This is a genomic window from Ramlibacter sp. WS9 (assembly GCF_003797765.1).
Lineage (GTDB): Bacteria > Pseudomonadota > Gammaproteobacteria > Burkholderiales > Burkholderiaceae_C > Ramlibacter.
The window spans coordinates 1-49,038 of the sequence record NZ_RKMB01000034.1; the positions used below are offsets into that span (position 1 = coordinate 1).

54 protein-coding genes and 1 other RNA gene are annotated in these 49,038 nt (G+C 62.5%); 48 read left to right on the top strand and 7 right to left on the bottom strand.

Going from position 1 to position 49,038, the window contains the following annotated elements; genetic code table 11:
• The first annotated feature begins 210 nt into the window (after window positions 1–210).
• The 13 genes from EEB15_RS29160 (at window position 211) to EEB15_RS34490 (ending at window position 10,409) form a co-directional block, all read left to right on the top strand.
• Window positions 211–597: a hypothetical protein gene (locus tag EEB15_RS29160; RefSeq protein ID WP_141513490.1), complete on the top strand. Its 387-nt coding sequence runs from the start codon at window positions 211–213 to the stop codon at window positions 595–597.
• A gap of 503 nt (window positions 598–1,100) precedes the next feature.
• Window positions 1,101–1,547: a hypothetical protein gene (locus EEB15_RS29165; RefSeq protein WP_141513491.1), complete on the top strand. Its 447-nt coding sequence runs from the start codon at window positions 1,101–1,103 to the stop codon at window positions 1,545–1,547.
• Between the two features lie 654 nt (window positions 1,548–2,201).
• Window positions 2,202–2,705, top strand: a complete 504-nt coding sequence (locus EEB15_RS34670; protein WP_141513493.1) for a HEAT repeat domain-containing protein — start codon at window positions 2,202–2,204, stop codon at window positions 2,703–2,705.
• A 105-nt stretch (window positions 2,706–2,810) separates the two neighbouring features.
• Window positions 2,811–3,113: a hypothetical protein gene (locus EEB15_RS29180; protein WP_141513494.1), complete on the top strand. Its 303-nt coding sequence runs from the start codon at window positions 2,811–2,813 to the stop codon at window positions 3,111–3,113.
• 87 nt (window positions 3,114–3,200) lie between these two features.
• The gene (locus EEB15_RS29185; RefSeq protein WP_141513495.1) at window positions 3,201–3,653 is read left to right on the top strand and encodes a hypothetical protein; all 453 of its coding nucleotides are present in this window, start codon (window positions 3,201–3,203) and stop codon (window positions 3,651–3,653) included.
• 140 nt (window positions 3,654–3,793) lie between these two features.
• On the top strand, window positions 3,794–4,423 hold the full coding sequence (locus EEB15_RS29190; RefSeq protein WP_158290272.1) for a hypothetical protein: 630 nt from the start codon (window positions 3,794–3,796) through the stop codon (window positions 4,421–4,423).
• A gap of 967 nt (window positions 4,424–5,390) precedes the next feature.
• Complete coding sequence (locus tag EEB15_RS29195; protein WP_141513497.1) at window positions 5,391–5,915, top strand: DUF2199 domain-containing protein; 525 nt, start codon at window positions 5,391–5,393, stop codon at window positions 5,913–5,915.
• 798 nt (window positions 5,916–6,713) lie between these two features.
• Window positions 6,714–7,040 carry a hypothetical protein gene (locus EEB15_RS29200; protein ID WP_158290273.1) on the top strand — a complete coding sequence of 109 codons (327 nt, stop codon included), beginning with the start codon at window positions 6,714–6,716 and terminating at the stop codon, window positions 7,038–7,040.
• Between the two features lie 1,487 nt (window positions 7,041–8,527).
• Entirely contained in the window at window positions 8,528–9,028 is a 501-nt protein-coding gene (locus EEB15_RS29205) for an ankyrin repeat domain-containing protein (RefSeq protein ID WP_141513499.1), read from the top strand.
• A 136-nt stretch (window positions 9,029–9,164) separates the two neighbouring features.
• Window positions 9,165–9,386, top strand: coding sequence for a hypothetical protein (locus tag EEB15_RS29210; protein WP_141513500.1), 222 nt, complete (start codon window positions 9,165–9,167; stop codon window positions 9,384–9,386).
• A 2-nt stretch (window positions 9,387–9,388) separates the two neighbouring features.
• Window positions 9,389–9,688, top strand: coding sequence for a type II toxin-antitoxin system RelE/ParE family toxin (locus EEB15_RS34675; protein ID WP_141513501.1), 300 nt, complete (start codon window positions 9,389–9,391; stop codon window positions 9,686–9,688).
• Window positions 9,689–9,856: 168 nt separating this feature from the next.
• Complete coding sequence (locus EEB15_RS29220) at window positions 9,857–10,126, top strand: BrnT family toxin (RefSeq protein ID WP_141513502.1); 270 nt, start codon at window positions 9,857–9,859, stop codon at window positions 10,124–10,126.
• Window positions 10,110–10,409, top strand: a complete 300-nt coding sequence (locus EEB15_RS34490; RefSeq protein ID WP_141513503.1) for a BrnA antitoxin family protein — start codon at window positions 10,110–10,112, stop codon at window positions 10,407–10,409. Before EEB15_RS29220 ends, EEB15_RS34490 begins: the two co-directional genes overlap by 17 nt.
• 103 nt (window positions 10,410–10,512) lie before the next feature.
• On the opposite strand, the gene EEB15_RS29230 is transcribed toward EEB15_RS34490, so the two are convergent.
• Complete coding sequence (locus tag EEB15_RS29230; protein ID WP_255466388.1) at window positions 10,513–10,809, bottom strand: type II toxin-antitoxin system RelE/ParE family toxin; 297 nt, start codon at window positions 10,807–10,809, stop codon at window positions 10,513–10,515.
• Complete coding sequence (locus tag EEB15_RS29235) at window positions 10,806–11,030, bottom strand: addiction module protein (RefSeq protein WP_141513505.1); 225 nt, start codon at window positions 11,028–11,030, stop codon at window positions 10,806–10,808. The genes EEB15_RS29230 and EEB15_RS29235 overlap by 4 nt, the downstream gene beginning before the upstream one ends.
• Window positions 11,031–11,067: 37 nt before the next feature.
• On the opposite strand from EEB15_RS29235, the gene EEB15_RS29240 reads away from it, so the two are divergent.
• The 34 genes from EEB15_RS29240 to htpX all read left to right on the top strand — a co-directional run bounded on the left by EEB15_RS29240 (window position 11,068) and on the right by htpX (window position 41,790).
• Entirely contained in the window at window positions 11,068–11,601 is a 534-nt protein-coding gene (locus tag EEB15_RS29240; protein ID WP_233259663.1) for a GNAT family N-acetyltransferase, read from the top strand.
• Window positions 11,602–11,650: 49 nt separating this feature from the next.
• The gene (locus EEB15_RS29245; protein ID WP_141513506.1) at window positions 11,651–11,989 is read left to right on the top strand and encodes an ASCH domain-containing protein; all 339 of its coding nucleotides are present in this window, start codon (window positions 11,651–11,653) and stop codon (window positions 11,987–11,989) included.
• Complete coding sequence (locus tag EEB15_RS29250; protein WP_141513507.1) at window positions 11,986–12,306, top strand: TfoX/Sxy family protein; 321 nt, start codon at window positions 11,986–11,988, stop codon at window positions 12,304–12,306. The genes EEB15_RS29245 and EEB15_RS29250 overlap by 4 nt, the downstream gene beginning before the upstream one ends.
• A gap of 69 nt (window positions 12,307–12,375) precedes the next feature.
• Window positions 12,376–12,810 (top strand): hypothetical protein, encoded by a 435-nt coding sequence (locus tag EEB15_RS29255; RefSeq protein ID WP_141513508.1) that lies wholly within the window; start codon window positions 12,376–12,378, stop codon window positions 12,808–12,810.
• A gap of 70 nt (window positions 12,811–12,880) precedes the next feature.
• The gene (locus EEB15_RS29260) at window positions 12,881–13,168 is read left to right on the top strand and encodes a GNAT family N-acetyltransferase (protein WP_141513509.1); all 288 of its coding nucleotides are present in this window, start codon (window positions 12,881–12,883) and stop codon (window positions 13,166–13,168) included.
• Between the two features lie 80 nt (window positions 13,169–13,248).
• Window positions 13,249–14,058 (top strand): porin, encoded by an 810-nt coding sequence (locus EEB15_RS29265; RefSeq protein ID WP_141513510.1) that lies wholly within the window; start codon window positions 13,249–13,251, stop codon window positions 14,056–14,058.
• A gap of 14 nt (window positions 14,059–14,072) precedes the next feature.
• The gene (locus tag EEB15_RS29270; RefSeq protein WP_141513511.1) at window positions 14,073–14,387 is read left to right on the top strand and encodes a putative quinol monooxygenase; all 315 of its coding nucleotides are present in this window, start codon (window positions 14,073–14,075) and stop codon (window positions 14,385–14,387) included.
• Window positions 14,388–14,412: 25 nt separating this feature from the next.
• Window positions 14,413–14,595, top strand: coding sequence for a hypothetical protein (locus EEB15_RS29275; RefSeq protein ID WP_199236663.1), 183 nt, complete (start codon window positions 14,413–14,415; stop codon window positions 14,593–14,595).
• A gap of 15 nt (window positions 14,596–14,610) precedes the next feature.
• Window positions 14,611–15,033: a hypothetical protein gene (locus EEB15_RS29280; RefSeq protein ID WP_141513512.1), complete on the top strand. Its 423-nt coding sequence runs from the start codon at window positions 14,611–14,613 to the stop codon at window positions 15,031–15,033.
• The gene (locus EEB15_RS29285) at window positions 15,030–15,587 is read left to right on the top strand and encodes a GNAT family N-acetyltransferase (RefSeq protein ID WP_141513513.1); all 558 of its coding nucleotides are present in this window, start codon (window positions 15,030–15,032) and stop codon (window positions 15,585–15,587) included. The genes EEB15_RS29280 and EEB15_RS29285 overlap by 4 nt, the downstream gene beginning before the upstream one ends.
• Before the next feature lie 49 nt (window positions 15,588–15,636).
• Window positions 15,637–16,011, top strand: a complete 375-nt coding sequence (locus tag EEB15_RS29290; protein ID WP_141513514.1) for a zf-TFIIB domain-containing protein — start codon at window positions 15,637–15,639, stop codon at window positions 16,009–16,011.
• Window positions 16,012–16,035: 24 nt separating this feature from the next.
• Window positions 16,036–16,401, top strand: coding sequence for a DUF5329 domain-containing protein (locus EEB15_RS29295; RefSeq protein WP_141513515.1), 366 nt, complete (start codon window positions 16,036–16,038; stop codon window positions 16,399–16,401).
• Window positions 16,398–16,649, top strand: a complete 252-nt coding sequence (locus EEB15_RS29300) for a DUF1653 domain-containing protein (RefSeq protein WP_141513516.1) — start codon at window positions 16,398–16,400, stop codon at window positions 16,647–16,649. The genes EEB15_RS29295 and EEB15_RS29300 overlap by 4 nt, the downstream gene beginning before the upstream one ends.
• Window positions 16,646–17,074 carry a GNAT family N-acetyltransferase gene (locus tag EEB15_RS29305; RefSeq protein ID WP_141513517.1) on the top strand — a complete coding sequence of 143 codons (429 nt, stop codon included), beginning with the start codon at window positions 16,646–16,648 and terminating at the stop codon, window positions 17,072–17,074. The genes EEB15_RS29300 and EEB15_RS29305 overlap by 4 nt, the downstream gene beginning before the upstream one ends.
• 3 nt (window positions 17,075–17,077) lie before the next feature.
• Window positions 17,078–17,731 carry an Asp/Glu/hydantoin racemase gene (locus EEB15_RS29310; RefSeq protein WP_141513518.1) on the top strand — a complete coding sequence of 218 codons (654 nt, stop codon included), beginning with the start codon at window positions 17,078–17,080 and terminating at the stop codon, window positions 17,729–17,731.
• Window positions 17,732–17,849: 118 nt separating this feature from the next.
• The gene (locus tag EEB15_RS29315; RefSeq protein ID WP_141513519.1) at window positions 17,850–18,266 is read left to right on the top strand and encodes a DUF3052 family protein; all 417 of its coding nucleotides are present in this window, start codon (window positions 17,850–17,852) and stop codon (window positions 18,264–18,266) included.
• A 66-nt stretch (window positions 18,267–18,332) separates the two neighbouring features.
• Window positions 18,333–18,848 (top strand): DUF6265 family protein, encoded by a 516-nt coding sequence (locus EEB15_RS29320; RefSeq protein ID WP_141513520.1) that lies wholly within the window; start codon window positions 18,333–18,335, stop codon window positions 18,846–18,848.
• Between the two features lie 7 nt (window positions 18,849–18,855).
• Window positions 18,856–19,278 carry a gamma-glutamylcyclotransferase gene (locus EEB15_RS29325; RefSeq protein WP_141513521.1) on the top strand — a complete coding sequence of 141 codons (423 nt, stop codon included), beginning with the start codon at window positions 18,856–18,858 and terminating at the stop codon, window positions 19,276–19,278.
• 290 nt (window positions 19,279–19,568) lie between these two features.
• A complete protein-coding gene (locus EEB15_RS29330; RefSeq protein ID WP_141513522.1) occupies window positions 19,569–20,501 on the top strand; it encodes a LysR family transcriptional regulator in 933 nt (310 codons plus the stop codon).
• A gap of 111 nt (window positions 20,502–20,612) precedes the next feature.
• The gene (gene aspA / locus EEB15_RS29335) at window positions 20,613–22,019 is read left to right on the top strand and encodes an aspartate ammonia-lyase (protein ID WP_141513523.1); all 1,407 of its coding nucleotides are present in this window, start codon (window positions 20,613–20,615) and stop codon (window positions 22,017–22,019) included.
• 147 nt (window positions 22,020–22,166) lie between these two features.
• Window positions 22,167–23,066, top strand: a complete 900-nt coding sequence (locus EEB15_RS29340; RefSeq protein WP_141513524.1) for an amino acid ABC transporter substrate-binding protein — start codon at window positions 22,167–22,169, stop codon at window positions 23,064–23,066.
• 136 nt (window positions 23,067–23,202) lie between these two features.
• Complete coding sequence (locus tag EEB15_RS29345; protein ID WP_141513525.1) at window positions 23,203–23,958, top strand: amino acid ABC transporter permease; 756 nt, start codon at window positions 23,203–23,205, stop codon at window positions 23,956–23,958.
• Between the two features lies 1 nt (window position 23,959).
• Window positions 23,960–24,646, top strand: coding sequence for an amino acid ABC transporter permease (locus tag EEB15_RS29350; protein WP_141513526.1), 687 nt, complete (start codon window positions 23,960–23,962; stop codon window positions 24,644–24,646).
• Between the two features lie 11 nt (window positions 24,647–24,657).
• Window positions 24,658–25,395 (top strand): amino acid ABC transporter ATP-binding protein, encoded by a 738-nt coding sequence (locus EEB15_RS29355; RefSeq protein ID WP_141513527.1) that lies wholly within the window; start codon window positions 24,658–24,660, stop codon window positions 25,393–25,395.
• Window positions 25,396–25,490: 95 nt separating this feature from the next.
• Window positions 25,491–27,896 carry an EcoAI/FtnUII family type I restriction enzme subunit R gene (hsdR, locus tag EEB15_RS29360; RefSeq protein WP_141513528.1) on the top strand — a complete coding sequence of 802 codons (2,406 nt, stop codon included), beginning with the start codon at window positions 25,491–25,493 and terminating at the stop codon, window positions 27,894–27,896.
• A gap of 11 nt (window positions 27,897–27,907) precedes the next feature.
• Window positions 27,908–29,722: a class I SAM-dependent DNA methyltransferase gene (locus EEB15_RS29365; RefSeq protein ID WP_141513529.1), complete on the top strand. Its 1,815-nt coding sequence runs from the start codon at window positions 27,908–27,910 to the stop codon at window positions 29,720–29,722.
• On the top strand, window positions 29,719–30,870 hold the full coding sequence (locus tag EEB15_RS29370; protein ID WP_141513530.1) for a YhcG family protein: 1,152 nt from the start codon (window positions 29,719–29,721) through the stop codon (window positions 30,868–30,870). Before EEB15_RS29365 ends, EEB15_RS29370 begins: the two co-directional genes overlap by 4 nt.
• An 8-nt stretch (window positions 30,871–30,878) precedes the next feature.
• Complete coding sequence (locus EEB15_RS29375; protein WP_233259665.1) at window positions 30,879–32,051, top strand: restriction endonuclease subunit S; 1,173 nt, start codon at window positions 30,879–30,881, stop codon at window positions 32,049–32,051.
• Between the two features lie 2 nt (window positions 32,052–32,053).
• Window positions 32,054–35,794, top strand: coding sequence for an anti-phage defense-associated sirtuin Dsr1 (gene dsr1 / locus EEB15_RS29380; RefSeq protein WP_141513532.1), 3,741 nt, complete (start codon window positions 32,054–32,056; stop codon window positions 35,792–35,794).
• A 165-nt stretch (window positions 35,795–35,959) separates the two neighbouring features.
• A complete protein-coding gene (locus tag EEB15_RS29385) occupies window positions 35,960–38,182 on the top strand; it encodes a DEAD/DEAH box helicase family protein (protein WP_370284007.1) in 2,223 nt (740 codons plus the stop codon).
• Between the two features lie 168 nt (window positions 38,183–38,350).
• Complete coding sequence (gene pyrC, locus EEB15_RS29390) at window positions 38,351–39,382, top strand: dihydroorotase (RefSeq protein WP_141513533.1); 1,032 nt, start codon at window positions 38,351–38,353, stop codon at window positions 39,380–39,382.
• Window positions 39,379–40,101, top strand: a complete 723-nt coding sequence (locus EEB15_RS29395; protein ID WP_141513534.1) for an NYN domain-containing protein — start codon at window positions 39,379–39,381, stop codon at window positions 40,099–40,101. The genes pyrC and EEB15_RS29395 overlap by 4 nt, the downstream gene beginning before the upstream one ends.
• A gap of 2 nt (window positions 40,102–40,103) precedes the next feature.
• Window positions 40,104–40,850, top strand: a complete 747-nt coding sequence (locus EEB15_RS29400; protein WP_199236664.1) for a DUF3025 domain-containing protein — start codon at window positions 40,104–40,106, stop codon at window positions 40,848–40,850.
• Window positions 40,851–40,917: 67 nt separating this feature from the next.
• Window positions 40,918–41,790: a protease HtpX gene (gene htpX / locus EEB15_RS29405; protein ID WP_141513535.1), complete on the top strand. Its 873-nt coding sequence runs from the start codon at window positions 40,918–40,920 to the stop codon at window positions 41,788–41,790.
• A 70-nt stretch (window positions 41,791–41,860) separates the two neighbouring features.
• On the opposite strand, the gene EEB15_RS29410 is transcribed toward htpX, so the two are convergent.
• Entirely contained in the window at window positions 41,861–43,531 is a 1,671-nt protein-coding gene (locus tag EEB15_RS29410) for an NAD(P)/FAD-dependent oxidoreductase (RefSeq protein ID WP_141513536.1), read from the bottom strand.
• Between the two features lie 59 nt (window positions 43,532–43,590).
• On the opposite strand from EEB15_RS29410, the gene rnpB reads away from it, so the two are divergent.
• Window positions 43,591–43,927: RNase P RNA component class A (gene rnpB / locus EEB15_RS29415), an RNA gene on the top strand.
• 30 nt (window positions 43,928–43,957) lie between these two features.
• On the opposite strand, the gene EEB15_RS29420 is transcribed toward rnpB, so the two are convergent.
• The 4 genes from EEB15_RS29420 to EEB15_RS29435 are packed head-to-tail and all read right to left on the bottom strand — an operon-like array spanning window position 43,958 to window position 48,724.
• Window positions 43,958–45,055, bottom strand: a complete 1,098-nt coding sequence (locus EEB15_RS29420) for a M48 family metallopeptidase (RefSeq protein ID WP_141513537.1) — start codon at window positions 45,053–45,055, stop codon at window positions 43,958–43,960.
• A gap of 6 nt (window positions 45,056–45,061) precedes the next feature.
• Window positions 45,062–46,321 (bottom strand): YjgN family protein, encoded by a 1,260-nt coding sequence (locus EEB15_RS29425; RefSeq protein WP_141513543.1) that lies wholly within the window; start codon window positions 46,319–46,321, stop codon window positions 45,062–45,064.
• A 53-nt stretch (window positions 46,322–46,374) separates the two neighbouring features.
• On the bottom strand, window positions 46,375–47,088 hold the full coding sequence (locus tag EEB15_RS29430; RefSeq protein ID WP_141513538.1) for an rRNA pseudouridine synthase: 714 nt from the start codon (window positions 47,086–47,088) through the stop codon (window positions 46,375–46,377).
• On the bottom strand, window positions 47,081–48,724 hold the full coding sequence (locus EEB15_RS29435) for an MBL fold metallo-hydrolase (RefSeq protein ID WP_141513539.1): 1,644 nt from the start codon (window positions 48,722–48,724) through the stop codon (window positions 47,081–47,083). The genes EEB15_RS29430 and EEB15_RS29435 overlap by 8 nt, the downstream gene beginning before the upstream one ends.
• Window positions 48,725–49,038 lie beyond the last annotated feature (314 nt).

Below are 49,038 nucleotides of genomic sequence, written 5' to 3' on the forward strand. Positions count from 1 at the left end.
GTAGCCATGCTGGTTGATCCTCACGAGTTGCTGCAAAATCACCCCCATCGGGATTGAAGGGAGCGTCATGCAGTACAGATCGTGCCAGCGAGGAGAGGGATTCCTCCGCGTAGCGGCTTCGTCCAACTGGTCAATCGACACGGACCCACAACAGCAGGACGCCGCTTCGCGGCGCGTGTTGTGGTCCGGTCATCTCCAACGTTAAACCTCATGGACACGCGTTTGCAGCCAGCCGGTGAATCATCTGCGCGCTTTACCGCGATGGAGAGGAGTGCCGGTGTGGTTTTCGGCGTGGTGCTGGTGTCCTCAGCGGCGTGCGTCGCACTTTTTCGCCTGAACTCTTGGTTCATCTTTGGTAGTGTGCTCGCCGGTGGTGTCGCATATTGGTGTTGGCGTGCGACTCTCGCAAACAAATTTGAATTGGCGGCGGTAGCTGCTGTCGGGGCGCTCGTGGTTTCGCTCTTCGCGGCAGCGCCTGAACTCTCGCGCCCGCTTCCTGTCTTGTTGTCGTCTGGAATATCGCTGCTCGGTGTTGGCCTTTACGCGAGCATTCTTATTGGTAGAGTCGTCAAGCGGAATAGGGAAAATGAGGCTTAACATGTCAATCGACACGGACGCACAACTGCAGGAATGCGGCTTCGCCGCGAAGGTTGTGCGCCGGTCATCTTCACGTTATAGGGCGGGGTGAAGGCAGTGCCACGCGAAGCTGTCACGCGATCGGCTTCGCGATCTCACAAACGGCGTCAATCGTTGCCATTCACTCGGACCGCTGCGCTTTTCTGGGGGTCGCACCCTGGCACTCGGGTGAGTCAAGGCGCCGGCGCCCAGGCGGTTTGCCTGCCGACATCTCCGGCCAGGTCTTGCCGCTTGTTGGCCTTCGCGCCCTGGCCTCATCAAATCGGAGGAGGCGCAGCACGCGGGCGAGTTGGCTTGCCAGCATCCGTGAGGCAAGCTATGGTCATGCGTATCGCGCGGCAAACAATGAGCACATGCACAAAGGCAGTCCCGCCCCATAACTTGTCAATCGACACGGACCCACAACAGCAGGAGGCGGCTTCGCCGCTGATGTTGGTGGTCCGGTCATCTTCACGTTATACGGCATGAGTGACAGCGCGGATGTCGTGGCGGTGCTCGACTCTCTCGGAGGACGGCAGGACTTCGAAGGCGCTTCGGTGTGGCGAGTTGAGGGCACGTCTCAAAGGGAGCGGCAATACAAGGCGGCGGTGCTGGAGACGATTTGTCGCACGCATCGAGCGTATGTGCGCTACGAAGAATGCCCTGACGGAATTGATGGAACTGATCAAGTGGAGCCGCACCTTTGGTGGCTACCCGTTGGGGTGAGCGGCGAAGCAATGCTGGATTGGTTGTATATGGGCAACTGGCAACTCACTGTTGGCGCTTCGCCGCCGAAGACAAACCCTGACCTCTGCCGCAGCCCTGACGCCGATGTCGCCGAGTACGTGCGAAAAAGCGGTGTGGGCGTGGTGATTGACTCATTCCACGACGATGTTTCATGGGTAATCGGAGCATCGCGAAATGCCGTATAACTTGTCAATCGACACGGACCCACAACAGCAGGCTGCGGCTTCGCCGCTTGTGTTGGTGGTCCGGTCATCTTCACGTTAAACAGCATGAACTTAGTTGCTCGCTCCCTGGCAGCTCTCCTTCTGTTGGCAGTCGCTTGCGCCGCCGAAGCAAGATCGCCATTAAGACTTTCGAGGACCCTATACTTCGCAGAGGGAAGTTCGACGCTCAGTGCGGACCAGCGAGAGATTCTTCTTCGCCTAGGTTGTTGGGCCTTGAGTGCCGAGCATGTCGTGATCGGCGCAAACTCGTCAAGTCGCGAGAAGAGGCCACTGGACCTTGCTCGTCTTAGGGCGGGGGAGGTAAAGCGACTGCTCCAACTGGCCGGAGCTCCAGGCCACAAGTTCTTCATCGACGGCGAGCGATGGCATTCAAAGAAAGAGAACAAGCTGGTGGATGGCTGGAATCAAAGGGTGGACATCGAAGTAGTGATTGTCGAAAAGGGTGCAACCGGCTGCGAGTCGCCGATTCCAGAGGGCAAGTTGCCTCCCCGAGCGTGACCATCTGCGTAACCTGTGACGATGCTGCTTAACATGTCAATCGACACGGATCCACAACAACAGAAGGCGGCTTCGCCGCGTATGTTGGTGGTCCGGTCATTTTTACGTTAGAGCTCAGTGCTGATCGACCCTACCCCTTGGCTGGAGGCGCTTGACGGATCCGATGACGCTCAGCGGAAGGAGGCTACGTTGCGACTGGGGGGACTGTCGCCGTTGGACGATGTTGATGTTCTGCCAATCTCGCAAGGTCTTCGCTCCTCGAACGAGAAAGTCGCATTCTGGTCTGCGATTGCCCTTGGTTGCCTTGGTGATCGTGCCCGACCGGTCGTCTCAAGTCTTCTCAACACTGCACGGGAACACCACGCGTTTGGCGTTCGCCAAGCTTGTATTGCGGCTCTTGGAAAATTGGCCTCCCTAGACCTCGAGGCGCGAGCCTGCGTTTTCACAGCGTTGTCGGATTCAAGTCCATTTGTACGCCGTGAGGCGCTGCAGGTGATCTCCGGGTTGCGTACGCTCGAGGCCGAGGAGATCTACCAAATCCGAAAACTCGCAGCCGATTCAGACGAGGCGGTAGCGCGGTGGTCGGAAATCGCATTGCGCGAGACACGGGACGGCAAATGAAACGCTCTAACTTGTCAATCGACACGGACCCACAACAGCAGGCTGCGGCTTCGCCGCTCATGTTGGTGGTCCGGTCATCTCTACGTTAGACGGCAGAACGACGCTATGCCCTTCTACACGGTTCTGGTGCAGGCGGAAGGCATTCGATTGCCAGGGGCAGATCCGTCCAAGCCCATCATCGGCTTCTACACTTCGCGAACGATTTGGGCTACGAGCGACGCGGTGGCCAGCGCCCGGGCGCTAGCGACGGTGCGTCAACTTTGGACGTTCGGGGAGTACGGCCCCAGGAATGAAGGAGCGCCGCCAAGTCTTGCCGTCGAGTCCTGCAACCGCGTCGGCTTCCGCGATTGGCTGCTTGCTCCAAACAAGGGGCATTGCTTCTTTCACGAGGATGAGCATGCCGTCTAACTTGCCAATCGACGCGGACCCACAACAGCAGGCTGCGGCTTCGCCGCTTATGTTGGTGGTCCGGTCATTTTCACGTTAAACATCATCATGCACGTCGGCCCCTTCTTCTTGCTTTTCATCTTCGCGCTGATGCCCGCGGCCGTCGGCGCGCAGCCGGTCGGGGTTTCACTGATCGGGGAAGGGCGCGACAACGTCATGCAGAATTGGGAGGTGAGTCACGAGAAGTGGCGCGCGCAGCCGAAATGGCATCCATCCTCTACCAATCCGCCGCCGCTGCCTATTGCGAAGGCAGTGGAAATTGCTGACTCATGGCTGCGTAAACGACACGCCGACGTGAACAAGCTCGCCTTAAGCCAAGTAATGTTGCGCACGCAGTCTCAAACGGGGCATGGAGTCGATGAGCGTTGGTTCTACCGCATCGAGTTTCAACCGGTGATTGCGGGGCGAAAAGTGTGGGGTGCAGACTTAGTTGCAGTTGTCTTGTTCGACGGTACAGTTGTCGTCCCCCGGTCTGAACCATACGCGACGACAACCAAGTGAGGGGTCTGATGCTTAACTTGTCAATCGACGCGGACCCACAACAGCAGGATGCGGCTCCGCCGCTCATGTTGGTGGTCCGGTCATCTTCACGTTAGCCTGCGTGCAGCACCGTTGTTTGCTCGGAATCGAGGAGAACCTATATGAGTAGTCGCATTCTTTCTGCATTAATAGGGGCGCTGTTGTTCTTAGTTGGCTGCGCGACCGACCCCCAACGAACATCAATCATGGCTAACCTGAAGAGAGTTCCGGCGAGCTCTGAGACCGTGACGGTTCCGGCCCAACTTTCGTACAAGTTCATCATGGGTGGAAACGTTCACGAAGTGAACCTCCTACCGGGTGAGTACCATCTTGAATGGGAAAATGAGTTCGGTCGCCTGTACATGGGCACCGGCTACTCTGTATGGAGAAAGCTCGGTGACCGCTGGTTCGTTCTGATCCCCGGCGGAGTGTGGCTTCCTCGAGACTCACGAGCTGTTCCGCGAATATTCACCGATGGGAGGCGCGGAAACATTATGGGCGAGAGTCTGGAAGACGTCCTGAGGAAACAGCAGTCCTCTCGGACGTCTCCGGATCCATCAACGGTCGCCGTAGTCAACATCGTCGCTAATAGCCCTGCGATGGTATCTCCCGGCGCTGCCGGACTCGGCGCAGGAATCGCGGCGGGGCTCATAGGCGCGATGGTCAGCGACGTTGATCATATCTACGTTTGGGGTGAGCCTTTGGCCGAGTCCGCAGATGGCATGCGAAGAGGGCTGATGGTTTCGCGGTGAAGCGAAGCATCGATTCATGCGGCCATCGGCGCAGGCTAACTGGTCAATCGACACGGACCCACAACAGCAGGCTGCGGCTTCGCCGCGAATGTTGGTGGTCCGGTCATTTTTACGTTATAGGGCGGGGTGAAGGCAGTGGTACGCGAAGCTGTCACGCGACCGGCTTCGCGATCTCACAAGCGGCGTCAATCGTTGCCATTCACTCGGACCGCTGCGCTTTTCTGGGGGTTCCGCCCTGGTGCTCGGGCGAGTCGCGGCGCCGCCATCCAAGCCCTTGGCCTGCCGACATCTCCGGCCGAGTCTCTCCATTCGTTGGCCTTCGCGCCGCGGCCTCCTCAAATTGGAGGAGGCGCAGTACTCGGACGAGTTGGCTTGCCAGCGTCGGTGCGGCAAACTATGGGCATGGGTATCGCGAGACAAATTATGAGCACGTGCAAAAAGGCCGTCCTGCCCCATAACATGTCAATCGACACGGACCCACAACAGCAGGCTGCGGCTTCGCCGCTCATGTTGGTGGCCCGGTCATCTTCACGTTATAGCGTGGGGTGAAGGTAGTGGTGTGCGAAGCTTTCACGCGATCGGCTTCGCACCGCATGGATGACGTCGAGCGTTGCACATCGCTCGTAGCGGCTTCGCTTTTCTGGGGGTTGCATCTCCTCCCTCGGGCGAGTCGCGGCGCCGGCGCCCAGGCCTTTTTTCTGCCGACATCTCCGGCCAGGTCTCGGCGGTTGTCGGCCTTCGCGCCCTGGCCTCATCAAATCGGAGGAGGCGCAGCACTCGGGCGAGTTGGCTTGCCAGGATCCGTGAGGCAAACTATGGTCGTTCTTATCGAGCGTCAAACAATGAGCACGTGCACAAAGGCCGGCCTACGCCATAACATGTCAATCGACACGGACCCACAACAGCAGGCTGCGGCTTCGCCGCTCATGTTGGTGGTCCGGTCATCTTCACGTTAAACATCTACCAAATGAGCGACGACCAATCTTTCATCTGCCAGACGTGTGGCGAGCGTCACGCTGGACTCCCGATGGATTTCGGGTTTCGGCTTCCGGACGAAGTGCACTCTCTCGGCTATCTTGATCGATATTTGCGTTCGCGAAGCAACGCTGATTTCTGCGCTTTGGATGAGGCTCGCTACTATGTGCGTGGTGTCTTGCCATTGCCCGTTCAGAGCAGTGAAGACGAGTTTTGCTGGGGTGTCTGGGTGGAAATTGCTCAGGCCCATCATGATCGCTATCTCGCGGGGTTCGAGGAAGAAGCTCCTGACCTGTTCACCTTTGCTGGAAAAATTGCCAATGACGTGCCAGGCTATGGGGGCACGATTGGGCTAGCGGTGGAAGTACGGTTGCGGAAAGCCGGCGAGCGTCCCGCCGTGTACGTTACCGATTCGTCGCATGCTTTGTCGCATGAGCAGCGCGCCGGAATTTCCCACAAGCGGCACCATGACATTCTTGAGGCTACCGGTTTCTTCGAGAAGAAGGACGATGCTTAACTGGTCAATCGACGCGGACCCACAACAGCAGAATGCGGCTCCGCCGCTCATGTTGGTGGTCCGGTCATCTCTACGTTAAAGCGCACGTGCAGAGCAGCTTGTGATCCGCCGCAGACGACTCCACATCGCGCTCGGGTGCCTATTTGTGCTGGTCTCCCTTTACGGGCTTATGGGTTTCTTTCAGGGCATCATGCTTTTTACTGGCGAACGAGCCTTGAAGAATGCGAACCTGTGGGGCTCTGTGTTCTTACTCGCCTCTGCCGCAGCAGTTCGGCTGTTTCTGCCGACGCGCGCATCTGGGTCGCCGTCTTCGCCTCGCCTGGTGATGGCTCGGCGGGTTGTCGGAGCCTTAGTGGTCGCTCTCGGGCTGTGGATTCTCTTGCCCGTACTTCGCGACATGGTTGCAATCGACAGTTGCTTGGATAAGGGGGGAAGTTTCGATCACGTCCGGTCCACGTGCGACTTCGAGCAGTCCCACGTCAGCCTGTCTCTTTTTGAGCGGCAAGGCTTTCGCCTGGTGGCAGCTCTCGCTCTTGCTTTCCCGGCTCTGCTGGCTGTGGCACAGTGGTGGCAGCACAGAGGGAAGGCAGTTGCCAATGCACTTTAACTGGTCAATCGACACGGACCCACAACAGCAGGCTGCGGCTTCGCCGCTCATGTTGGTGGTCCGGTCATTTTCACGTTAGATCTCAAGTGAAAGCCGATCGCTCTCAGACCGCGTTAGTAGGCCACCAGCTTGTCCAGGCAATTTGGAACTTGGCTCCGACCGCGACTACCGTTGTCTTTCTAAACTGCGAGTTGAAGGACTCCACAGCGGGCATGGCTGCAAGCGCTGACTTCTTCGCGATTCGACAACAGTTGTTCCGAGCGGCAAAGAAAGTTCGGCTGGAACTAGAGGCGGACGAGTTTGCTTCACTCTCAGCGCTCGCCCGAGAACGAATGGCCGCCACTGGCTCGGATGCAGCCACGTTGGATTTGATCGTTCGGTCGCCTGGCGAGTGGCATGCATTTTGGAGCGACGAGCCTTTGAAGAGGCTGTCGGGCGGCGACGACAGTCGAACTGGAGCACACCGCAAGTACATTGACCTCGAACCATTGCTAGATTTGGCCAACATTGAAATCTAACTTGTCAATCGACGCGGACCCACAACAGCAGAAGGCGGCTTCGCCGCTCATGTTGGTGGTCCGGTCATTTTTACGTTAGGAATCATCTTGCGAAGCGTGAGCGTTCGAGCCGTCGTGATCGGGGTACTGGCTGGATTCCTTGCTGGACTGCTGTGGAGCACCGCAGTCGCATGGGCATTGTTTCCTCGATTGGCACACACCAGCGATCCAGCTGCCGCCTTGAACGAAATGCCCGAATTCATTGGAATGAGTTTGGTCGGAGCGTTGGCCTCGTCTTTCGTCTCCGGATGGGTGGCGGGGCGACTGGCTCGAGGTGCGGAGGTGGCTAACGCCCTCGCGGTCGGCGTGGTCGTTGTTCTTTACAGCGCGTGCTTGTTCATGCCGCTCCAGATGAATGCCTATCCGCTTTGGTACAACGTCCCCGCATTTCTGCTTGCCGTTCCCCTCACCCTAGCGGGCGGATTGTTTGTTCGAAGGTCTCGGGTGGCATGATTCCTAACTTGTCAATCGACACGGACCCACAACAGCAGGCTGCGGCTTCGCCGCTCATGTTGGTGGTCCGGTCATTTTTACGTTATAGGGCGGGGTGAACGCAGTGGTGCGCGAAGCGTTCACGCGATCGGCTTCGCACCGCATGGACGGCGTCAAGCGTTGCACATCGCTCGTAGCGGCTCCGCTTTTCTGGGGGTCGCACCCGGGCGCTCGGGCAAGTCGCGGCGGCGGCTTCCAGGCATTGGCCTGCCGACATCTCCGGCCGAGTCTCGCCATTCGTCGGCCTTCGCGCCGCGGCCTCCTCAAACTGGAGGAGGCGCAGTACTCGGGCGAGTTGGCTTGCCAGCGTCGGTGCGGCAAACTACGGCCATGGGTATCGCGAGGAAAATTATGAGCACGTGCAAGAAAGGCCGTCCTGCCCCATAACATGTCAATCGACACGGACCCACAACAGCAGGCTGCGGCTTCGCCGCTCATGTTGGTGGTCCGGTCATCTTCACGTTATACGGCGGGGTGAAGGCAGTGGCGCGCGCAGACATCACGCGACCGGCTTCGCAACCTCACGCATGGCGTCAATCGTTTCCGTTCGCTCGTAGCGGCTCTGCTTTTCTGGGGGTCTCATCTCAACGCTCGGGCGAGTCGCGACGCCGACGTCCAAGCAGCTGCCCACCGACATCTCCGGCCAGGTCTCTGCATTCGTTGGCCTTCGCGCCATGGCCTCATCACGTCAGAGGAAATGCGGTGCTCGGGCGAGTTGGCTCGCCAGCACCCGTGCGGCAAACTATGGGTCACGTCAGAGGAAATGCGGTGCTCGGGCGAGTTGGCTCGCCAGCACCCGTGCGGCAAACTATGGGCATGGATATCGTGAGGAAAACTTTGGGCATACGTACAAATGCAGTCCTGCGTAGACATGTCAATCGACGCGGACCCACAACAGCAGGCTGCGGCTTCGCCGCTCATGTTGGTGGTCCGGTCATCTTCACGTTAAACGGCACATGACGGCACAGGTTGCATTAGAGGCGTATCGCGCAGTCGTCGCCGGCCAATTCGACGCATTTCGTGAGCTGTTTGACCGTCACCCTGAGCTTCTTCAGGCTGAAACACCGTTTGGCTCCCTTCTCCATGTGGCGGCGTCCCATGGCCACATGGAGGTGGTGCGCGGTTTGGTGTCTCTTGGTGCAGATGTCAACCGTCGCGGTGGCACTTTTGCTGGCGCTCCCATCAATGTTGCGGCATCGAATGGGTACCTGGACATAGTGAGGTACCTTCTGGAGGCTGGAGCCACATTGGACATCTCTGAACCCGAGCGCAATCCTCTTTTCGGCGCAGTCTACGGAGGTCACCTCCAAGTGGTTCGTGTGCTTGTCCAAGCCGGGATAGACACAGACATCCGGTACACCGGGGAATCCATGGAGGCCATGGATGCCGCTGCATTTGCGAAGGAGCGGGGTCAAGTGGAAATCGCGTCGTATCTAGAGGGGTTGCAGCGAAAGTGAAAGCGCCGCTTAACATGTCAATCGACACGGACGCACAACAGCAGGAAGGCGCCTTCGCCGCTCATGTTGGTCGCCGGTCATCTCTACGTTCAACGGCAGTCTCGCATCTCGCGCCGCGTTGCAGTACCATTGCCTTATGCAGCTAGCTACTGGCACCGTCGTAGATGGCAAGGTCGTGGTCGAAGGACTCACCCTGCCAGAGGGAACTGTCGTTACGGTTTTGACCCGTGATGACGACGAAGTTGCTCGCCTTTCGCCTTCCGATGAGGCTGAGCTTCTTGAGGCGCTTGATGAGGCCGATCTCGAAGAAGGTGTATCCGCTAAGGAGCTCTTCGCACGCCTCCAGCGGTTCGGCTGACCTTGGGATTCGTCGTTCGGATCAAGCCACGCGCTCTGCGGCAAATTGAAAAGGCCGCGGAGTGGTGGTTCGAGAATCGACCGGCCGCGCCGGGAGCCATTCGCAAAGACCTTGAGTCCGCCCTTGCCTTATTGGCTCGCGAGCCTGGCATCGGTACAAGAGTCGAGATTCCTCGCGCCGATATCGTTCGCAGACTATATCTCGGCCGAATACGCTACTTCGTTTACTACCGGGTGCGAGGCAAGTTCCTGGAAATCGTGGGTTTCTGGCATGAGAGCCGCGGTCAGCCTCCTCCGCTCTGAGCAATGCCGTCGAACATGTCAATCGACACGGACCCACAACAGCAGGAGGCGGCTTCGCCGCTCATGTTGGTGGTCCGGTCATCTTCACGTTCGACCTCATCGGATCGCATGCGCTGATTCACCCGCTGACACACTTGACAAGCGCATTTAGTGTAGCTACATTAAAGCATGCGAATTGAGTTCGACCCGGCCAAAGACTCAGCGAATCTTGAAAAGCACGGCGTATCGCTGGCCTTGGCTGAAGAACTCAATTGGGAAGCTGCGCTGGTATGGGTAGACGAACGCTTTGAATATGACGAATTGCGCATGATCGCGCTCGCGCCAAAGACCGAGATCCTGTACTACGTAGCCTTTGTTGATAACGGCGAAGTATTGAGAATCATCAGTCTGCGCCGAGCTACTCGTCGTGAGGTGAAGCACTATGTCGAAAATCTCTAAGCGACCTGCCGTCGTCTTGCCTAGCGTTGAGGAGGATAAGGCCATTACAAAGGCGGCTCGCAACGATCCTGATGCGCAGCCTCTTACGCCAGCGCAGCTAAAGGCCATGGTTCCCATGCGTGCGTTGCGGGGTCGGCCGAAATCGGAAAATAGAAAACTATTGGTGTCTGTACGGTACAGCCCGGAAGTGGTCGCCTATTTCAAGTCCACTGGTGACGGTTGGCAATCAAAAATGGATGGCGTGCTTCGTCAGTATGTAGCTCGCCATTCCCGCAGAGCGTGAGAATGAGGTCGAACTGGGCGGTCAACACGGACGCTGCGCAAACGGCCGCGCAGCGCCGGTTACCTCCACGTTAAACGTTATACGGCAAGAAGACTGGCCGCGGTCAGCGACGGTCCCAGTAGCCCGGTTCGCGGCGTTGGTGAGCCACGGCGAGTACCGTCACTTCACTTCCGGCTATCTCATATCGTAGGGTGAATGGAAAATGTTTGAGGTGATAGAAGCGAACTCCATCCTCATCCTTCGGCCAGTCGCCCGCGGTTTGTTCCAAACCGTCTATTGCAGCGTCCACTTCTGTGCCAAACGCGTCGGCTGCGAGTGGACTCTTGTCAAAGTACCAAAGGAAGGCATCGCGCATGTCCGCTTCCGCGTCCGGAAGGACGACTATCGTGAAGCGAGTCACAGCGAGCGAAAACGCTGCTTTACTTCAGCCCACGGAACAGCACGCACATTGCCGGCACGCAATTCGTCGCGGCGGCGTTTGATTTCGGCGCGCCAAGCTTCGGATACCGAGGCAGTGTCGGCATTTTCCAAACTGTCGAGCAATGCAACAGCAACTGCCGAGCGTTCATCGGCAGGAAGTGCCAGAGCCTCGTCCAATATGTGGTCCACGCGCGCGTTCATAGGGCTCAGTCTAGCACTGGACGGCTTGCCGTATAACATGTCAATCGACGCGGACACCCGCGGCACCGGCGACGCCAACGTTGACCTCATGAATGACACCGTGCTTGTACGTCGCTACAGAGAAGGAGAAGAACCCGCGCTCTTTGCCGTCTACTACTCGGCAATCCACTTTGTGGCGAGTCGTGACTACACTCCGGATCAGATCGAGGCCTGGGCTCCGCGCGATCTGGATTCGAGGCTTTGGGAGGCCCGTATTCGCGGCATCAACCCCTTCGTGGCAGAACTGGACGGAACCGTCGTGGCATACGCGGACATCCAGGCCAGTGGCTACATCGACCACTTCTTCGTCTCGGGGGCGTACCCGCGGTGCGGATTCGGCACGATGCTCATGACGCGGATTCTTAAGGAAGCCCGGTGCCTTGGCTTGTCTGAAGTGACATCCGATGTGAGCCGAACCGCGCAGGGGTTCTACGAGAGGTTTGGGTTTCGTGTGGTCGAGCACCGCAACCCAGTGCTCCGCGGCGTCACCATTCCGAACGCTCTGATGCGGCTGGACTTGAAGAACGGTTGATGAGCGCGCCTCGCGGTCCTATGGACATAGAGGAAGGAGAGCAACAGAGATGAACACGCCCTCGATCCCCGCAGCGATCGCGCCATTCTGGGCTGCATTCGAAGCGGCACGTGGCGCGCACGTCACGTCTCGCTTCTATGAAGCTACACACTTTGACGACAACGAATCCGGCGCGAACCACCTCGCGACTTTGGTTCTTGCCGGAAAGAAGCGCGCCACCGCCGGTTTGGCGTGGTCCTTTGACGGAGAGAAAAGGCCTCCTCCGAAGCCGGGCGATCTGAGCGTCGTCACCGACTGGGATGGAGTTCCGCTGTGTGTCATTGAAACGGTTTCGGTTTCGGTGGTTCCCTTTGAATACTTTCACGCTAGGCATGAGAGAACACTATGAGCGCAAGCCCCCCGTTTGTCGAACACATCAGAGATCTGCTTACCCCCGTCGGCGCGCTCACGGACGGCAAGTTCTTTGGTGGGCTCGCCTTCAAATATCGCCAAGTACAGTTCGCCATGATCATGGGCAGCACGCTGTACTTTCGCGTCAACAACGAAACGCGGCAAAGGTACGAGGCGGAGGGTTCGAAGCCGTTTTCCTACTCGACAAAGAATGGACTCGTGCAAGTTCGAAAGTACTTCGCCGTGCCCGAGGAGCTGCTTGAGAGTCAAGAACAGTTACTCGAGTGGGCGAAGCAAGCAATCGAGGCCGAGTAACATCCTGGCAGCGGGCGTTCGCCTGCCCATGATCCGCCTGTCACTTCCACGTTATTCGTGAGATTAAAAATGACCACTCGCGTCCTTTTTTCCGAACTTCTCGAGGCGTTTGAATGGGTCAGCGTTGTCGGCCCGTTCGAGAATGAAGCGTTTGTGACTCTCGGGTCGGGGAAGGTCTGGCTTGTCTCCGACTTTGATGATGTTGGCGAAGAACCTCCTGCCGACGTGGGCGACGAATCGTTGTACTTGCCGGTTCCGAGCAAGAATGAGCTGGACCTGGGCAGGAGTCTTGCGCTCCAGTTCGCGGCTGAACACGTGCCGGAGCATTCGATGGAGATTCGAGGCTTTTTCGCGAGGCCTGGGGCGTACTCGAAATTCAAGGGATTGCTCGAAGCTGCAGGGATGCTGGACGCTTGGCACACATACGAGGCGAACGGCATCGGCCAGGCATTGCGTGCTTGGGCCGCTGAGAATGACATCGAGCTCGCAGACAAAGCGCCGTGACAGATAACAAGCATCGTCGATGCCGCAGGCACACCCTTTCATCACAACCCCATCCGCCAGCCAGCACACTATGGAATATTCAATCGAGCACGAAGACGAAGGCGCCAAAGGGGCGTTCTTCGTCCAGAACGGCGGGCAGCGCCTCGCCGAGATGACCTATAGCCGCACCAACGCATCGCTGATCATCATCGATCACACGGAAGTCGATGCGTCCCTGGGCGGCCAGGGCGTGGGGCGGAAGTTGCTCCAAGCGCTTGTCGGGTGGGTCCGCAGTGCGGACATCAAGGTTGTCCCGCTGTGCCCGTTTGCGAAGGCACAGTTCGACAAGGATGCGTCCATCCGCGATGTCCTGGTCTAGGCGCAGCGGGCCGCACGCTATACTGCTGAGGCACGTAGCAGCCCGAGCTGCCCTTTGCACGAGACCCTACGGAGCGCACCATGAAGATGCACTTGATGTCGTCTGCGTTATTCGCCGGGCTGCTGCTCGCTCCCACGGCAAACGCCATTCCCGTGGAGTACGTGAGGATCTGTTCGCTCTATGGCCCGGGCTTCCATTACATCCCAGGGACCGATACCTGCCTCAACGAGACCACGGGCGATGCGCGAGTGCAGACCGAGGGCGGCACGTGGCGCTCGCTGCTGCCTTACCCAGAGGGCAAGTGGGTCGTAGCGCCGGTGTTGGAGTGCCTGCCCGGCCGCCTCGTGACGCTGGGCACGTTCTCCAGCAACGACTTCTTCCCCAACGCATGGAACCGGAAGCAGACACGCGCCATACCTGTGCCGGTGAGCCGGGGTGAGTTTGTCTCGAAGGTCTTCATGGGCGGCGGTTTCATGGATCCGCGCGTTCCCAACCGGCGTGGCACCAACGGAACCGACGGCCTTTGCGTTCGCTCGGTCGACCCGGGCGTCTACGAAACCCAGGGCGAAGGGCCGGCGCTGAACCCGCCCTTCGGAAACGGCATGCTTCCCATCGGCTGCGTCGCCAATTCCCGGATCGTCAACATGCCGGCGGCTTACGCCATCAGCGCGACAGCCGCCTATCCGAACATCGATGCGTTCTACCTGGACGGCGCTCAACAATCCATCAGTGGCCCTTACGTCTACGGCTCCAAGCTCGTGGTCACCACGGACTTTGGCAATACCTCGATGCAGCAGCTGACCTATTTCGACGCGCGCATCGGTTCGAACAGGCCCCTGGCGGGAAGTGTTTCGGTGTCCGTCTGCATCCAGCCGGGCGCGATACGTTAACCCAGGTTGCCGAAATGATCGTCGTCATTGGTAGTGCCAGCGTGCGCGGTGGGCGCGAAGAGCAAGCTCTCGCGCTGAGTCTCGAACACGTCAAACGCTCTCGCGGCGAGAGTGGTTGCATTTCGCACTCGGTTCATCGTGACGCCGAGAGCCCGAGCCGCCTGGTTTTTCTGGAGCAATGGGAAGACTTGGCATCGCTTCAGGCCCACTTTCAGGTGGCAGCCTCGCGCCAGTTCGGCAAGGCGCTCGCGGAATTGTGCGACAGCCCGCCCACCTTGCAGGCCTATGACGCGGGGACGATCGACCCGTTTCGCCGGCCCGCGACCTGAAGCGGCCAAGCCAACGCACCCCTTCATGATCAAGCAGGTAGGCAACTATTTCTGCTCCGTCTGCGGCGTGTACACGCACCACCAGCGGCGCTCCAACCGGCACCAATACGGCTACAACGTCGGGTGCCTGGAAGGGGTGGACCCGTACCTGATCCCCGATGTGCCCGTCAGCGACGGCGTTCACCATCCGTCGGACCGCGGCTCTTAGCCCGGCGCACAAGACATGACCCCCGCGCTGTTCGTTCCAAGCAGCCGTGTTCCCCAGCATGTGTGGGCGTTCGCGGTGCTCTACTTCGCCGCGAGCCTCGCGCATTTCAGTCACAACGCCGAGTACATCGCGTTCTATCCGAACATGCGCAAGGGGCTGACCCGCGAGCAGGTCTACCTGGTGTGGCTGGCCATCACCGGCGTCGGCGCCATCGGCTTCGCGGCCTTGCGCTTGCGTTGGACGATCGTCGGCGCCGCGTTCCTGCTGGCCTATGGCGCGATGGGACTCGACGGCCTCGGGCACTATTGGCTGGCGCTGTGTTCGGAGCATTCGATCGCGGCGAACATCACCATCTGGGCGGAGGCCGTGACCGGCGTGGTGCTGGCGGTATCGTGCGGTGCGTTCATCGCCCGCGTGGTCCGCGGGGTCAGCAGATGACCACTTTCCCGACGATCGAGACGGCGCGGCTCGTGTTGCGCGAGATCGTGGCCGATGATGCGGGCGCCCTGTTTGCCATTCATGGCGACGAAACGCTGATGCGCTGGTTCGGTGTCGATCCGCTGAAAGATCTCGCCGGTGCGGAAAAGCTCGTGGAGATATTCGCGTCGTGGCGTGCCCAGCCGAATCCTGGAACGCGCTGGGGCATCCAGGTGAAGGGTGAGCAGCATCTGGTTGGTACCTGCGGCTTGTTCGCCGGGCATCGCCTCTGGCGCAAGTGCACCCTCGGCTACGAGCTGGCGGCGGGCGCGCAAGGCAAGGGCTACATGCATGAGGCGCTGACGGCTGTGCTGGATTGGGGGTTCGCCCACATGGAGTTGAATCGCGTCGAGGCGCAGGTGCATCCCGAGAACACCGCGTCAATCGACTCCGTTTCGCGGCTGGGCTTCCAGCACGAAGGGTTGCTGCGCGAACTCGGCTACTGGCGCGGTCAATACCACGACATGCTCCAGTATTCGCTGCTTCGCAAGGATTGGGATGCGCGAAGGCGGTAGCCGTTCTGCCATACTTCAGACTACAGTCATTCCGCGAGTGAGCGCCGCCATGAAATGTCCCAAGTGCCAAGGCACCATGCAACCCGTCACCACCGATGCCGGCACCGTCGACCGCTGCCAGGATTGCGGCGGCATGTGGTTCGACCGGGCAGAAGTGAAGAGCCAGGCAGCGCACGCCGCGGAAATCGACGTCGGCAGCGCCGAGCGCGGCGCGCGCTTCAACTCGGTGGACCGAATCAATTGCCCCAAGTGCGCCAACACACCGTTGATCCGCATGGTCGACAACGACCAGCCGCATATCTGGTTCGAGGCCTGCTCGTCGTGCAGTGGGCGCTTTTTCGACGCGGGGGAGTTCAAGGACTTGAATGAACGTTCGCTGGCCGACATCGTCCGCCGGTACACGACGCCGGGACGTAGCGCCTGACTTGTGCCTGGCCTCGCTTTCGCGATGAAGCGCCTCGCCATCTCATTTCTTGCGGCCACGACGGTCTTCAGTTCGTTCGCCGCGCAGCCCCATGCCGAAGTCGAGCAATTGCTGTCACGGCTCGCCGCGTCGGGCTGCCGGTTCCAGCGCAACGGCAGCTGGTATGACGCCGCCGAGGCGCGCACCCACCTGGCGAAGAAATACCAGCACCTGCAAGACAGGCGGCCGCAAAGCACCACCGAAGACTTCATCGCGCTCGCTGGCAGCAAGAGCAGCGCCAGCGGCAAACCCTATCTCGTCAAGTGCGCGGACCAGCGCGAAGTGCCCAGCGCCGATTGGATGACGGCGCAGCTCAAGCAGTTGCGGGCGGGCAAACCCGGCGCGCCATGAGCCGCGAACTTTCTCCGCTGCCAGAGGCGCCTCCCGGCCTCTACCGGCACTACAAGGGCGGCGACTACGAGGTCAGCGGTGTCGTGCGCCACAGCGAAACTTTGGAACCACTGGTGCTGTACCGGCCGCTTTATGACGATTCAGGATGGTGGGTGCGTCCCCACGCCATGTTCTTCGGGCACGTCGAAGTGGATGGCGTGGCCCAGCGGCGATTCGTGCGGGTGGAGCCCGCGCAACAAGATTCATGACGCCCATTGCCTACACCGTCCATGACGACCTCCCTGCAGAGGAGGCGCGGCTCGTCGACGAAGGCTTGGGCAGTTTCAATGACCAAGCTGCGCCGCTGCACGAGGTTCGGCCACTGTCCTGCTTCGCCCGGCTCGCATCCGGTGAAGTGGTGGGCGGCGCGATCGGACGCACGTGGGGGCCGTGCTGCGAGCTGCAGCAGCTCTGGGTCGAGGCGGCCTATCGGCGGCACGGCGCCGGCGCGCGGCTGGTGCGCGACTTCGAAGCCCGCGCGCAGGCCCGCGGCTGCGAGACGTTCTATCTCGAGACCTTCAGCTTCCAGGCGCCCGAGTTCTATCGCTCGCTCGGCTATGAGGTGCGGTATGAGCATGCGGTCTACCCGCACGGCATCGTCAAGTACATGATGGTGCGGAAGGCTCGCCCCTGATCCATGCAACGCCGCATCGCCTTCCTCCATACCTCGCCGGTCCATGTGGAAACGTTCACCCGGTTGGCCGGCGCTGCCGCTCCCGAAGTCAAGATCGATCATGTGGTGGCGGAAGACCTGCTGGCGCAGGCCCAGCGCGTCGGCGCGGCCGAGCCGGCGTTGATCGACCGTGTGCAGGCGGCGATGGTTTCGGCAGCCGATGGTGGTGCGGCCGTCGTCATCTGCACCTGTTCCACCATCGGCGGCGCGGCCGAACGCACGCCCACCGGCGGGCGCTTCGTGGCGATGCGCATCGATCGCGCCATGGCCGACCGGGCGGTGCGGCTGGGGCCCCGCGTGCTCGTTGTCGCCGCACTCGAAAGCACGCTCGAGCCCACGGCGCAATTGATCCGCGAATCGGCCACCGCAATGGCCACCCAGATTGAACTGAAGCCGTTGCTGGTGGAAGGCGCTTGGGCGCATTTTCTGCGGCAGGACCATGCGGCGTATGCCGAAGCGGTGGCTCGCGCTGTGCGCGGCGCCGCGGGGACGTGCGACGTGGTCGTCCTCGCGCAGGCCTCGATGGCCCCGGCCGCGCCGATGCTGGCGGACTTCGGCGTCGAAGTCCTCTCCAGCCCCGAGTTGGGTGTGCAAAGCGCGCTCGCACAGCTCTTTTGACGAACCCCATGCTGGCCACCGTCAAACGTTCCGTCCAGTCCGCGCTTCGAACGGCGGGAGCCATCATGATGGCGCACTGCCGACGAGAGTTTCGGCGCGAACCCGCTGGAGCAGCGCCATGAGCACGCAAGCTCCCGGCTATTCAGGCACGCCGCTGGTCAGGAAGCTCGGCATCAAGGAAGGCGCGCGCGTGTTTCTGGTGGACGCGCCGGTGGAGTACGCCGAACTGTTGGAGCCACTGCCGGCGGGGGTGTGCTTCACCGGCCGGCCTGCGGCCGATACCGACATGGCGCATGTCTTCGCAACGGCCAGAAAGGATCTCGTGCGCCACCTCGCGTCGCTGCGCAAGAGCCTGCGGCCGGACGCCATGCTTTGGGTGTCGTGGCCGAAGAAGGCATCCAAGGTGCCCACCGACATCAGCGAGGACACCATCCGCGAGGTGGCCTTGCCGCTGGGTTTCGTGGATGTGAAGGTCTGCGCCGTCACCGAAGTGTGGTCCGGCCTGAAGCTCGTGGTGCGCAAGGAACTGCGCTGACGCGATGACTTCGAAAGAGGCTTTGTCCCGCGGCAAAGTTCGGCAATACTGCACGACGAGACTCCCATGAAGCTCTTTCGCACGAACAACGTTCTCTTCGCATTGGCGTTGGTGGCCGGTGTTTGCGCTCCCGCGCAAGGGCAATCCCATAACGCCGACCTCGCGCGGCTGGCTTGGCTGGGCGGTTGCTGGAAGGCGGCCAGCGGGGAGGCCGGGTCCGAGGAATACTGGATGCCCGCAGCGGGCGACACCATGATGGGCATGGGCCGCACCGTCAAGCAGGGCAAGACGGTGACGCACGAATTCATGCAGATTCGCGTGGGCGCCGATGGCGTGCTTTCTTTCGTCGCGCATCCCGCGGGCCAGCGCTCGGCAGCTTTCGCCATGCTGCGAATGAGCGACAACGAAGTGGTTTTCGAGAATGCCCAGCATGATTTCCCGCAGCGTGTCGCCTACAAGCTCGAAGCCGACGGCAAGCTGGCGGCCCGCATCGAAGGCACGCGCAACGGATCGCTGCGCGTGATCGACTTTCCGATGAGCCGGGTGAGTTGCGACGCTCGGGTGGCCGCGCCGAACAAGTGAGTCCGCGATGCACTTGGTCTTCGTGTTCGGCACGCTCAAGGAGGGTTTCCCCAACTTCCACGTGAACCAGGGCGCGCGAGTGCCTGGCGAGTTCGTCACTGTGGATCGCTTCCCGCTTTACCTCGTGGGCGAGCGCTGCTCGCCGTGGCTGGTGCATAGTGCAGGCGAGGGCCACCAGGTCGCGGGGCAGGTGTTCCAGGTCGACGATGCGGCGCTGTCCCTGATGGACCAGCTCGAGCGGGTGGGCGAGCCTGACGGCTACGTTCGCGCATCCATTGAAGTGGAGTTGCGTGGTGCGTCGCGAGGCGCTCCTCGCAGCGTGTTTGCTTACCTCAAACCGCCAGCGCAGTTCACGTTGGCCGACGTCCGCCACGGCCCGCTGGCGGAGTACGCCCTGGACCACGCCGCGCTGTACCGCAGCCGCGTGTAAGCCGCTACCGCAATAATCAGGGCCTGTTCACACTGTTTTTGCCAGATGCGTTGCGGATCAAAAAGGTCATGCGCAAGGCGCGAAACGCAGCCGGACTCAACGTCCGGCCAGGCTTCGCAACGCGGCGCATGGCCTTTTTGGCCGCAACCCGGAGGGAACGTGCTTAAAACCGCGCCACTCGTTGTTACGCTCCTAGCCAAGGCGTCAAGCCTTGGCGTCGTCGCGCGCCTAGATTGGCGCGGTTTTAAACACGTTCGCACTGGCATAAACAGTGTGAACAGGCCCTAGCCATGGAAACCAAATGGCTTGAAGACTTCGTGAGCCTTGCCGAAACCCGGAGTTTCAGCCGCTCGGCCCAGCTGCGCCACGTGACGCAGCCCGCTTTCTCGCGGCGCATCCAGGCGCTCGAAGCCTGGGCGGGTACCGACCTGGTGGATCGCAGTTCCTACCCGACGCGGCTCACGCCTGCCGGTGAAACGCTGTATGCGCAATCGCTGGAGATGCTGCAGGCCCTGCAAAGCACACGCGCCATGCTGCGCGGGCATTCCGCCGCGGGCCAGGACGTGATCGAGTTCGCGGTGCCGCACACGCTCGCGTTCACCTTCTTCCCGGCTTGGGTGTCGTCCTTGCGTGAGAAGTTCGGACCGATCAAGAGCCGGCTGATCGCGCTCAACGTGCACGACGCCGTGATGCGCCTCGTGGAAGGCGGCTGCGACATCTTCATCGGCTACCACCACGCCTCCCAGCCCTTCCAGCTCGATGCCGACCGCTACGAGATGGTGACACTGGGCGAAGAGGTGCTGTCGCCCTATTGCAAAGCGGATTCGAATGGCGAGCCGATGTTCAAGCTGCCGGGCCGCGCCGGCCAGCCCTTGCCGTACCTGGGCTACGCGCCCGGCGCCTACCTGGGGCGCGTGACGGACCTGATCTTGAAGCAGTCCAGCACCGCGATCCATCTGGACCGGGTCTATGAAACCGACATGGCCGAGGGCCTGAAGGTGATGGCACTGGAAGGCCATGGCGTTGCGTTCCTGCCGTACAGCGCCGTGAAAAAAGAGCTGCGATCGAAGCGCCTCGTCAACGCGGCGACGCCCGAAACGAAGGGCCTGGAGATGACGATGGACGTGCGCGCTTATCGGGAGAAACCCGTAGGCAAGGAGGCGCCGAAGGGGACGGCGCAGGCACTCTGGGCGTATTTGGCGTCGAACAGTAGCGTGAAGTGATGCTTTTTGGCATCTATAAATAATTTGCATAATCGGCCGCGCAAACAGCATTGGCGCTGAATGCGGGGCGGCCCTACAGTTCGCGCCACCCGCAAAACCGATCTGTACCGCATGCCAACCACCTTCCGCATTGAGCAAGATTTCCTGGGCGAAAAGCAAATTCCCGCCGAAGCTTATTGGGGCGTGCACACGGCGCGGGCGGTGGAGAACTTTCCCATTTCGGGCACGCCGGTGTCGGCGATGCCTGACCTGATCCGCGCTTTCGGTTACGTCAAGAAGGCCACTGCGCGCACCAATGCCGAACTCGGCACGTTGGACCCCAAGCGCGCCGCGGCCATCATGAGCGCCTGCGAACAGCTGATCGCAGGCCACTACCACGAGCAGTTCGTGGTCGACGTGATCCAGGGCGGCGCCGGGACCTCGACGAACATGAACGCGAACGAGGTCATCGCCAACATCGCGCTGGAGAAGCTGGGCCAGGAAAAGGGCCGGTACGACGTGCTGCATCCCAACGACCACGTCAACGCTTCGCAAAGCACCAACGACGTGTATCCCACGGCGGTGCGCCTGGCCCTGTGGTCCGGAATCGACGGCCTGCTTGCGTCGATGGCCACGCTGCGCCAGGGTTTCGAGGCCAAGGCCGAGGAATTCAAGGACGTCCTGAAAATCGGCCGCACGCAGTTGCAGGACGCTGTGCCGATGACGCTGGGGCAGGAGTTCTCGACCTACGCCGTGATGATCGAGGAAGACGAGTTGCGGCTGCGTGAGGCGCGTGCGCTGATCCAGGAGATCAACCTGGGCGCCACGGCCATCGGCACCGGCATCAACGCGCCGCACGGCTATGCCGACCTGGCCTGCAAATACCTCGCCGAAGTGAGCGGCATCCCGGTGGTGAAGGCCAAGAACCTTGTCGAAGCGACGCAGGACACCGGCGCCTTCGTGCAGCTGTCGGGCGTGCTCAAGCGTGTGGCCACCAAGCTGTCCAAGACCTGCAACGACCTGCGCCTGCTCTCCAGCGGCCCGCAAGCCGGCTTCGGCGACATCAAGCTGCCGCCGCGGCAGGCCGGCTCGTCAATCATGCCCGGCAAGGTCAACCCGGTGATTCCTGAAGTGATGAACCAGGTGGCGTTCGAGGTGATCGGCAACGACGTCACCGTGACCATGGCGTCGGAGGCGGGGCAACTGCAGCTGAATGCTTTCGAGCCGATCATGGGCTGGAGCCTCTTCAAAAGCATTACCCATCTGAGCAACGCGTGCCTCACGCTCAACACCAATTGCGTGGCCGGCATCGAAGCCAACCGCGAGCTGCTGGCCCGGCGCGTGCGCGAGTCGATCACGCTCGTCACCGCGCTCAACCCGATCATCGGCTACGAGAAAGCGGCGCTGATCGCCAAGACGGCGATGGCCACCGGCCTGCCCATCGACGAAGTAGCGCAGTCCCTGGGCATCCTCACCAAGGCGCAGATGGACGAGCTTCTGGTGCCCGAAAAGCTGACGCAACCCTTGCGGCCTGAATGAACGACGAGGGCGGGCACAAAGCCTGCTTTGTTGTACGCGAGAAAGAAATAGGCAGAAGAAGAGAAGAGATTCAGGGTATTCCCGAAAGCCCGAGTCTCTAGAATTTCGTTGTCAGTTAACCCTAACGCTTCACCACAGGAGATTTGTATGAAGAAGCATCTTTTGGCTCTCGCAGTCACGGCCCTGGCCGCCGGCGGCGCGCTCGCCCAGGCAAGCGACACCATCGCCAAGGTCAAGGCCTCTGGCGTCGTGACCATGGGGGTTCGCGATTCGTCGGGCGCCCTCTCGTACACCCTGGGTGACGGCAAGTACGCCGGCTACCACGTCGAGATCTGCTCGCGCATCATCGCCAACCTGGAAAAGGCCGCCGGCAAGAAGCTGGAAGTCAAGTACCAGCCGGTGACTTCGCAAAACCGCATCCCCCTGGTGCAGAACGGCACGGTGGACATCGAGTGCGGCTCCACCACCAACAATGCCACCCGCCAGAAGGACGTGTCGTTCGCCCTGACGACCTACGTGGAAGAAGTGCGCATCGCCGCCAAGGCCAACTCCGGCATCGACTCGCTGGCCAAGCTCAACGGCAAGAACGTTGCCACCACCACGGGCACCACCTCCGTGCAACTGCTGCGCAAGCACGAGCGCGCCAATGGCATCGACTTCAAGGAAGTCTTCGGCAAGGACCACGCCGACAGCTTCCTGCTGCTGGAATCGGGCCGCGCCGACGCTTTCGTGATGGACGGCCAGATCCTGGCCGGCAACATCGCCACCGCCAAGAACCCGGCCGACTTCCGGATCGTGGGTGAAGTGATCAGCGTCGAGCCGATCGCCATCATGCTGCGCAAGGACGACCCGGCCTTCAAGAAGCTGGCCGACGACACCATCCGCGACATGATGAAGACCGGCGACATCCAGAAGGTCTACGACAAGTGGTTCGTGCAGCCGATCCCGCCGAAGAACACGCGCGTGGGCCTGCCAGTCAGCACCGCAACCAAGGACGCGTGGACCACGCCGAACGACAAGCCGCTCGAAGACTACGCGAAGAAGTGATCCCGGGCCTGTAGCTTGCGAAACCCCGCCCGCGCTTGCCCAGGCGGGGTTTCTGCTTTAAGGTAGCCCCGGCCCGCGCGCGACGCGCGCCGGCCCACAAGAAAATTTTCACGCATCCCCCGGAGGGAGACTTTGTATGGCTTGGGACTGGCAGGTATTCTGCAAAACCACGACTGAAGGAACGATGGAGGCCACTTGCTGGTCTTCCGGTTCCGACATCACGTATCTCGAATGGATGGTCCACGCCTGGGGCTGGACGCTGTCCGTGGCCGCCTGTGCATGGGTGATCGCCGTCATCGTCGGCGGCCTCGTCGGCACCGCGCGAACCCTTCCCAATAGCCCCTGGGTGGTGCGCCTGGCGAACGCCTGGGTCGAGCTGTTCCGCAACATCCCGATCCTGGTGCAGTTGTTCATCTGGTACTTCGTCGTGCCCAAGGCGTTCCCGCTGTTTCAGCAGGTGCCGGGCTTCCTGCTGGTGGTGTTCGCGCTGGGCTTCTTCACGTCAGCGCGGATCGCCGAGCAGGTGCGCGCCGGCATCCAGGCACTGCCGCGCGGCCAGCGCTACGCGGGGCTTGCGGTGGGCTTCACCACCGCGCAGACCTACCGCTACGTCATCTTGCCGATGGCGCTGCGCATCATCCTGCCGCCGCTCACCAGCGAGTCGATGAACCTGCTGAAGAATTCTTCGGTGGCGTTCGCGGTGTCGATCGCCGAATTGACGATGTTCGCGCTGCAGGCGCAGGAAGAAACGTCGCGCGGCATCGAGATCTACCTCGCGGTCACGCTGCTGTATGCGTTCTCGGCTTTCGTCGTCAACCGCATCTTCGCGCTCATCGAGAAGCGCATGCGAATCCCCGGCTTCATCGTGGCCGGCACGGGCGGGGGGCACTGACATGGGCGGCCTCGACCTCACATTCCTCAACTGGGACATCATCAGCAAGTTCGTCGTCAAGGGCTTCATCTTCAGCGTGCAGCTGACGGTGATCGCCACGCTGGGCGGCATCCTGCTGGGCACCGTGCTCGCGCTGATGCGCCTTTCGGGCAAGAAATTCCTGGAGATTCCCGCCACGTTCTACGTCAACGGCATGCGTTCGGTGCCGCTGGTGATGGTGATCCTGTGGTTCTTCCTGCTGGTGCCGGCCGGGTTCTACAACTATCTGCCCAACGGCGCGAACAACCGGGCCGAATACTCGGCCATCATCACCTTCATCGCGTTCGAAGCGGCCTACTTCAGCGAGATCATGCGCGCGGGCATCCAGTCCATCCCGCGCGGCCAGGTCTATGCGGGCCAGGCCATGGGCATGACGTATGCGCAGAACATGAAGCTCGTGGTGTTGCCGCAGGCGTTCCGCAACATGCTGCCGGTGCTGCTCACGCAGACCATCATCCTGTTCCAGGACACGTCGCTCGTCTACGCCATCGGCGCCTACGACCTGCTGAAGGGCTTCGTCACCGCCGGCAAGCTGTACGGCCGGCCGGAAGAGGCCTACCTGCTGGCCGCCGTCGTCTATTTCGCCGTCTGCTACGGGCTGTCCTATATGGTCAAGCGCCTGCAGGCCAAAATCGCCATTATTCGTTGAAGAGAATCGCCATGATCGAAATCAAGAACGTCTCCAAGTGGTACGGCCCCGTGCAGGTGCTGACCGACTGCTCCGTCAAGATCAACAAGGGCGATGTGGTGGTGGTCTGCGGCCCCTCGGGCTCGGGCAAGTCCACGCTCATCAAGACCGTGAACGCGCTGGAGCCAGTGCAAAAGGGCGAGATCACCGTCGATGGCATCTCGGTCACCAGCCCGAGCACCGACCTGCCCAAGCTGCGCAGCCGAGTGGGCATGGTCTTCCAGCACTTCGAACTCTTCCCGCACCTGTCGGTGACGGAGAACCTCACCATCGCGCAGATCAAGGTGCTGAACCGCTCGCCCGACGAGGCCATGAAGCGCGGCTTGAAGATGCTCGACCGCGTGGGCCTGATGGCGCACAAGGACAAGTTCCCCGGCCAGCTCTCGGGCGGCCAGCAGCAGCGCGTGGCCATCGCGCGTGCGCTGTCGATGGACCCGATCGTGATGCTGTTCGACGAGCCCACGTCGGCGCTCGACCCGGAGATGGTGGGTGAAGTGCTGGACGTGATGGTGACGCTGGCCAAGGAAGGCATGACCATGATGGTGGTCACGCACGAGATGGGCTTTGCGCGCAAGGTGGCCAGCCGCGTGATCTTCATCGACGTGGGCGGCAAGATCCTTGAGGACTGCACCAAGGACGACTTCTTCGGCAACCCCGAGAAGCGCCAGCCGCGGACCAAGGACTTCTTGAACAAGATCCTCGCGCACTGACGTCTTGCTCCCTCCCCCTCCGGGGGGAGGGTTGGGTTGGGGCACGCCGTCCGGCTGATAAACTGGCCGCCGTCAAGAATGATGGGGCCTGCTGGATGGACTGGACGGCAAAGCGCGAGGGGGTGATGACCGAAGCGGACACCTGCCGCGAATTCGTCACGCCCCGGCTTGTCGAGGCGGGTTGGTCCGTCGCCCCGTACTCCATTGGAGAGCAACGGACCTTCACCAACGGGCGCATCATCGTTGCCGGTGGCAAGGTGCGGCGCGGCAAGCAAAAACGCGCCGACTATTTGCTGTATTTGCGGCGCGACTATCCCCTCGCTGTGGTCGAAGCAAAGGAAACGGGGCTACCCGTCGAAACGGGTGTCCAGCAGGCGCGGGAGTACGCCGAGATTCTCGGCCTGAAGTTTGCGTACGCGACCAATGGCCACCGCATCATCGAGATTGACTACACGACTGGCACCGAGCGAGAGGTGGATCGCTTTGCTACGCCCGCCGAATTGTGGCAACGCCTGACCGCTGCGGAAAAGATACCGGAAGCCGCGGCCGCCCACCTGCTGGAACCGTTCAACCTTGTTTCCGGAAAGGTGCCACGCTACTACCAGCAGATCGCGATCAACCGCGTCATCGAAGCGATCTTGCTTGGCGACAAGCGTATTCTTGCCACCCTAGCCACGGGCACCGGAAAGACCTGCGTTGCTTTCCAGGTCTGTTGGAAGTTGTGGAACAGCCGGTGGAACCGTACTGGCGAATATCGCCGACCCAAGATACTGTTCCTGGCCGACCGCAATCTGCTGGTCGACGACCCGATGGCTAAGATGTTCGCGCCGTTCGGCGATGCCCGGCACAAAATCGCCGGCGGCGATGTCAGCCAGAGCCGCGACATGTATTTCGGCATCTATCAGGCGCTTTCCACAGCGAACGAGGATGTCTTTCGCCAGTATCGGCCCGATTTCTTCGACCTCATCATCATCGATGAATGCCATCGTGGCTCCAGCCGTAATGACAGCAGTTGGCGAGCCGTGCTCGACTACTTCGAGCCCGCCGTCCAGTTCGGCATGACCGCTACACCGCTGCGCGAAGAAAGCCGGGACTCGTACGAGTACTTCGGCAACCCGGTCTATACGTATAGCCTGCGGCAAGGCATCGAAGACGGCTTCCTCGCGCCATATCGTGTTCACCGTGTCATCACCACGGTGGATGCTGCGGGCTGGCGTCCATCGAAGGACGAACTCGATCGTTATGGCCGCGAAGTGCCTGACGACGAATACCAGACCAAGGACTTCGAGCGTGTCGTGGCATTGCGCTCGCGCACCCAGGCGATTGCCCGGCACCTCTCCGATTTCCTCAAAGGCACGGACCGTTTCGCCAAGACCATTGTGTTCTGTGTTGATCAGGAGCACGCGGCCGAAATGCGCCAGGAGTTGGTGAACCTGAACAGCGATCTGGTCAAGCAGTACCCTGACTATGTTTGCCGGGTGACCGCCGATGAGGGCGTCATCGGCCTGACCCATCTGGCGCATTTCCAGGACGTGGACAAACCCACGCCTGTGATCCTCACCACGTCGCAACTGCTCACCACGGGCGTGGACGCCGAGATGGTGAAAAACGTGGTGCTGGCACGGGTGGTGGGTTCGCGCTCCGAGTTCAAGCAGATCATCGGGCGGGGAACGCGCCTGAAGGTCGACTACGGCAAGGAATACTTCAACATCATCGACTTCACCGGCACGGCCACGCGTCACTTCGCCGATCCCGATTTCGATGGCGATCCGGTAGGCATCGAGGAAGTCACCGTCGATGAGGCCGGTGAAACGGTGAATACGGTCGTGGAAGCACCACCCGGCATTTCCGAACCGGAGGCGCCGTACCTGGAAGAGACCGCCGAAGGCATCGGCGAAATCCTGACCGAAGCAGCCGACGAGCCCCGCAAGTTTTATGTCGACGGCGGCGAAGTCGAGGTGATAGGCCATCTCGTTTACGACCTCGACAGCGACGGCAAGAAGCTGCAGATCGTGCGTTACACCGAGTACTCCGGCCGCGCCGTGCGTTCGATGTACCCCAACCGCGCAGAGCTGCAATCCGCCTGGGCCGATCCCGATACACGCACCGAAGTGCTGCGGGAATTGACCGAGCGCGGCGTCAGTTTCGAAGGACTCGCCGCGAGCGCGGATCAGCCTGATGCCGACCCCTTCGATCTGCTTTGCCACCTCGCCTGGAACGCCCCCTTGCTGACCCGCCGCGAGCGGGCCGAGCGCGCGCGTAAAGCCACGCAAGACCTGTTCGGGCAATACGGCGAGACGGCCCGCGAAGTGCTGTCGCTGCTGCTGGACAAGTACATTGAGCGCGGCATCATCCAGTTCAGCGCCTTGTCGGACCTGATGAAAGTCCAGCCGTTCGACCGTTACGGAACCCCTTCTGAAATCGCGACCCGCCACTTCGGCGGCGTGCGCGGTCTTAAGGACGCTGTCTCACGACTGCAGACAGCGATCTACCAACAATGAGTGCTTGCTGAATGCCCCCGTCATCTTCTGCCAAGACTGCCACCAAAGCGAAAACACCCCGCAAAGCCAAGGCGCCGCTCACCACCCGCGACAACCTGTCGGCCCTCATAGGCAGCGCCCGGCAGGTTCTGCGCAAGGACAAGGGGCTCAACGGCGACGTGGATCGCCTGCCCCTGCTCACCTGGGTGATGTTCCTCAAGTTCCTGGACGACCTTGAAATCGTTCACGAAGAAGAGGCCGAACTCGACGGCAAGCGTTATCAGCCCATCGTCGAAGCGCCGTACCGCTGGCGCGATTGGGCGGCGCGAGAAGACGGCATCAACGGTGAAGAGCTGCTGGCCTTCATCGGGCAGGAAGCCGCCTTCCGTGCCGATGGCACGAAAGGCAAGGGGCTGTTCGCCTATTTGCGAGGCCTGGCAGGCGAGGGCGAGAAAGGCAGCCAGCGCGAGGTGGTGGCCAACGTCTTCAAGGGCGTGCAGAACCGCATGGTCAGTGGCTACTTGCTGCGCGACATCGTCAACAAGATCAACGGCATTCACTTCAGCAGCAGCGAAGAGGTCCACACGCTTTCGCACCTTTACGAATCCATGCTTCGTGAAATGCGCGACGCGGCCGGCGATTCGGGCGAGTTTTATACCCCGCGACCGGTCGTCCGCTTCATGGTGCAGGCCATGGACCCCAAGCTTGGTGAAACCCTGCTCGACCCGGCCTGCGGCACGGGCGGCTTCCTGGTCGAGGCCTACGACCACATGGCCGAACAAGTCAAAACGCCGGAGCATCGGCACCAGTTGCAACGGGCCACGCTGTTCGGCCAGGAAGCCAAGCCGCTGCCCTACATGCTGGTGCAGATGAACCTGCTGCTGCACGGCCTGGAGGCGCCGCAGATCGCCTATGGCAACACGCTGGAGCGCCGCATCACCGAGATCGGCCACAGCGAGCGGGTGGACGTCATCCTCACCAATCCGCCCTTTGGCGGCGAGGAAGAGGCGGGAATCAAGGCCAACTTTCCGGCCAATATGCAGACGGCGGAAACCGCGCTGCTGTTCCTGCAGTTCATCATGCGCAAGCTGCGCGTGGCCGGGTTCGGCGCGGAGCGCGGTGGCCGCGCTGCCGTGGTCGTACCCAACGGCATGCTGTTCGGCGATGGCGTGTGCGCCGTCATCAAGGAAGAGCTGCTCAAGGAATTCAAGCTCCACACCATCGTGCGCCTGCCGCAAGGTGTGTTTGCGCCCTACACGGACATTCCGGCCAACCTGCTGTTCTTCGAGCGTGGTGGGCCGACCGAAACCATCTGGTACTACGAGCTGCCGTTGCCCCAGGGGCGCAAGAAGTACAGCAAGACGGCGCCCTTGCAGTTCGAGGAGCTTGCACCGGCGCTGGCCTGGTGGGGCCAGCGCGAGGAAGGCCCACAAGCCTGGCGGCTGGACTTTGCCGCCAGGCGGGCAAGCGCCGTGGCCGCTGCCGAGCCGCCTTGGCAACGCGCCGAGGCCGAACGCGCCGCCGCGCTGGCGCTGGGCAAGCCGATTCGCGAGCTGGAACAGGACATTGCTGCGGCCGGCAACGGCAAGAAGGCCGTGCTGCAAGAGCGGCTGCGCGCGCTGAAAACCCGGCAACAGGCCCACGAGGTCGCGGCGAAGTCGGCGCAAGCCGAAGGCGATGCGGTGTACTGGCCGATCTACAACCTGGACTTGAAGAACCCGCACGCCAAGGCCGGCTTGGAACACGCCGACCCCAAGGAGCTGATTGCCAGCATGCGCAGCCATGAGCTTGAGGTGATGCGCCTGCTCGGGGAGATCGAGGCACTGGTCAGCGAGGTGGAGTCGTGACGACATCTCCCGAGGTGCCCGCGGCCTACGGCGACATCCATACCGGCATCGTCGAGCTGTTGGAAGCCGCGCGCCACGCCGCGGCCCGCAGCGTCAACGCACTGATGACCGCCAGCTATTGGGAAATTGGGCGGCGCGTCGTCGAGTTCGAACAGGGTGGCGCGGAACGTGCCAGCTACGGCGAGGCCTTGCTCCGGCGACTTGCCTTGGACCTGACGCAGCGGTTCGGGCGGGGCTTCAGCCGTCAAAACCTCCAGCAGATGCGGGCGTTTTACCTCGCATGGCCGGCAGAGGCAATTAGCCAGACAGCGTCTGGCAAATCTTCCGCCGAGCCAATTTTGCAGACGCTGCCTGCGATTTCTGAGAGGCGATCCCTCGACCTTCCCGCGCTCGCGGCCCGTTTCCCGCTGCCCTGGTCAGCCTACGTCCGCCTGCTCTCGGTCAAGAGCCCGGCTGCCCGCAGCTTCTACGAAACCGAAGCCCTGCGCAACGGCTGGTCGGTTCGCCAGCTCGACCGGCAGGTCAACAGCCAGTTCTACGAGCGTATCGCCCTGTCCAAGAACAAGGTGGCGATGCTGGCCAAGGCCGAACACGCCGAGCCCGGCGATGCCATCACGCCAGAGGAAGCCATCAAGGACCCCTTTGTCCTTGAGTTTCTCAACCTGAAGGACCAATACTCCGAGTCCGACCTGGAAGACGCGCTGATCCAGCACCTGGCCGATTTTCTGCTGGAGCTGGGCGACGACTTCGCCTTCGTCGGCCGCCAGCGCCGCCTGCGGCTGGACGACACCTGGTTTCGCATCGACCTGCTGTTCTTCCACCGACGCCTGAAATGCCTGGTGGTCATCGACCTCAAGGTCGGCAAGTTCAGCCACGCCGACGCCGGGCAGATGCACCTGTACCTGAACTACGCCCGCGAACACTGGATGAAGCCGGGCGAGAACCCGCCGGTGGGCTTGATCCTCTGCGCTGCCAAGGGCGCGGCGGAGGCGCACTATGCGTTGGAGGGGCTGGCCAACAAGGTGCTGGCGGCGGAATACCAGACTGTGCTGCCGGATGAGAAGGTGCTGGCGAACGAGCTGGCGCGATCGCGGCAGGAACTGGAGGGGCGGCGATTGGCGGGGGCCCAACCAGAGGGCGATGCATGAGCTCCGGCATGAACGTAAGACTGGGCCAGAAAGGCGGCACTCAATATTTGCCCTTGAGCGCAGTTGCCCCATTGGTGCGGCGCGAGATTGCCATCGACTCAAACGCGACTTACACCGAGCTGGGTGTTCGTAGCTTCAACAAGGGCACGTTTCATCGGCGCACGGTGACCGGCGCAGAGTTCACTTGGCAAGGGCTCTATCGCATCAATAAGGATGATCTGGTCTTCAGCAACATCATGGCCTGGGAAGGCGCCGTGGCCATGGCCAAGCCAGAGGACGATGGCTGTATCGGCAACCACCGCATGTTGACTTGTGCATGTGACCGAACCCGAGTCGCTCCGGCTTATCTCGCTCACTACTTCACGACGTCGGAAGGCATGGCCAAGTTGGTCGCCGCGTCTACGGGGACCGTGGCGCGCAACCGTACCTTGACTGCCACGGCGCTCGGCAAGATTGAAGTGCCCGTGCCGGCGTTGGAAATTCAAGAACGGATCGTTGAGCATATGCAGGTGCTGGCCGGGAAGGCACTCAATATCAACGATCACCTCGGTGCCGTCGAGGCGGATGCCGAGCGCCTGCTTGCCGTGCGTTTTCGGGACGCGATCAGTGACGCGCCACTTCGGACGATGGCAACGGTGGCGCCGCTGGTGCGGCGCGAAGAGGAGATCGACCTTGAAGGCAGCTACCTCGAACTGGGTGTCCGGTCGTTTGGCAAAGGCACCTTCCACAAGCCACCCCTTGCTGGTGCTGAAGTTGGTACAAAGCGCCTGTTCCGTATCGAGGCAGGCGACCTCCTGTTTTCAAACGTATTCGCTTGGGAAGGCGCGATTGCCATCGCCCGACAAGTCGATGCCGGGCGATTTGGGTCGCATCGTTTCATGTCTTGTGTGGCCGACGAGAGCATCACCAGCGCCGAGTTTCTCCGCTACTTCTTCTTGACCAACGTCGGACTGGCGAAGATTAGCGAGGCGTCACCCGGCGGTGCTGGGCGGAATCGGACTCTCGGCTTGGAAAAGCTGATGGCTATCGAAGTACCTCTACCGTCACTGGACGTTCAGCGCACCTTCAATGCCCTGCAGGCCAGGATCGCCGAACTCAAAGCAAAACACGCCGCCATCCGCGAAGCCAATCAGGCGCTGGTGCCATCAACCCTTGAACGGGTGTTCGCGGCGAGCGCATAGCGATGCAATTCATCAGGAACGGCCCCGATGTTCCGGAGCAGTTGCTACAGGCTCACGAAGACGGGCGTGTGGTTTTCTTCTGCGGTGCAGGCATCTCGTATCCGGCTGGTTTGCCCGGCTTTCGCGGCTTGGTGGACCAGATATATGCCGATTTGGGCACCACCCGAACAGTCATCGAAGATCAGGCGTACCAGAAAGAGCAGTACGACGCGACCCTCGACCTGTTGGAACGACGCTTTCCAGGTCAACGGGCAGCGGTAAGGGCTGCGCTGGCGAAGATACTTAAACCCAAATTGCGCCGAAAGGGCGCGACCGCCACCCACGCCGCGTTACTACAACTTGCTCGCGACCGCGGCAACAACGTCCGGCTCGTCACTACCAATTTCGACCGAATTTTCCAGCGACTATTGGGGCGGATTAAGCCCGCCGTACCGAGCTACCCAGCTCCTTTGATGCCGATCCCGAAGAACAGCCGCTGGAACGGCGTGGTCTACCTGCATGGTTTGTTGCCCGAGACCCCGGAGGAGAGCGAACTCAATCGGCTTGTGCTGTCCAGCGGAGATTTTGGGCTAGCTTACTTGACAGAACGCTGGGCGGCGCGCTTCGTCAGCGAGTTGTTCCGTAACTATATCGTCTGCTTCGTCGGGTACAGCATCAACGATCCAGTGTTGCGCTACATGATGGACGCATTGGCTGCCGACCGAATGCTCGGTGAGTCAACGCCGCAGGCTTATGCGTTTGGCAGTTACCTCACGGGCGGGGAAAATCAGGCGCTTATCGAGTGGCAAGCAAAGGGCGTATCACCTGTACTGTATGAGGTGGCACCGGGCACGCATGATCACTCCGGGCTTCATCAGACGCTGAAGGAATGGGCCGACACTCACCGGGACGGCGTACTCGGCAAAGAACGTATCGTGGTCGAGTACGCGATGTCGAAGCCGATGGCCAGTACCCGTCAGGACGATTTCGTCGGACGGATGCTCTGGGCGTTGAGCGACAAGCGTGCGCTGCCTGCGAAGCGTTTTGCAGAACACGATCCATTGCCGCCGTTGGAGTGGCTCGAACCTCTAGCCGAACCCCGGTTCAAGCACGGCGATCTGGCGCGCTTCGGCGTCATGCCGGACGCAAAGGAGGATGACAAGCTGGCTTTCAGTCTGGTGCAGCGCCCCGCGCCGTACAGCCGCGCGCCGTTGATGGCGCTGGTCAGCGGGGGACATACCGGCAGCGAATGGGACGACGTGATGAACGAGATAGCCCGCTGGCTCTCGCGGCACATTCATGACCCCAAACTTGTGTTGTGGGTGGCCAAGTCCGGGGGGCGACTGCATCACCGGTTTGAATGGTGGATCAAGCACGCACTTGAGAAGAGTCCGCCGCCACCGATGATGCAGACGCTATGGCGTGTGGTGCTCTCTGGACGGGTGAAGTCTCACTACGGGCGATTCGATCTCTACGACTGGCGCGAGCAGTTCAAGCGTGACGGACTAACGCCAACGCTGCGCTTGCAACTGCGCGACATTCTCAGTCCGCGCGTGCAGTTGCGCGAGCCCTTTCACGGCTGGGACGGTGCGGAAGATGGTGAACCGAAGGAGCCCAACCGGATCAGTGACATAGTGGATTGGGAGATTGTGCTTGGTACAGATCATGTGCACTCGGCGCTGCGAGATGTCCCGGACAGTCCACGGTGGCGGCAAGTATTGCTAGACCTGCTTTCTGACGCCACCAACTTGCTTCGTGACACGCTGGACCTGATGCGCGAACTGGGCGAAGTCGACGATCTACACGATCTGTCTTATCTGCGGCAACCTTCCATTGGCGAGCATCCGCAGAACAAGGCCTTTCGGGACTGGACCGCATTGATCGAGTTGACGCGTGAAGCTTGGCTGGAAACGGCAAAACACTCTCCCGACCGCGCGCGCGTGGAGGCAGAACGTTGGTTGAGCATTCCCTATCCGTTGTTTCGGCGCTTGGCGTTCTTTGCTGCTGCGCATTCTGACCTGATTGGGATCGACCGGAGTCTTGGCTGGTTGCTATCCGACAGCGGCTGGTGGCTTTGGTCGGTGGAAACCGAACGCGAAGCATTGCGTTTGTTGGTTGCACTTGCGCCGAAATTGGATGCTCAGGGTCTCGCGGCCTTGCAGCAAGCGATTCTGCAGGGCCCCCCTCGTTCGATGTTCAGAGACGATATCGTGCCCGAGCGCTTCCAACAAACGGGCGACCGTGAGATATGGTTGCGGCTCGCCAAAGCAAACGCGGCGGGCGCGAAGCTCAGCTTAGAGGCTGAGGCTCACCTTCAGACGTTGACGCAGCGACATCCGTATCTGAAGCTGGCGACTGACGAGCGCGATGAGTTCCCGGTCTGGATGGGCGATGGCGACGAATGGCGCAAGTATGTGGTCGCGCCCAAGCGGCGCCGCGACCTAGTGGAATGGCTCAGGCAGCCAGCGACACCGGACCATTGGCAGGAAGACGACTGGCGGCAGCGATGCCGCGACGATTTTCCAACCACGGCTTGCGCCTTGGTGGCGCTATCTCGGGCAGGGGAGTGGCCCACTTCAAGATGGCACGAGGCCTTGCAGGCTTGGGCCGAGGACAAGCTCCTGAATCGGTCATGGCGCTGCATGGGCACCGTGCTGAATGGAGCGCCCGATGACATGCTCAAGGAACTTGCGCATCCGCTCGGCTGGTGGCTGCGATCGATCGCCAAGACGTTTCAGGGGCGCGAGCCCGTTTTTTTCAATCTCATCTGGCGCCTACTGGCACTTGAACACGTCGATGGCGTTGAGGCTAGCGATGATCCTGTTTCACGGGCCATCAATCATCCCGTCGGTCACGTGACTGAGGCCGCTCTGCGTTGGTGGTATCGACACTCGCTCGAGGATGGACAAGGTTTGCCAAATGAGGTCAAGCCACTGTTCACCGAACTTTGCAATACGCAGATCGTCGGCTTCAGGCACGGTCGAGTCGTGCTGGCCGCTCATGTGATCCAGCTATTTCGTGTCGCCCCGGATTGGGCAGCGCAGTATTTGTTGCCGCTTTTCGATTGGGAGCGAGTGAGTGAAGAAGCTCGGGCAGCTTGGGAAGGTTTTCTTGGTTCACCGCGCTTATATCGACCGCTCATGGAGGCGATCAAGCAGCCATTCCTGGGAACAGCGGACCACTACGCACAGCTGGGCAAGCACGACGAACAGTATGCTGCCTTGTTGACGTTTGCAGCCCTGGAACCCAGCGACAGCTTTTCCAAGGCAGAACTTGCAGGTGCAACACGATCACTCCCGGCCGATGGTCTGAGCAGCGCAGCGCAAGCACTCGTTCGAGCCCTGGAGGGTGCTGGCGAGCAACGCGCCGAATATTGGCAACATCGTGTACTGCCGTATCTCAAATCGATCTGGCCACAGTCGCGCGACGTCATCACACCTACGATCTCACGAAGCCTTGCCCAGCTTTGTGTGGCGGCGACAGATGCATTCCCAGAGGCGCTGGATGAATTGAGGCACTGGTTGCAACCTCTTGAGTTTCCGGGTGACATCGTGCAACCGCTTCATGAAGCGAAACTTGCTGAAAGGTTTCCCGAGGCGGCGTTGACGCTGTTGGACATCGTGATTAGTGACAGCGCGCAGTGGCCCCCCAGCCACCTGACCGATTGCCTCCGGGCGATCGGAGTCGCCGCTCCGGCACTTAGAGTCGACGTTCGATTCCAACGGCTTTCGGAGTACCTTCGACGGCACGGGAAAGCGCCTTAGATGAAGTCCAAGGGGCTGCCTACGGAGATGCACGAGCCTGGGTCATTCGTAGAGCTCAAGGCTGAGAAGGCGCGACTTGTCGCGCTGCTTGAGGCGCACGGTATCGACTGGCGCGTGCCTCCGGCACCAAGGTCGCAGCCTTCTCCAGTATCCGAACCATCAAACTTGAATACAGCCGCAAAGGTCGCCCTCTTTCGCCGCCTCTTCCGCGGCCGCACTGACGTCTACCCCATCCGCTGGGAAAGCAAAACCAGTGGCAAGACAGGCTACGCCCCTGCCTGCGCCAACGAGTGGCGCGCCGGTGTCTGCGAAAAGCCGCGCATCAAGTGTTCGGACTGCGGCAACCGCCTGTTGATCCCGCTTTCTGATTCGGTGATCTATGACCACCTCGCCGGCAAACACGTGGTGGGTGTCTATCCGCTGCTGTCCGAGGACACCTGCAATTTCCTCGCAGTCGACTTCGACGAAGCAGAATGGAAAGAGGACGCCATGGCGTTCGCCAAGTCGTTTCACGAACTGGGTGTGCCCGCCGCTCTGGAAATTTCCCGGTCGGGCAACGGCGCGCACGCCTGGGTGTTCTTCGCCGGCAGCGTGTCCGCCCGTGACGCCCGTCGCCTGGGCACCGCCATCATCAGCCACACCTGCGCCCGTACCCGGCAACTGAAGCTGACCTCCTACGACCGGTTGTTTCCCAGCCAGGACACGATGCCAAAAGGGGGCTTCGGCAATCTTATCGCGTTGCCCCTGCAGAAGCAGCCCCGCGAAAACGGCTGCAGCGTGTTCGTGGACGGGGCCTTGCGCCCGTATCCCGACCAGTGGGCTTTCCTGCAGTCGATCGAGCCGATGGCGCCACACGACATCGAGCCCACAATCCTGCGCGCTGCCGGCCCAGGACACCCGCTGGACGTGAGCTTCATCGACGATGAGGATCACAAGGAACCGTGGAAGCGATCTGCACCTGTAGCCAGGAGGCTCGCCGGACCCATGCCGCAATCGCTTTCGGTAACGCTCGCCAATCTCGTCTACTTCGAAAAGGCGCAGCTGCCGCAATCGCTGGCCAATCGCCTGATCCGCCTCGCCGCTTTTCAGAATCCCGAGTTCTACAAGGCGCAGGCCATGCGCTTCTCGGTGTGGGACACGCCTCGCGTGATCGGTTGCGCCGAGAACTACCCGAACCATATCGCGCTTCCGCGCGGCTGTCTGGACGCTGCGAAGGCCCTGCTGCGGGACAACGGCATCCGCTGCGATCTGCTCGATGAGCGATTCGATGGCGAGGCGCTCGACGTGGCTTTTGCAGGAACTCTGCGGCTCGATCAGGAAGCGGCCGTGGCCGCGATGTTGCATCACGACGCCGGGGTGTTGTGCGCGCCGACCGCCTTTGGCAAGACCGTGGCCGCCGCTGCGATGATCGCCCGTCGTGGCGTCAACACGCTCGTGCTGGTGCATCGCACGGAGTTGCAAAAGCAATGGCAGGAGCGTCTGCGATCCTTTCTTGGCGCCGATAAGGGTGTGGTCGGCACCGTTGGCGGCGGCAAGGCCAAGCCGACCGGCAAGATCGACATTGCGGTGATGCAGTCGCTGTCGCGCCAGGGCGAAATCAACCCCTTGGTCGAAAACTATGGTCACGTCATCATTGATGAGTGTCACCACATTGGGGCAGCGTCGTTCGATGCGATCCTGAAGCGGGTCAAGGCCAAATACGTGCTCGGCCTCACCGCCACGCCGATCCGGCGTGATGGTCAACAGCCGATCATCTTCATGCAGTGCGGGCCGATCAGGCACACGGCTGCCAAGCCGGCGAGTGCGCCGCACGATTTGGAGGTCGTTCCGCACTCACTGCACAAGCGAATCGACCTGGCGCAGGAGGCGGGAATTCAGGACGTGTTTCGCCACCTTGCCAATGATCCGGCACGCACCGAGGCGATTGCGGCGGAAATTAAGAATGCCTTCGACCACGGTCGCAAAGTTCTGGTACTGACCGAGCGCACTGAGCATCTGCATGCCATCTTGGCCGCTTTGGACGGGAGGCTTGCGTCGCCCTTTGTTTTGCACGGCCGGATGTCGAAGAAGCAGCGCGCCGGGTTGATCGGGGAACTCGAAGCGCTGCCGCCGGACGCGCCTCGCGTACTACTTGCCACCGGCAAGTTGGTAGGCGAAGGCTTCGACCATCCCCCGCTCGATACCTTGGTGCTGGCCATGCCGATATCGTGGAAGGGCACGCTGCAGCAGTACGCAGGCCGGTTGCACCGCGAGCACGCGACCAAGACCGACGTGCGGATCATCGACTTCATCGACACAGGCCACCCGGCCCTGCTGCGAATGTGGACAAAGCGCCAGAGCGGTTACAAGGCAATGGGCTATCGGATGGGAGAGGACAGAACATCCTGAGCAAGATACTGGCGCACTGAGTCGGCTGTCATCCCGGCCCCGGATCAAGTCGGGGGTTGCAGTTCACCCGGCATCCGTGTGGGCGCGCAAAGGTGGGATGCCGCATCAAGTCCAGGATCAAGTCCGGCATGAGTGCCTGGGTCGCCCGCATTTGGGACAATACGTCCCATGACCCAGCAAATCACGATCACCCGCCCCGACGACTGGCACCTGCACCTGCGCGACGGCGAGGCGCTGAAGGCGGTGGCACCGCACTCCGCCGCCCAGTTCGGCCGCGCGATCATCATGCCCAACCTGAAGCCGCCGGTTACCACCGCGGCGCAGGCGGCGGCGTACCGCGAGCGCATCCTGGCGGCCGTGCCGGAAGGCACAGGCTTCCAGCCGCTGATGACGCTGTACCTCACCGACAACTTGCCGCCTGACGAAATCAAGCGGGCCAAGGACTTCGGCGTCGTCGCCGTCAAGCTCTACCCGGCTGGCGCCACCACCAACAGCGACGCCGGCGTCACCGACTTGCGCAAGACCTACAAGACGCTCGAAGCTATGCAGCGCGAAGGCATGCCGCTGCTGGTGCACGGCGAAGTGACGTCGCCCGACGTCGACCTGTTCGACCGTGAAGCGGTGTTCATCGACACGCAGCTCATCCCGCTTCGGCGCGACCTGCCGGAGCTGAAAGTGGTGGTCGAGCACATCACCACGCGTGAAGCTGCGCAGTATGTGCAAAGCGCGGACCGATTCGTCGGCGCGACCGTCACGGCGCATCACCTCTTGTACAACCGCAACGCGATCTTCCTGGGTGGCATCCGCCCGCATTACTACTGCCTGCCGGTGCTCAAGCGCGAGAGCCATCGCCTGGCGTTGGTGGAGGCGGCCGTCAGCGGCAGCGCGAAGTTCTTCCTGGGCACCGACAGCGCGCCGCACGCCGCTCACCTGAAGGAACACGCCACCGGTTGCGCCGGCTGCTACACCGCGCACGCCGCGATGGAGTTGTACGCGGAAGCCTTCGACAACGCCGGTGCGCTGGACAAGCTGGAGGGTTTTGCCAGCTTCCACGGCGCGGACTTCTACGGCCTGCCACGCAACACAGGCACCATCACGCTGCGACGCGAAACCTGGACCACGCCCGACAGTTATGCCTTCGGCGAGGCGCAGCTCAAGCCCTTGCGCGCCAACGAGGCGCTGACCTGGAAGCTGGTATGACAAGCTCGCGCAAGGTCATGCTGCTGATCGATGCGGACAATGTGTCCGCTGACGTGATCGAGCAAGCGACCCAGCGCACCCTGGCCGAATACGGTGCCATCCACGTGCGCCGCGCCTATTGCAACGCCGAGATGGCGGTGAAGCATCAGTTGCTGTTCAAGCGGCTGTCGGTGCGGCCAATGGTCAATCTCTCGGCTGGCAAAAACAGCACCGACATCGCGTTGGCGGTGGACGCACTGGACCTGGTACTGGCCGAGCGGCCGGATGTCGTCGTGCTCGTGTCGTCCGATTCCGATTTCGCGCCGCTGGTGATCCGCCTGCGCGAAAAGGGCTGCCGGGTCTGCGGCATCGGGCAGCAGGGCAAGACGGGGGAAGAAACGACGACGGTGTACGACGAGTTCACCGACTTGCAGCATCACGCGGCACGCGCCCCCGCTGCCAAGAGGCCCGTCGCGAAGCGCGCGGCGCGGCCGGCCAAAGCGGCTCCGGTGCCGGTGCCATTACCCGATGGCGTTCTGCGCATCCTCGAAGCCCTCCCGGAACTGCGCGGCGGGGAGCGGATGGAACTGAACCAGGCAGCCGAAGCCCTGCGCGCGGCCCAGTTGCTGAGCCGCAGCGGCAGTTCGCTCAAGCTGTTCAAGAAGAGTCCCGATTTCTTCGCACTGACGCCCGAGGGCCATCCGAGCAAGGTTCAATACATCGGCTCACGCGCCAGGTGACGATGGCGCGGTGGCAAGACCGGCTCACCGCGCTGCACGACGGCGAGCCCTGGTTCGAGCCTTGGCGCGACGCCGGGGAGCGGGTTGCGGGTTCGATGGCAGCCGGCGCACCATTGCACGAGGCGCTCAACGAGCAGGGCGCAGGCGAGCCCCGCTTCGTGTCGCCGGATCACCTGCCGGCAGGCATGGCGTACGAACAGTACGTCTTCGACACCGGCCGCTGCCCGACCCGCGACAACCTGCACGACTTCTTCAACGGCCTGGTCTGGCTGGAGTTGCCGCGCGCCAAGCGCCAGCTCAATCGGGTGCAGGCAGCGCAAATCGCAGCCCATGGCGTTTCGACGCGGCGGGGGCCGGTGCGCGACGCCGCCACGCTGTTCGACGAGAACGGCGCCGTGCTCAGCGCGCCCGAGCCGCTCTGGCAGGCCCTCGGGGCGCGCGACTGGCAGCGCCTGTTCGTCGACCTGCGGCCCCTGTGGCGCGAGGCCTGCCTGCTCGTGGTCGGGCACGCCCTGCTGGAAAAGCTGGTCGAACCGCGAAAGAACCTCACGGCGCATGTGTGGAACGTTCCGGGCCCCAGCGGGTCCACCGTCCAGGTGGACGAGTGGTTGGAAGGCCAGCTCACGCCCGAGCGGCTGGCGGCCAAACCCTTCCTGCCCCTGCCGGTGCTGGGCGTGCCGGGCTGGTGCGCCGAAAACGCCGCTTTTTCCTTCTATGATGACCCTCTCGTATTTCGGCCGCCCCCTTGATTTGGGAACCGCGATCCTCATCTTTTGCGCGGAGTGAACCTTCTCATCACTCTTCGATCGGAGAAACATGAAACGCATCGTCCTGTTCGTCCTGACCAACCTCGCCGTCGTGGTGGTGTTGGGCGTCGTCGCCAGCCTGCTGGGCGTCAACCGCTATCTCACGGCCAATGGGCTCAACCTGGGCGCGCTGCTTGGCTTCGCCCTCATCATGGGCTTTGGCGGCGCGATCATCTCTCTGCTGATCTCCAAGCCGGTCGCCAAGTGGAGCGCCGGGGTCCAGGTCATCGAGCAGCCGCGCAACGCCGACGAGGCCTGGATCGTCGATACCGTCCGCAAATTCGCCGACAAGGCGGGCATCGGCATGCCCGAGGTCGGCATCTTCGAGGGCGAGCCCAACGCTTTCGCCACCGGCGCTTTCAAGAACAGCGCCCTGGTCGCCGTTTCCACCGGCCTGCTGCAAGGCATGACGCGTGAGGAAGTGGAGGCCGTGATCGGCCATGAAGTGGCCCACATCGCCAACGGCGACATGGTGACCATGACGCTGATCCAGGGCGTGATGAACACCTTCGTGGTGTTCCTGTCGCGCGTCGTGGGCTACGCCGTGGACAGCTTCCTGTCCCGCGGCAGCGACCGCTCGGGCCCCGGCATCGGCTACTGGATCACCACCATCGTGCTGGACATCCTGTTCGGTTTCGTCGCGGCGATCATCGTGGCCTGGTTCTCGCGCCAGCGCGAGTTTCGCGCCGACGCCGGTGCCGCCAAACTCGTGGGCCGCAAGCAGCCGATGATCAACGCCCTGGCACGCCTGGGCGGCATGGTGCCCGGCGAACTGCCCAAGAGCATCCAGGCTTTCGGCATCACTTCGGGCGTGGGCAAGCTGTTCTCGACCCATCCGCCGATCGAAGAGCGCATCGCGGCGCTGCAGGCGGCGCAGGGCTGAGGTATTACTCCCTCCCCCTCCGGGGGAGGGCAGGGGGGGGGGGCAGGCACGCGCACTGCTTGCCCCCACCCTAACCCTCTCCCATAGCGAGAGGGAACGGAGAGGGAACAAGAGACTTCGCCACGGCCTCGCCCACCCGGATGCCGTCGACACCCGCCGACAGGATCCCGCCCGCATAGCTCGCGCCTTCACCGGCCGGGTAAAGGCCGCGAACGTTCAGGCTCTGGTAGTCCTCGCCACGCGTGATCTTCACCGGCGATGAAGTCCGCGTCTCGACCCCGGTCAGCACCGCGTCCGGCATGTCGAAGCCCTTGATTTTTCGCCCGAAGGCGGGGAGGGCCTCGCGCAGGGCCTCGATGGCGTAAGCGGGCAGGGCGGCATGCAGATCGCCCAGCTTCACACCCGGCTTGTACGAAGGCTCGACGCCGCCGAGTTGCGTGGACTGCTTTCCGGCGATGAAGTCACCAACCAGCTGCCCTGGCGCTTCATAGTTTTCGCCGCCCAGCACGAACGCGTTCGACTCGAGCTGGCGCTGCAGCGCGACGCCCGCCAGCGGTCCGCCGGGATAGTCCGACGGATCGATGCCCACGACCATGCCCGCATTGGCGTTGCGCTCGTTGCGCGAGTACTGGCTCATGCCGTTGGTGACGACCCGGTTGGGCTCCGACGTTGCCGCCACCACGGTGCCGCCCGGGCACATGCAGAAGCTGTAAACCGAGCGGCCATTGCTCGCGTGGTGCACCAGCTTGTAGTCGGCGGCGCCCAGCAGCGGGTGGCCTGCGTGGCGGCCCCAACGCGCGCGGTCGATCACGCCTTGCGGATGCTCGATGCGAAAACCGATGGAGAACGGCTTGGCTTCCATGAACACGCCGCGCTGATGCAGTATCTCGAACGTGTCGCGCGAACTATGGCCCAGCGCCAGCACCACGTGGTCCGCACGCAGTTCGCTGCTCTCGCCGGTGGCTTGGTTCAGCACGGTGAGGCCGCGCAATTGCTTGCTGTACGGCTCGCCCTCGATGAGGAAGTCGGTCACGCGCTGCTCGAAACGGATCTCGCCGCCCATGGCGATGATCTGCTCGCGCATGTTCTCCACCACCTTCACCAGCTTGAATGTGCCGATGTGCGGATGCGCCACGTACAGGATTTCGTCGGGCGCCCCGGCCTTCACGAACTCCTGCATCACCTTGCGGCCGAGGTGGCGCGGGTCCTTGATCTGGCTGTAGAGTTTGCCGTCGGAAAAGGTGCCCGCGCCGCCTTCGCCGAACTGCACGTTGCTCTCGGGATGCAGCACGTGCTTGCGCCACAGGCCCCAGGTGTCCTTGGTGCGCTCCCGCACTTTCTTGCCGCGCTCCAGCACGATGGGGCGCAGGCCCATCTGCGCCAGCACCAGTGCTGCAAAGATGCCGCAGGGGCCGAAGCCGACGACGATGGGGCGATTCGGCAGAGCCTGGCTGACTTGGACCGGCGGATGCCACACCATGTCGGGTGTTGGCGCGATGTGTGGCCGGCCTGCAAGCCTGGCAAGAACGGCGGATTCCTTTGCAGGATCGGCCAATGTGACATCGACGATGTACACAGCCGAAAGGTCCACCTTGCGCGCGTCGAAACTGCGCTTGAAGACGTCGACTTGCGCGATGTCCGCGGGCGGAACCGAGAGGATGCGGGAGGCCGCCGCGTGCAAGACCGGCTGCGGATTTTCCGCCTCGGCCAGCGTGAGTTTGATTTCGGAGAGTCGGATCATTCGTCGTCCTATGGCCCGTATTCATCGGGCAAATGGGAGAGGGCCGATAATAGCGCCGTGAAGCCCGCCAGACCGCCGCTGGTGCAATCTGGGAAACCAGGCACTGGAGGAACGTCCGGACTGCACAGGGCAGCGTAGGAGGTAATACCTCTCCACCGTGAGGTGAGGATCAGAGCAACAGAGACGAGTCGCACCGGGCAACCGGTGCGGGTGAAACGGGCAATCTCTACGCGCAGCAATACCAAATAGGCCAGCGTTGATGTGGCTCCGCGGAGCTGGCGGGTAGGTAGCACCGAGCCGTGGGGGCGACCCCCGGCCCAGAGGAATGGCGGTCACGTTCGGCCTTCGCAAGAGGGCCAGACGCCACAGAATCCGGCTTATCGGCGGACTTCACACTTTATTTTTCGCGCGCGGGTGCGGCAGGCACTAGCAGCCTTCCACGCGGCCGGCCTTGAGCTGGCGGGCGCGTGCGGCGGTGTCGGGGTGGCTGCTCAGAAGGGTCATCCAGCGGGATTCGGCCTCGGCCGGCTTCTTGGCGCCGCGCTCGGCTTCCATCCCGAGCAGCAGTTCCGCCATCGGCGCGGTGGGCAATTGCGCCTTGCGCATCAGCGCTGCCGCGAAGCAATCGGCTTCACTCTCGTGGCCCCGCTGGTACGCGAGGCCGGTCAGCAGCGAGCCGCCGGTGGACACCAGCACCGACACGTCGCCCAGCGCCAGCCCCAGGCCGACGTTGAGTACGCCTTGCTCCACGAGCATTCGGGTGGTATGCCGGTGCATCACGTGGCCGATCTCGTGCGCGAGCACGCCCACCAGCGCGTCGTCGGAAACGCCCTGCGCCGCTGCGGCTTCGACGATTGCGTCGGTCATGACGATGGTGCCGCCGGGCAGCGCGAGCGCGTTGGCGGGGAAGCCGGAACGGAACGCCAGGGTCAGCTGCGGTGAGTAGGCGGGGTAGCGCCGCATGCCGGGCTCGATCTGGCGGGCCAGGGCGTCGAAGCGCTCGCGCAATTGCGACTGGCGCGCGGGCGGCAGCTTGCTCGGCTTGAACCACAGCTTGTCCAAGTCCACCAGTGCGTCCGCGGTCAAGCTGGTTTCCCAGTCCAGCGGGACCTGGCGCGTGACCTGCGTCGCGGCCCACGGCGTGCCCCAGCGGTAGAACGCGCCGAGCGCCACGACGGCCAGCAGAGAGACGCCGAGCAGGACCGACCAGCGCGTCTGCATGCGTTGCGCCAGGGACGGGCGCTCGCCGGCCGCCGCAAGCGCGGCCTGCCACTGCGGCGCGCCGTCGATTTCCAGGCTGCCGTGGTCACGCAGGTCGACCGTCACCGTGCGCGGCGCGCGGCCGGCACTCCAGGTCTCCGGCCAATCAATCTGGCCAGCTTGCAGTTTCAGCAGTTCACCGGCTGGTTGCGACAGCGGGTGCAGGTGCAGCGCAGGCCCGCGCAGGCCTGCGTGCAGGCTGACCAGCACGTCTTGCGGCCGGCTGCTGCGCCCATCGAACCAGCGGGCACGAATCGGCTCCACGGCGCGTCAGCCCACCAGGTCCAGGCCCACTGCATCGGCCAGCGCGTCGCCGATACCGTCTTGCTGGCCTACCAGCTGGCCGACCAGCTGGTCCAGGCCGCCCTTGACGTGCAGCGTGACGGACTCGGCCTTCATGCGGTATTCGCTGATCATGGCAAACGGCCGGTAGAAGCCCAGCGTGAGGAGCGTGAGCACCATGTTCTTCACCCGCAGCAGCACGAACCGCCGGGTGCGCAGCCTGCACTTGAAGCGGGCGATCTTGCTCACGCCGACGTTGTTCCAGACCAGCTGGAACATGCGTGCCTGGCGGTAGGCGCGAGCCGGCGCCGAGGCGAAGACCAGGCCGATCAGGAAGCCGAACACCGCCGCGATGACGGCCAGCACCGCGCCGAACCCCGCCGACTTGCCGCCGTCAGCGGCGAATATCGAGCCGCCGACCAGCACGGCGGTCACGGCCGCCAGCGCCAGAGCGCCCAGGAGGAACACGCCCAGCGTGGCCAGCCAGATCCGCACGAAGTCCTTGTAGACCGGCTTCCAGCGCCCGGCCTGCGCGCCGATGTAGGCGCGCGAGACCAGCAGGCTCTTGTAGTTGAATTCCAGCCGGATGATGCACAGGAAGGTGGTGACCAGCGCGGCGGGCACCAGCAGCCAAGCCCAGAGCGGGACGGCCGCAAAGAGCAGCGCATCAGGCTGGTCCTCCGGGATGTCACCCAACAGGTAGGTGAACACCGTGCTGACCAGGATCCACACCAGCGCGGTCACGAAGACCGGCCAACTGGCCTTGTACACCTCGCCCCAGCTGGCCGCGAACTGCAGCCGCACGCCGCGCCAGCGCGTCGCGCCGAGGCGAAAGCGCATGGCGCTGGCCCATAGGTAGGGCGCCAGCAAGGCGCCGGCAACCATCAGGATGGAAACGGCGGCGTCCTGCCCGGTTTCGGCGGCCACCTGGAAGGCGATGTAGATAGCCGCCAGCAGCAGAAAGCCAAACACCATCTTGCGTTGCTGCGCAATGAATTCCAGCGGGCTGCCGGCCACCAGCGTGTGGCTGTAGAAATACTGGGCCGTGCGTCGGCGCGCGAACGGCGTGTAAAAGCCCAGGGTGACGATGTTCAGCAGGAGGTTGACGATCCAGACCCGGAAGAATTCACCGCCGGTTCCGAGAAATTCCAGCGCAAAGGGCTCGATGTCGTCGTTGGTGTCGATGCGATAGGCCGAAGGGCCCGCGCGCCGCGCCGCAGCGCCCACGGGGCTGCTGTCTGTTTGCATTTGCACTGCTCGTCCTCCACCTGTGCGGGCCAGTGTAGCAGCGGTGTTGGCCCCTAGAACCGCTCGCCCGCCCGCAGGTAGCGCCACTGGCCTTCGGGCAGCGCCGCCATCGGCACGCGGCCGATGCGGATGCGCTTGAGGGCCGTGAGCCGCAAGCCGACTTGCGCGCACATCCACTCGACGAGCCAGGGCGGGATGCCCTTCAGCGCGAAGCGCAGGCGCGTTTCGTTCTGCCAGCTCACCTTGATCGGTGGCAGCGGCCGGCCTTCGTAGACCAGGCCGTGCGCCAACCGCGCGAGACCGTTGTCCATGATCGTCCCGGTGACCTGCGCGATCAGTTCCTGCTCGATGGACAGTGCGTCCTCGGTCAGCTTGCGGATGATGCGGCCGTCCTGGCTGAACACCGCGAGGCCGCTGGCCTGCGACGGCAAGGGGAGCAGCGGCACGAGGCGCACGAAGTGGCGCTTCACGCTGCGCACACCGGAATCGTCGTCGCTCGCATGCGTTGCCGGGGAGAGCAGCGCCAGGGCCTGTTGATCATTGGCGCCCACGGGCTTGTGCAGCAGCAGCGTCACGGGTTCCAGGTTGGCGGTTGCCGCGCCGGTATCCAACTCCACCCGCTGCTCGTCGGCGACGCGGTGCTGCGGCTCGTGCACCACCAGGCCGTCGACACGCACCCAACCGCCCTCGATGTATTCCTCCGCCTCGCGGCGCGAGCAGGGCACCATCGCGGCGACCCGCTTGGCCAGGCGAATCGGCTCAGCCATCGATGTTGGCCAGGCCGAGCGACTCAATTCGCTGCACGTGCGCCAGCAGCGAGCGCTTGGCCATGGGCCACATGCGCGGCGGCACGTCGTCGTAGGCCAATTCCACCCAATCCTCCAGGCCACCCTGCGGCCGTGCCTGCATGGCGGCGACCACCTTGGCTTCGCGCTGCAGGCGGTGGCCTTTGAGGTGGGCAATCGCTTGCTGCGCAAATCCCAGCACCCAGCCGTGCGCGGGCAGGATGAACTCGATGTCGTAGGTCTTGCACGCTGCGGTCAGCGCGTCGAGCGAATCGAGGTAGGCCGTCATGTCGCCGTCCGGCGGATCGACCACGGTGGTACTGCCGTTGAGGATGTGGTCGCCGGAAAAGAGCAGGCCGTCTTCCTGCAGCACCAGGCACAGGTGATTGGCGGCGTGGCCGGGCGTGTGGACAACCTTCAGCGTGTGGCGAATTCCTGCGCTTTCCACCGCGAGATCTTCGCCGTGGACCAGGGCGCGGTCAGGAACGAACTCGCTGGCGGCACGCGCCGTCGGAGCGGACGGCAGGCCCAGGATCGGCGGCTTCCTCGCACACAGTGCCTGCAGCGGCCGCGCGCCCGGTGAATGGTCGGGATGCGAATGCGTACAGACGATCATGCGGATGTCGCCGCCCGCGGCACGCCAGATCCGCTCGATGTGTTCCGCGTCGTTGGGCCCGGGGTCGATCGCGATGTAGCCCGTGGTCGGGTCGCCGACCAGGTAGCTGTTGGTGCCGGGGCCGGTCATCACGCCGGGATTGGGCGCTGTGAGTCGCGTGACGTTCTTCAGCAGCGGCACGGGCTGGTCGGTGCGCCAGTCGAGGTGATGCACGGCTTGGCCGTCGGGGCTGACCAAGGCCAGCTCGCCGAACGGCATTTCGTGTTCCATGTAACGGGCGTCAGCGCCGTTCAGCAGGCCGGCGCGCGGGCAACTCGTCCACAGGGGCTGTTCGCCGGCGCAGGCTTGCAGCACAGCGTCGACGGACGCGAACTTTGCCAGCCGCTCCAGCGTGCGGATGGTCGGGAAGATCATGAAAAACGTGCCGGCCTTGTGGCGTTCCAGCGCATCGGCGGGCCGCACCCAGACCGGCTCGAATTGCTCGGCCTCATCGGCCACCGGCGTCTGACCCGCCGGCATCCGCGCGACCAGGAAAGGCACGTCGAACCGGCGCGGCAGGTCACGGTCGGTGATCCAGTGCGCCAGCACGAAGACCTGATCAGCCGAAAGGACGAGGCCCCGCTCGCGGCACTGATCGATCAGGGACCGATGGCGGTCCATCGCGGCGACGTCGCTGGCATCGGCGCTGCGGCCATCGCTGTGGCGGGCCAGCAGGATGCCCAGCTCTTCAAAGCTTTCCCGGATGGCGGCGATGGCCTGCGTGAGCCGCAGATCGTCCTGGGTCGGCCGCCGGGCGGCGCTCGCATGCGCCTGCGCGTCCGCCGCATCGATGCCACCACCGGGGAATACATAGGCGCCGGGGGCAAAGCTGGCTGTCGGTGACCGCCGCGTCATGAGAATTTCGATGCCCTGCGGCGTGTCGCGCAGCAGCAGGACGGTAGCGGCAGGACGCGGCTTTGCCGGCTCGCGCTGGGGATGGAGAAGCTGGGAAGGACGCACCATGCGGGAATTACATCATGGTCTTCTCCGACGCGTCATTGCGGGCTCGACCCGCTGCTGCCCGAAGTCTGATCTCATCGAAGCGCTGCACAGCGACCGTGTGCGCGGCCATGGACGCCGGGTGGCCGATGCAGCGAATGTCCCCCGCCGCCCCGATCCCGCCCTGCCTTGTCGGGATGCCGGATAGAGACCCATAAGCGCTAACTTAGAAGTTCACGTGCTCGTCGGCGCTGCAGGACGCGTTTGCGCGGAGGCTCGGCAAGCCGGTAGCGCAGGGCGTGCCACTGACTGATCGCGTGTGCAAGTCTCAGCGTGGG

What these genes read in the sequence shown, in the direction of transcription:
- EEB15_RS29160 (WP_141513490.1), top strand. Translation starts at nt 211, where the DNA reads ATGGACACGCGTTTGCAGCCAGCCGGTGAATCATCTGCGCGCTTTACC.
- EEB15_RS29165 (WP_141513491.1), top strand. Translation starts at nt 1,101, where the DNA reads ATGAGTGACAGCGCGGATGTCGTGGCGGTGCTCGACTCTCTCGGAGGA.
- EEB15_RS29180 (WP_141513494.1), top strand. Translation starts at nt 2,811, where the DNA reads ATGCCCTTCTACACGGTTCTGGTGCAGGCGGAAGGCATTCGATTGCCA.
- EEB15_RS29185 (WP_141513495.1), top strand. Translation starts at nt 3,201, where the DNA reads ATGCACGTCGGCCCCTTCTTCTTGCTTTTCATCTTCGCGCTGATGCCC.
- EEB15_RS29190 (WP_158290272.1), top strand. Translation starts at nt 3,794, where the DNA reads ATGAGTAGTCGCATTCTTTCTGCATTAATAGGGGCGCTGTTGTTCTTA.
- EEB15_RS29195 (WP_141513497.1), top strand. Translation starts at nt 5,391, where the DNA reads ATGAGCGACGACCAATCTTTCATCTGCCAGACGTGTGGCGAGCGTCAC.
- EEB15_RS29205 (WP_141513499.1), top strand. Translation starts at nt 8,528, where the DNA reads ATGACGGCACAGGTTGCATTAGAGGCGTATCGCGCAGTCGTCGCCGGC.
- EEB15_RS29210 (WP_141513500.1), top strand. Translation starts at nt 9,165, where the DNA reads ATGCAGCTAGCTACTGGCACCGTCGTAGATGGCAAGGTCGTGGTCGAA.
- EEB15_RS29220 (WP_141513502.1), top strand. Translation starts at nt 9,857, where the DNA reads ATGCGAATTGAGTTCGACCCGGCCAAAGACTCAGCGAATCTTGAAAAG.
- EEB15_RS34490 (WP_141513503.1), top strand. Translation starts at nt 10,110, where the DNA reads ATGTCGAAAATCTCTAAGCGACCTGCCGTCGTCTTGCCTAGCGTTGAG.
- EEB15_RS29235 (WP_141513505.1), bottom strand. Translation starts at nt 11,030, where the DNA reads ATGAACGCGCGCGTGGACCACATATTGGACGAGGCTCTGGCACTTCCT.
- EEB15_RS29240 (WP_233259663.1), top strand. Translation starts at nt 11,068, where the DNA reads ATGTCAATCGACGCGGACACCCGCGGCACCGGCGACGCCAACGTTGAC.
- EEB15_RS29245 (WP_141513506.1), top strand. Translation starts at nt 11,651, where the DNA reads ATGAACACGCCCTCGATCCCCGCAGCGATCGCGCCATTCTGGGCTGCA.
- EEB15_RS29250 (WP_141513507.1), top strand. Translation starts at nt 11,986, where the DNA reads ATGAGCGCAAGCCCCCCGTTTGTCGAACACATCAGAGATCTGCTTACC.
- EEB15_RS29255 (WP_141513508.1), top strand. Translation starts at nt 12,376, where the DNA reads ATGACCACTCGCGTCCTTTTTTCCGAACTTCTCGAGGCGTTTGAATGG.
- EEB15_RS29260 (WP_141513509.1), top strand. Translation starts at nt 12,881, where the DNA reads ATGGAATATTCAATCGAGCACGAAGACGAAGGCGCCAAAGGGGCGTTC.
- EEB15_RS29265 (WP_141513510.1), top strand. Translation starts at nt 13,249, where the DNA reads ATGAAGATGCACTTGATGTCGTCTGCGTTATTCGCCGGGCTGCTGCTC.
- EEB15_RS29270 (WP_141513511.1), top strand. Translation starts at nt 14,073, where the DNA reads ATGATCGTCGTCATTGGTAGTGCCAGCGTGCGCGGTGGGCGCGAAGAG.
- EEB15_RS29275 (WP_199236663.1), top strand. Translation starts at nt 14,413, where the DNA reads ATGATCAAGCAGGTAGGCAACTATTTCTGCTCCGTCTGCGGCGTGTAC.
- EEB15_RS29280 (WP_141513512.1), top strand. Translation starts at nt 14,611, where the DNA reads ATGACCCCCGCGCTGTTCGTTCCAAGCAGCCGTGTTCCCCAGCATGTG.
- EEB15_RS29285 (WP_141513513.1), top strand. Translation starts at nt 15,030, where the DNA reads ATGACCACTTTCCCGACGATCGAGACGGCGCGGCTCGTGTTGCGCGAG.
- EEB15_RS29290 (WP_141513514.1), top strand. Translation starts at nt 15,637, where the DNA reads ATGAAATGTCCCAAGTGCCAAGGCACCATGCAACCCGTCACCACCGAT.
- EEB15_RS29295 (WP_141513515.1), top strand. Translation starts at nt 16,036, where the DNA reads ATGAAGCGCCTCGCCATCTCATTTCTTGCGGCCACGACGGTCTTCAGT.
- EEB15_RS29300 (WP_141513516.1), top strand. Translation starts at nt 16,398, where the DNA reads ATGAGCCGCGAACTTTCTCCGCTGCCAGAGGCGCCTCCCGGCCTCTAC.
- EEB15_RS29305 (WP_141513517.1), top strand. Translation starts at nt 16,646, where the DNA reads ATGACGCCCATTGCCTACACCGTCCATGACGACCTCCCTGCAGAGGAG.
- EEB15_RS29310 (WP_141513518.1), top strand. Translation starts at nt 17,078, where the DNA reads ATGCAACGCCGCATCGCCTTCCTCCATACCTCGCCGGTCCATGTGGAA.
- EEB15_RS29315 (WP_141513519.1), top strand. Translation starts at nt 17,850, where the DNA reads ATGAGCACGCAAGCTCCCGGCTATTCAGGCACGCCGCTGGTCAGGAAG.
- EEB15_RS29320 (WP_141513520.1), top strand. Translation starts at nt 18,333, where the DNA reads ATGAAGCTCTTTCGCACGAACAACGTTCTCTTCGCATTGGCGTTGGTG.
- EEB15_RS29325 (WP_141513521.1), top strand. Translation starts at nt 18,856, where the DNA reads ATGCACTTGGTCTTCGTGTTCGGCACGCTCAAGGAGGGTTTCCCCAAC.
- EEB15_RS29330 (WP_141513522.1), top strand. Translation starts at nt 19,569, where the DNA reads ATGGAAACCAAATGGCTTGAAGACTTCGTGAGCCTTGCCGAAACCCGG.
- aspA (WP_141513523.1), top strand. Translation starts at nt 20,613, where the DNA reads ATGCCAACCACCTTCCGCATTGAGCAAGATTTCCTGGGCGAAAAGCAA.
- EEB15_RS29340 (WP_141513524.1), top strand. Translation starts at nt 22,167, where the DNA reads ATGAAGAAGCATCTTTTGGCTCTCGCAGTCACGGCCCTGGCCGCCGGC.
- EEB15_RS29345 (WP_141513525.1), top strand. Translation starts at nt 23,203, where the DNA reads ATGGCTTGGGACTGGCAGGTATTCTGCAAAACCACGACTGAAGGAACG.
- EEB15_RS29350 (WP_141513526.1), top strand. Translation starts at nt 23,960, where the DNA reads ATGGGCGGCCTCGACCTCACATTCCTCAACTGGGACATCATCAGCAAG.
- EEB15_RS29355 (WP_141513527.1), top strand. Translation starts at nt 24,658, where the DNA reads ATGATCGAAATCAAGAACGTCTCCAAGTGGTACGGCCCCGTGCAGGTG.
- hsdR (WP_141513528.1), top strand. Translation starts at nt 25,491, where the DNA reads ATGGACTGGACGGCAAAGCGCGAGGGGGTGATGACCGAAGCGGACACC.
- EEB15_RS29365 (WP_141513529.1), top strand. Translation starts at nt 27,908, where the DNA reads ATGCCCCCGTCATCTTCTGCCAAGACTGCCACCAAAGCGAAAACACCC.
- EEB15_RS29375 (WP_233259665.1), top strand. Translation starts at nt 30,879, where the DNA reads ATGAACGTAAGACTGGGCCAGAAAGGCGGCACTCAATATTTGCCCTTG.
- dsr1 (WP_141513532.1), top strand. Translation starts at nt 32,054, where the DNA reads ATGCAATTCATCAGGAACGGCCCCGATGTTCCGGAGCAGTTGCTACAG.
- pyrC (WP_141513533.1), top strand. Translation starts at nt 38,351, where the DNA reads ATGACCCAGCAAATCACGATCACCCGCCCCGACGACTGGCACCTGCAC.
- EEB15_RS29395 (WP_141513534.1), top strand. Translation starts at nt 39,379, where the DNA reads ATGACAAGCTCGCGCAAGGTCATGCTGCTGATCGATGCGGACAATGTG.
- EEB15_RS29400 (WP_199236664.1), top strand. Translation starts at nt 40,104, where the DNA reads ATGGCGCGGTGGCAAGACCGGCTCACCGCGCTGCACGACGGCGAGCCC.
- htpX (WP_141513535.1), top strand. Translation starts at nt 40,918, where the DNA reads ATGAAACGCATCGTCCTGTTCGTCCTGACCAACCTCGCCGTCGTGGTG.
- EEB15_RS29410 (WP_141513536.1), bottom strand. Translation starts at nt 43,531, where the DNA reads ATGATCCGACTCTCCGAAATCAAACTCACGCTGGCCGAGGCGGAAAAT.
- EEB15_RS29425 (WP_141513543.1), bottom strand. Translation starts at nt 46,321, where the DNA reads ATGCAAACAGACAGCAGCCCCGTGGGCGCTGCGGCGCGGCGCGCGGGC.
- EEB15_RS29430 (WP_141513538.1), bottom strand. Translation starts at nt 47,088, where the DNA reads ATGGCTGAGCCGATTCGCCTGGCCAAGCGGGTCGCCGCGATGGTGCCC.
- EEB15_RS29435 (WP_141513539.1), bottom strand. Translation starts at nt 48,724, where the DNA reads ATGGTGCGTCCTTCCCAGCTTCTCCATCCCCAGCGCGAGCCGGCAAAG.